Origin of the sequence: Streptomyces cacaoi (assembly GCF_006539165.1) — a bacterium.
Lineage (GTDB): Bacteria > Actinomycetota > Actinomycetes > Streptomycetales > Streptomycetaceae > Streptomyces > Streptomyces cacaoi.
In genome coordinates, this window is sequence record NZ_BJMM01000052.1 from 1 (window position 1) to 41,049 (window position 41,049).

At 71.9% G+C, this 41,049-nt stretch carries 34 protein-coding genes, 2 tRNA genes and 1 pseudogene; 26 read left to right on the forward strand and 11 right to left on the reverse strand.

Features of this window, described 5'->3' with window-relative positions; translation table 11 throughout:
- Positions 1-36 precede the first annotated feature (36 nt).
- Positions 37-110: transfer RNA gene (locus SCA03_RS29730), tRNA-Gly, on the reverse strand.
- Between the two features lie 91 nt (positions 111-201).
- Here SCA03_RS29730 and SCA03_RS29735 point away from each other — a divergent pair.
- The 5 genes from SCA03_RS29735 to clpX all read left to right on the forward strand — a co-directional run bounded on the left by SCA03_RS29735 (position 202) and on the right by clpX (position 4,928).
- A tRNA-Pro gene (locus SCA03_RS29735) sits at positions 202-278 on the forward strand.
- Positions 279-460: 182 nt separating this feature from the next.
- Complete coding sequence (gene tig, locus SCA03_RS29740) at positions 461-1,900, forward strand: trigger factor (RefSeq protein ID WP_030886216.1); 1,440 nt, start codon at positions 461-463, stop codon at positions 1,898-1,900.
- A gap of 248 nt (positions 1,901-2,148) precedes the next feature.
- A complete protein-coding gene (locus SCA03_RS29745) occupies positions 2,149-2,754 on the forward strand; it encodes an ATP-dependent Clp protease proteolytic subunit (RefSeq protein WP_030886220.1) in 606 nt (201 codons plus the stop codon).
- A 67-nt stretch (positions 2,755-2,821) separates the two neighbouring features.
- Positions 2,822-3,481: an ATP-dependent Clp protease proteolytic subunit gene (locus tag SCA03_RS29750; RefSeq protein WP_086817804.1), complete on the forward strand. Its 660-nt coding sequence runs from the start codon at positions 2,822-2,824 to the stop codon at positions 3,479-3,481.
- Between the two features lie 163 nt (positions 3,482-3,644).
- The gene (gene clpX, locus SCA03_RS29755) at positions 3,645-4,928 is read left to right on the forward strand and encodes an ATP-dependent Clp protease ATP-binding subunit ClpX (RefSeq protein ID WP_030886226.1); all 1,284 of its coding nucleotides are present in this window, start codon (positions 3,645-3,647) and stop codon (positions 4,926-4,928) included.
- An 83-nt stretch (positions 4,929-5,011) separates the two neighbouring features.
- Here the strand turns inward: clpX and SCA03_RS29760 are convergent, their stop codons facing one another.
- From SCA03_RS29760 to SCA03_RS29770, 3 genes are all read right to left on the reverse strand, one after another.
- Complete coding sequence (locus tag SCA03_RS29760; protein WP_141275758.1) at positions 5,012-5,890, reverse strand: hypothetical protein; 879 nt, start codon at positions 5,888-5,890, stop codon at positions 5,012-5,014.
- Positions 5,891-5,917: 27 nt separating this feature from the next.
- Positions 5,918-6,820 (reverse strand): hypothetical protein, encoded by a 903-nt coding sequence (locus SCA03_RS29765; protein ID WP_030886232.1) that lies wholly within the window; start codon positions 6,818-6,820, stop codon positions 5,918-5,920.
- Positions 6,821-7,098: 278 nt separating this feature from the next.
- Complete coding sequence (locus SCA03_RS29770) at positions 7,099-8,148, reverse strand: hypothetical protein (protein WP_086817819.1); 1,050 nt, start codon at positions 8,146-8,148, stop codon at positions 7,099-7,101.
- 133 nt (positions 8,149-8,281) lie between these two features.
- Between SCA03_RS29770 and SCA03_RS29775 the strand changes: the two genes are divergently transcribed.
- Complete coding sequence (locus SCA03_RS29775) at positions 8,282-10,927, forward strand: valine--tRNA ligase (RefSeq protein ID WP_230989001.1); 2,646 nt, start codon at positions 8,282-8,284, stop codon at positions 10,925-10,927.
- A 131-nt stretch (positions 10,928-11,058) separates the two neighbouring features.
- Here the strand turns inward: SCA03_RS29775 and SCA03_RS29780 are convergent, their stop codons facing one another.
- From SCA03_RS29780 to SCA03_RS29790, 3 genes are all read right to left on the reverse strand, one after another.
- Positions 11,059-11,724, reverse strand: a complete 666-nt coding sequence (locus SCA03_RS29780) for a GNAT family N-acetyltransferase (RefSeq protein ID WP_141275759.1) — start codon at positions 11,722-11,724, stop codon at positions 11,059-11,061.
- 137 nt (positions 11,725-11,861) lie between these two features.
- On the reverse strand, positions 11,862-12,635 hold the full coding sequence (locus SCA03_RS29785; protein WP_030886243.1) for an SDR family oxidoreductase: 774 nt from the start codon (positions 12,633-12,635) through the stop codon (positions 11,862-11,864).
- Positions 12,632-13,303, reverse strand: a complete 672-nt coding sequence (locus SCA03_RS29790; RefSeq protein ID WP_063764725.1) for a TetR family transcriptional regulator — start codon at positions 13,301-13,303, stop codon at positions 12,632-12,634. Before SCA03_RS29790 ends, SCA03_RS29785 begins: the two co-directional genes overlap by 4 nt.
- A gap of 152 nt (positions 13,304-13,455) precedes the next feature.
- Between SCA03_RS29790 and SCA03_RS29795 the strand changes: the two genes are divergently transcribed.
- From SCA03_RS29795 to SCA03_RS29845, 11 genes are all read left to right on the forward strand, one after another.
- Positions 13,456-14,724, forward strand: a complete 1,269-nt coding sequence (locus SCA03_RS29795; RefSeq protein ID WP_030886248.1) for an extracellular solute-binding protein — start codon at positions 13,456-13,458, stop codon at positions 14,722-14,724.
- An 80-nt stretch (positions 14,725-14,804) separates the two neighbouring features.
- Positions 14,805-16,325 carry a bifunctional tetrahydrofolate synthase/dihydrofolate synthase gene (folC, locus tag SCA03_RS29800; RefSeq protein ID WP_230989002.1) on the forward strand — a complete coding sequence of 507 codons (1,521 nt, stop codon included), beginning with the start codon at positions 14,805-14,807 and terminating at the stop codon, positions 16,323-16,325.
- The gene (locus SCA03_RS29805) at positions 16,325-16,690 is read left to right on the forward strand and encodes a DUF4233 domain-containing protein (RefSeq protein WP_086815730.1); all 366 of its coding nucleotides are present in this window, start codon (positions 16,325-16,327) and stop codon (positions 16,688-16,690) included. The genes folC and SCA03_RS29805 overlap by 1 nt, the downstream gene beginning before the upstream one ends.
- A gap of 144 nt (positions 16,691-16,834) precedes the next feature.
- The gene (ndk, locus tag SCA03_RS29810; RefSeq protein ID WP_030886256.1) at positions 16,835-17,248 is read left to right on the forward strand and encodes a nucleoside-diphosphate kinase; all 414 of its coding nucleotides are present in this window, start codon (positions 16,835-16,837) and stop codon (positions 17,246-17,248) included.
- Between the two features lie 332 nt (positions 17,249-17,580).
- Positions 17,581-18,600, forward strand: a complete 1,020-nt coding sequence (locus SCA03_RS29815; RefSeq protein ID WP_030886259.1) for a rod shape-determining protein — start codon at positions 17,581-17,583, stop codon at positions 18,598-18,600.
- A 163-nt stretch (positions 18,601-18,763) separates the two neighbouring features.
- Positions 18,764-19,702 (forward strand): rod shape-determining protein MreC, encoded by a 939-nt coding sequence (gene mreC / locus SCA03_RS29820; RefSeq protein WP_030886261.1) that lies wholly within the window; start codon positions 18,764-18,766, stop codon positions 19,700-19,702.
- 6 nt (positions 19,703-19,708) lie between these two features.
- The gene (mreD, locus tag SCA03_RS29825) at positions 19,709-20,428 is read left to right on the forward strand and encodes a rod shape-determining protein MreD (protein WP_030886264.1); all 720 of its coding nucleotides are present in this window, start codon (positions 19,709-19,711) and stop codon (positions 20,426-20,428) included.
- An 85-nt stretch (positions 20,429-20,513) separates the two neighbouring features.
- Positions 20,514-22,886: a penicillin-binding protein 2 gene (mrdA, locus tag SCA03_RS29830; RefSeq protein ID WP_086815732.1), complete on the forward strand. Its 2,373-nt coding sequence runs from the start codon at positions 20,514-20,516 to the stop codon at positions 22,884-22,886.
- Positions 22,883-24,082 carry a rod shape-determining protein RodA gene (gene rodA, locus SCA03_RS29835; protein WP_030886269.1) on the forward strand — a complete coding sequence of 400 codons (1,200 nt, stop codon included), beginning with the start codon at positions 22,883-22,885 and terminating at the stop codon, positions 24,080-24,082. Before mrdA ends, rodA begins: the two co-directional genes overlap by 4 nt.
- A 113-nt stretch (positions 24,083-24,195) precedes the next feature.
- Positions 24,196-25,752 carry a CYTH and CHAD domain-containing protein gene (locus SCA03_RS29840; protein WP_086815733.1) on the forward strand — a complete coding sequence of 519 codons (1,557 nt, stop codon included), beginning with the start codon at positions 24,196-24,198 and terminating at the stop codon, positions 25,750-25,752.
- Positions 25,753-25,847: 95 nt separating this feature from the next.
- Entirely contained in the window at positions 25,848-27,788 is a 1,941-nt protein-coding gene (locus SCA03_RS29845) for a TIGR03960 family B12-binding radical SAM protein (protein ID WP_030886276.1), read from the forward strand.
- A gap of 77 nt (positions 27,789-27,865) precedes the next feature.
- Here the strand turns inward: SCA03_RS29845 and SCA03_RS29850 are convergent, their stop codons facing one another.
- The gene (locus SCA03_RS29850; RefSeq protein ID WP_030886279.1) at positions 27,866-28,240 is read right to left on the reverse strand and encodes a VOC family protein; all 375 of its coding nucleotides are present in this window, start codon (positions 28,238-28,240) and stop codon (positions 27,866-27,868) included.
- 202 nt (positions 28,241-28,442) lie between these two features.
- Here SCA03_RS29850 and SCA03_RS29855 point away from each other — a divergent pair, with 202 nt between their 5' ends.
- The 7 genes from SCA03_RS29855 to SCA03_RS29885 all read left to right on the forward strand — a co-directional run bounded on the left by SCA03_RS29855 (position 28,443) and on the right by SCA03_RS29885 (position 38,282).
- Complete coding sequence (locus SCA03_RS29855; protein ID WP_086815737.1) at positions 28,443-28,997, forward strand: GNAT family N-acetyltransferase; 555 nt, start codon at positions 28,443-28,445, stop codon at positions 28,995-28,997.
- Positions 28,998-29,256: 259 nt separating this feature from the next.
- A complete protein-coding gene (locus SCA03_RS29860) occupies positions 29,257-30,054 on the forward strand; it encodes a TIGR03936 family radical SAM-associated protein (RefSeq protein WP_030886282.1) in 798 nt (265 codons plus the stop codon).
- Between the two features lie 243 nt (positions 30,055-30,297).
- Complete coding sequence (locus tag SCA03_RS29865) at positions 30,298-35,043, forward strand: Rne/Rng family ribonuclease (RefSeq protein WP_141275760.1); 4,746 nt, start codon at positions 30,298-30,300, stop codon at positions 35,041-35,043.
- A 328-nt stretch (positions 35,044-35,371) separates the two neighbouring features.
- Positions 35,372-35,695 carry a 50S ribosomal protein L21 gene (gene rplU / locus SCA03_RS29870; RefSeq protein ID WP_030886289.1) on the forward strand — a complete coding sequence of 108 codons (324 nt, stop codon included), beginning with the start codon at positions 35,372-35,374 and terminating at the stop codon, positions 35,693-35,695.
- Between the two features lie 13 nt (positions 35,696-35,708).
- Complete coding sequence (gene rpmA, locus SCA03_RS29875) at positions 35,709-35,963, forward strand: 50S ribosomal protein L27 (RefSeq protein ID WP_030886292.1); 255 nt, start codon at positions 35,709-35,711, stop codon at positions 35,961-35,963.
- A gap of 256 nt (positions 35,964-36,219) precedes the next feature.
- On the forward strand, positions 36,220-37,662 hold the full coding sequence (gene obgE, locus SCA03_RS29880) for a GTPase ObgE (protein WP_030886294.1): 1,443 nt from the start codon (positions 36,220-36,222) through the stop codon (positions 37,660-37,662).
- Between the two features lie 29 nt (positions 37,663-37,691).
- Positions 37,692-38,282, forward strand: a complete 591-nt coding sequence (locus SCA03_RS29885) for a Uma2 family endonuclease (protein ID WP_086815741.1) — start codon at positions 37,692-37,694, stop codon at positions 38,280-38,282.
- 30 nt (positions 38,283-38,312) lie between these two features.
- Here SCA03_RS29885 and SCA03_RS29890 read toward each other — a convergent pair whose 3' ends face one another.
- Both SCA03_RS29890 and SCA03_RS29895 read right to left on the reverse strand, forming a co-directional pair.
- Complete coding sequence (locus SCA03_RS29890) at positions 38,313-38,624, reverse strand: hypothetical protein (protein ID WP_086815743.1); 312 nt, start codon at positions 38,622-38,624, stop codon at positions 38,313-38,315.
- Positions 38,625-38,683: 59 nt separating this feature from the next.
- The gene (locus SCA03_RS29895; protein ID WP_230989003.1) at positions 38,684-39,094 is read right to left on the reverse strand and encodes an ATP-binding protein; all 411 of its coding nucleotides are present in this window, start codon (positions 39,092-39,094) and stop codon (positions 38,684-38,686) included.
- An 88-nt stretch (positions 39,095-39,182) separates the two neighbouring features.
- Between SCA03_RS29895 and SCA03_RS29900 the strand changes: the two genes are divergently transcribed.
- Together SCA03_RS29900 and SCA03_RS29905 are read left to right on the forward strand one after the other, a co-directional pair.
- Complete coding sequence (locus SCA03_RS29900; RefSeq protein WP_086815745.1) at positions 39,183-40,031, forward strand: helix-turn-helix domain-containing protein; 849 nt, start codon at positions 39,183-39,185, stop codon at positions 40,029-40,031.
- The gene (locus tag SCA03_RS29905; protein ID WP_086815747.1) at positions 39,991-40,257 is read left to right on the forward strand and encodes a DUF397 domain-containing protein; all 267 of its coding nucleotides are present in this window, start codon (positions 39,991-39,993) and stop codon (positions 40,255-40,257) included. Before SCA03_RS29900 ends, SCA03_RS29905 begins: the two co-directional genes overlap by 41 nt.
- A gap of 69 nt (positions 40,258-40,326) precedes the next feature.
- Here SCA03_RS29905 and SCA03_RS29910 read toward each other — a convergent pair.
- Positions 40,327-41,049: pseudogene (locus SCA03_RS29910) on the reverse strand (hypothetical protein); the annotation flags it as partial.

Genomic DNA, 41,049 nt, shown 5'->3' on the forward strand with positions numbered 1-41,049 from the left:
GGCCCGGCTCCCTGCGGAAGCCGGGCCCGAGCCGGATGGAGCGGGCGACGGGAATCGAACCCGCGTAGCTGGTTTGGAAGACCAGGGCTCTACCATTGAGCTACGCCCGCGTGGGCACCGCCCCTGGAGCCGCTCCTCGGAGCGCTCGCCCTGAGCGGCACGCACTGCATCGTACGGCATGTACTCTACGTGTCGCACCGACGGGGTGTGGCGCAGCTTGGTAGCGCGTCCGCTTTGGGAGCGGAAGGTCGTCGGTTCGAATCCGGCCACCCCGACCACGTACTATGAGAGACGCGCGTGCCTGTGCCGTGTCCGCGTTCTCCGCACTCTCGCGGTTCCAGCCGGACGCTCCGGAAGCCCGGACGTCCGCTCGGAATCACGCGATCGGGATGCCAGACACCTTGCGCATCGGGGCGCCCTCAAGATCAACCCCCAGCAGTCAGCCCCAAGGAGACCGACCGTGAAGAGCGCCGTGGAGACCCTGAACCCGACCCGGGTTCGGCTCACTGTCGAGGTGCCCTTCGAGGAGCTCAAGGACAGCCTCGACGCGGCGTACAAGAAGATCAACCAGCAGGTCACGGTGCCTGGGTTCCGCAAGGGCAAGATTCCTGCCCGCGTGATCGACCAGCGCTTCGGCCGCGGTGCGGTGCTGGAGGAGGCCGTCAACGAGGCCCTTCCGAAGCTGTACCAGTCCGCCGTCGAGGAGGGCGAGCTGAACCCGCTCGGCCAGCCCGAGGTGGACATCACCGAGCTGAAGGACAACGAGCTGCTGGCCTTCACGGCCGAGGTGGACATCCGCCCCGAGATCGAGATCCCGGACTACTCCGGCATCGACGTCGAGGTGGACGCCGTCGAGGTCTCCGACGAGGACGTCGACAAGGCGGTCGAGCAGCTGCGTGAGCGCTTCGCCACCACCGCCGTCGTCGAGCGCGCCGCCGCCGAGGGCGACGTCGTCAAGGTCGACCTGGAGGCCAAGGTCGACGGCGAGGTCCTGGAGGACGGCGTCGCCAAGGGCGTCGACTACACCATCGGTTCCGGCGAGCTGCTCGACGGCATCGACGAGGCCGTCACCGGCCTGGAGGCCGGCGGCACCGCCACCTTCACCTCCGAGCTGAAGGGCGGCTCGGCCGCGGGCCAGGAGGCCGAGGTCTCCGTGACGGTCGAGTCCGTCTCCTCCCGTGAACTCCCCGAGCTGGACGACGACTTCGCGCAGCTGGCCAGCGAGTTCGACACGCTGGAGGAGATGCGCGAGGACAGCCGCAAGCGCCTCGCCGACCAGAAGAAGTACGAGCAGGCCACCCAGGCCCAGGAGAAGGTGCTCGACGCCCTCCTGGAGCTGGTCGAGGTCCCGATCCCGGAGAAGCTGCTCCAGGACGAGGTCGAGAGCCGCAAGCACAACCTGGTCAACCACCAGCTCGCGCAGCTGGGTCTGGACCTCGCCGGCTACCTGAAGATGCAGGACAAGTCGGAGGAGGACTTCGAGGCCGAGCTCAAGGAGCAGGCGGAGAAGGGCATCCGCACCCAGTTCGTCCTGGACGAGCTGGTCAACAAGGAGAAGCTCAACGTCAGCCAGGAAGAGCTGACCGAGCACCTGATGCGCCGCGCCCAGTCCTCCGGCATGAGCCCCGACCAGTTCGCGCAGGCCGTCGTCGAGGGCGGCCAGGTGCCGATGCTGGTGGGCGAGGTCGCCCGCGGCAAGGCACTGGCGAAGGTCGTCGAGTCCGTCACCGTCAAGGACACCAACGGTGAGGTCGTCGACCTCGACGACGAGGACGAGTCCGAGGCCGGCACCGAGGAGGCCGCCGCCGAGGAGGTCGTCGCCAAGGCCGAGGAGGGCGCGGAAGGCGCCGAGGGCGGCGAGGGCAAGACCGGCGAGACCGAGCAGAAGTCGGACAGCTGACACCCGGCCCGTAACGCCGGCCGCAGCACCTCACGTGGGGCAGGGAGCACGCACCGCGCGCTCCCTGCCCCGACGTGTCCCGTGCCGAGACCTCCCTGGTGGGGGCACCTGCGCTCACAGCGAAATGCGCAGCGACCGGGATGGCGGCCGAGGACCGGCGCGTTAGGGTCCCCAGTGGACGAAGACCAGTGACGGCCCGCCGCCCGGGCGGCCGTCCGGACAGAGCAGGTGGACACGTGACGCTTCCGATGCCTTCCGCCGCCGCTGAGCCCAACTTCGGTGGTGGCCTCGGCGACCAGGTCTACAACCGGCTGCTCAACGAGCGCATCATCTTCCTCGGCCAGCCGGTGGACGACGAGATCGCCAACAAGATCACCGCACAGCTGCTGCTCCTTGCCGCCGACCCGGACAAGGACATCTTCCTGTACATCAACAGCCCTGGCGGTTCGATCCAGGCGGGCATGGCGATCTACGACACCATGCAGTACATCAAGAACGACGTGGTCACCATCGCGATGGGACTCGCGGCCTCCATGGGGCAGTTCCTGCTGACCGCCGGGACCCCGGGCAAGCGGTTCGCCCTGCCGAACGCCGACATCCTCATCCACCAGCCCTCCGCGGGGCTGGCGGGCTCGGCCACGGACATCAAGATCCACGCCGAGCAGCTGCTGCGGACCAAGAAGAAGATGGCCGAGCTGTCGGCCGCGCACAGCGGCCAGACCGTCGAGCAGTGGACCCGGGACGCCGACCGTGACCGCTGGTTCTCCGCCGAGGAGGCCAAGGAGTACGGCCTCATCGACGAGGTCTACGGCTCCGCCGCGCAGCTTCCCGGCGGCGGTGGCACCGGCGCGTGAGCCGCGCCCGTCAGCCGCACGGCACACGCCCCTACCGCAGCCAGCTCATCACCAGGAGAACCTCCCGATGACCTCACTCCCCACGGGCCCGCAGGCCGAGTTCACCGACATCGCGCCCGAGTCCCGTTACGTCGTCCCGCGCTTCGTCGAGCGCACCTCGCAGGGCGTGCGCGAGTACGACCCGTACGCGAAGCTGTTCGAAGAGCGCGTCATCTTCCTCGGTACGCAGATCGACGACGCCTCGGCCAACGACGTCATGGCGCAGCTGCTGTGCCTGGAGTCGATGGACCCCGACCGGGACATCTCGATCTACATCAACTCCCCCGGCGGCTCCTTCACGGCGCTGACGGCGATCTACGACACCATGCAGTTCGTCAAGCCCGACATCCAGACGGTCTGCATGGGCCAGGCGGCCTCGGCCGCGGCCGTGCTGCTGGCCGCCGGTACGCCCGGCAAGCGCATGGCCCTGCCGAACGCGCGGATCCTCATCCACCAGCCCTACAGCGAGACCGGCCGCGGCCAGGTGTCCGACCTGGAGATCGCCGCCAAGGAGGTCCAGCGCATGCGGGACCAGCTGGAGGACATGCTGGCCAAGCACTCCACGAAGGACCGGGAGACGATCTCGACCGACATCGAGCGGGACAAGATCCTCACCGCCGAGGAGTCGCTGGAGTACGGGCTGGTCGACCAGATCGTCACCACCCGCAAGACCTCGGTCGGCGTCTGAGGGGAGCCCCCGCAACCTCGCGCTCCCCTTGGAACGGTCCGGCCGGGTACGGCAGGACGTTTCAAGGGGGGCCCATTCCCGCGGTCCGGCAAGGTACCGTCGTCAGAGCACGTACCTCGGTCCGTACACACCCGACGGATCCCAGGCGAAGGGGAAGCTCCTCGTGGCACGCATCGGTGATGGCGGCGATCTGCTCAAGTGCTCGTTCTGCGGCAAGAGCCAGAAGCAGGTGAAGAAGCTCATCGCGGGGCCAGGTGTGTACATCTGCGACGAGTGCATCGACCTGTGCAACGAGATCATCGAGGAGGAGCTCGCCGAGTCCTCCGAAGTGCGGTGGGACGAACTGCCCAAGCCGCGCGAGATCTATGAGTTCCTGGAGGGCTACGTCGTCGGTCAGGAGGCCGCGAAGAAGGCCCTGTCCGTCGCCGTCTACAACCACTACAAGCGGGTGCAGGCGGACGAGAACGCCCCCAACAGGGACGACGGCATCGAGCTGTCGAAGTCCAACATCCTGCTGCTGGGCCCGACCGGCTCGGGCAAGACGCTGCTCGCCCAGACCCTGGCCCGGATGCTCAACGTGCCGTTCGCCATCGCCGACGCCACGGCGCTCACCGAGGCGGGGTACGTGGGCGAGGACGTCGAGAACATCCTGCTGAAGCTGATCCAGGCGGCCGACTACGACGTCAAGAAGGCCGAGACGGGCATCATCTACATCGACGAGATCGACAAGGTCGCCCGCAAGAGCGAGAACCCGTCGATCACCCGGGACGTGAGCGGCGAGGGCGTCCAGCAGGCCCTGCTGAAGATCCTGGAGGGCACCACGGCCTCGGTCCCGCCCCAGGGCGGCCGCAAGCACCCGCACCAGGAGTTCATCCAGATCGACACGACGAACGTGCTGTTCATCGTGGGCGGCGCCTTCGCGGGCCTGGAGAAGATCATCGAGTCCCGGGCCGGCGCCAAGGGCATCGGTTTCGGCGCGGACATCCGCTCCAAGCGCGAACTGGAGGCCAGCAACCAGTTCGAGGAGGTCATGCCGGAGGACCTGGTGAAGTTCGGGATGATCCCCGAGTTCATCGGCCGCCTCCCGGTCATCACCTCCGTGCACAACCTCGACCGCGAGGCCCTGCTCCAGATCCTGATGGAGCCGCGGAACGCGCTCGTCAAGCAGTACCAGCGGCTCTTCGAACTCGACGGCGTGGAGCTGGACTTCGACCGCCCGGCCCTGGAGGCCATCGCCGACCAGGCCATCCTGCGCGGCACCGGCGCCCGTGGCCTCCGCGCCATCATGGAGGAGGTCCTCCAGTCGGTGATGTACGAGGTGCCGTCCCGCAAGGACGTCGAGCGCGTCGTGATCACCGAAGAGGTCGTGCACTCCAACGTCAACCCGACCCTGGTCCCCAGGGCCCGCGGCACCAACGACCCGCAGCGGCACGAGAAGAGCGCGTAACCGTCCTCGGCCGACGACGCGAGGGGCCCGTACCGGACGCTTCCGGTACGGGCCCCTCGCGTCGTCGTCGGCGCGGGCCGCCCTCAGCGGGGCTCGGTGGCCTCCTTCTTGACGCGGGCCGTCGTCTCCGCGAAGGACGAGAGGTCCGCGTCCGAGCGGGAGAGGTTCGAGGAGCTGATCTCGGCGACCACCGCGGCCGTCGACGAGTCCGCCCAGGCGCAGGCCGGCACATAGACCGTGACCGTGCCCTGGTCCATCGAGAACATCTGGCAGCTGACCGTCACGCCGCCTCCGCCCTCGGGCGTGAAGTCCCGGCGCGCGCCGGTCGGTCGGGCCTGCTGGCTCTGGCCCATCCCGTCCAGCATGTCCCGGCGCATCCGCGGGGCCGGGCTGTCGATGTTCCCGTAGGCGCCGGACAGGACCAGTCCGCCGGTCCGCGCGCCGCCGTCGGCGTCGCGGCTGTAGATGCCGACGCGCGCCGTGCCGTCCTCCGGGAGGGCGTCCTGGAGGGTTTCCTCCTGCTGCTTCACCTGCGGATTGGCCGGCATCCTGTGGTACTTGCCGCCGTCCAGCGTCGCGGGCAGCGTCAGCTTCATCGTGCCCCGGGAGTCGTCCCCGAGCCCGCCGACGGACGCCACCGCGAACACCACCAGGCCCAGCGCCGCCACCCCGCCCAGCACGATCCCGGTGATGGCGCCCGCGCCCAGCCCGCGCTTCGGCGGCGGGCCGGGCGGCGGCGGCCAGGCACCGTAGGGGCCACCGGGCGCGCCGTAGGGCCCCGGCGTTCCATGGGCTCCGGGCGTTCCGGGTGCGCCGGGCGGGCCGTACGGCCCCGCCGGACCGGGCGGCCCCGGCGGGGGCCCGTAGGGGCCTGCTCCGCCGGGGCCGGTACCGGTCGGTGGTGGCTGCCAGGGGTAACCGCCCGATCCGCCCGATCCGTACGGCCCGGGTGGCTGGCTCATGGCTGCCTCACTTCCCCCCTGCCCGCGTCACTTCTTGACGCGGGCCTCGCTGTAGACCTTCGCGGTCAGCTCGGCCGACTCCTCGGCGGGCAGCGGACCGCTGCTCTGGTCGGTTCCGACGACGACCGCGATGGTGCTGTCGTCCGCCCAGGCGCACACGCTCATCGTGCTGGTGACGACCTTGTACTCCTGGCACTTCATCAGGTCTCCGTCGAAACCGGACGGGTTCACCTTCTTCGGGTCGCCGTCCGGCTTGGCCATCTTCCCCAGCTTCTTGCTCATCTGGTCGAAGAGCCAGTCCATGCCCTTCTCGGGATCGTCCAACGTGCCGTAGGCGCCGTTGAACTCCAGCAGCTTGGTGCCCGAGGTGTACTTGGCGCCGATGTGGCCCTCGGGGTCGAGCCCGGGGACCTCGCCCCCGTCGCTCGTGCCGTCGACGGTGACCTTCCCGCCCTTGCCCTCTTCCGGTTCGCCCTTGAGCTTGAACTCGCCGATCGACTGCGGAGCCGTCAGCTTGTAGTCCCCGCCCCCGCCGATGACACCGGTGGCGAAGAGCCCGCCGATCACGGCGCCGACGACCACCACGGCACCGACGGCGATGCCGATCTTCTTGCCCTTGCCGCCGCCCGAGCCCTGCGGCGGCATCGGCATGCCCGGCTGCTGGCCGTAGGGCGGCTGGCCACCGCCGTAGGGGCCGCCCGGCTGTCCCGGCTGGCCGGGCACACCGGGCTGCTGGGGCTGGCCCGGCTGCTGGGGGTAGCCGTACTGGGGCGGCTGGCCCGGGGCCTGGCCGGGCTGCTGCGGGGGGTAGCCGTAGCCGGGCTGCGGCTGTCCCGGGGCGCCACCGTAGGGTCCGGGCTGGCCCGGCTGCTGCGGCTGCTGGCCGTACGGTCCGGGCTGACCGTAGGGTCCGGGCTGGTTGTGACTCATGGTGGCGCTTCCCCTCCGTGAACAACTTGTCGAATGCGCCCGCACATAGTGACGGATCCGGCCACGCCCGCGCCTCCCTCGGTGCCGAATCGCCTCCGGTCCACTACGAGATCGTGAAGAAGCCCGGTGCGCTTGTCCGGATTCGGGCGAGAAGGCCGGGTCGCACCGTGACGTAACGAACAGCGCCCGGCGGGCCGAAAACCGCCGGGCGCTGTTGCGGGACCGAGGAAACCGCGGGGCAGCGCGGCCGCGTGACGGCGCAGCCGCGCTCGGCCGCGTCAGCCGATCGGGACCCGGGTGTCCTTGCGGACCTTCGCGGTGGTGGCGCCGGCGTCCTCGATCGAGGCGTCCTTGCCGCTGACGATGTCGGCGCCGGAGACGGTGATCACGAAGCCGACGGTGCTGTGGTCGCCCCACATGCACACCGGGACGCTGAAGTGGTCCGGCCCGCCGGAGGTGTTGCCGGCGCCTGCGGAGTACTTGACCCGCTGGCACTTCAGCACGGCGTCGTCCCCCAGCCCGGGAGCGTTGACCTCCTGCGGCTCGCCCTCCAGTTCGGCCTTGCCGCCGCCCCCGGTGCTCGGGTCCTTGGCGGCCTCCTTGGCCATCATCGTCAGCGCGGCGTCGAGGACGGCCTCGGGGTTCTCGATCTCGCCGTAGACGCCGCCGAACTGGAGCTTCTTCACGCTCATGCCGTCGCCGGCCTTGTAGCCCGCCGCGACGTTCTTCGGGTCCTTGACGCCGAACTTCTCGAACTGGCTCTTGTCCGAGTCGCTGAAGCCCGAAGAGCCCTCGGAGCCGGGCTCCTTGGTGAACTCGTCGGCCACGGTCGACGGCGCCGTCAGCTTGTACCTCTTGCCGTCGTCGGCGACCGAGCTGCCGCCCTTGCCGCCGGAGCCGCCGCCCTCGTCGTCGTCCCCGCCGACGAACAGGAAGTAGCCGCCGACCGCGGCGGCGACCACGACGACCGCCGCCGCGATGATGCCTATCGTCTTGCCCTTGCCGCCGCCCGAGCCCTGCGGGGGCATCGGCATACCGGGCTGCTGGGGCTGGCCGTAGGGACCGGCCTGCGGTGCCATGCCCGGCTGCTGGGGCTGGCCCGGCTGCTGGGGGTAGCCGTACTGGGGCGGCTGGCCCGGGGCCTGGCCGGGCTGCTGCGGGTAGCCGTAACCGGGCTGCCCGGGGGCGCCGCCGTAGGGGTTCGGGCCGCCCGGCTGCTGCGGGGGCTGCTGCCCGTAGGGTCCCGGCTGGCCGTACGGGCCGGGCTGACCCGGCTGCCCCGGCTGGCCGGGCTGCTGGCCGTACGGGCCGGGCTGGTTGTTACTCATGGCGGCGCTTCCCCTCCGTGAACATGACTGTCGAATGCGCACCGCTCATCCTGACGGATCGCGCCGACAGGTGCTGCACCGGTCCCACAATCCGATTCGAGACTGCTACATGGACGCCCGTACACTGGCGGTCGTGACCGACAACACTCAGCAGAGCCCGGAACCCCACGGGCCGCACGCAGCATCCCCCGCCGACCTGCCGACTCAGTACACCCCGGCCGAGGTAGAGGAAACGCTGTACGAGCGCTGGGTGGAGCGGGGGTACTTCGAGGCGGACGCGAAGAGCGAGAAGCCGCCGTACACGATCGTCATCCCGCCGCCGAACGTCACAGGATCTCTCCATCTCGGCCACGCTTTCCAGCACACGATGATGGACGCGCTCACCCGGCGTAAGCGCATGCAGGGCTACGAGGCCCTGTGGCTGCCGGGCATGGACCACGCCGGTATCGCCACCCAGAACAAGGTCGAGCAGCAGCTCGCCGAGGAGGGCAGGTCCCGCGGCGACCTCGGCCGGGAGGCGTTCGTCGAGCGCGTCTGGCAGTGGAAGGAGGAGTACGGCGGCAAGATCCTCGGCCAGATGCGCCGGCTCGGCGACGGCGTCGACTGGTCCCGTGAGCGCTTCACCATGGACAGCGGCCTCAGCCGCGCCGTGCAGACGGTCTTCAAGCGCATGTACGACGACGGCCTCATCTATCAGGCCGAGCGCATCATCAACTGGTGCCCGCGCTGTCTGACCGCCATCTCCGACATCGAGGTGGACTACCAGGAGGACGACGGCGAGCTGGTCTCCATCCGCTACGGCGCCACGGAGGAGGGCGGCGACAGCCTGGTCGTCGCGACGACGCGGGCCGAGACGATGCTCGGGGACACGGCCGTCGCGGTCCACCCGGACGACGAGCGCTACGCACACCTCGTCGGCCGCACGGTCAAACTCCCGCTCACCGACCGCGAGATCCCCGTCGTCGCCGACTCCCATGTCGACCCGGAGTTCGGCACCGGCGCCGTCAAGGTGACCCCGGCGCACGACCCGAACGACTTCGAGATCGGCCGCCGGCACGAGCTGCCGATGCCGTCCGTCATGGACGAGCGCGGCGTGATCACCGTGCACGGCCCGTTCGAGGGCCTGGACCGCTTCGAGGCCCGCTCGGCGATCGTCGCCGCGCTGCGCGAGCAGGGCCGGATCGTCGCCGAGAAGCGGCCGTACGTGCACAGCGTCGGCCACTGCTCGCGCTGCAAGACGACGGTCGAGCCGCGGCTGTCGATGCAGTGGTGGGTCAAGGTCGGCCCGCTGGCGAAGGCGGCGGGCGACGCGGTGCGCGACGGCCGCACGCAGATCCACCCGGCGGAGATGTCGTACCGGTACTTCGACTGGGTCGACAACATGCACGACTGGACGATCTCCCGCCAGCTGTGGTGGGGCCACCGCATCCCGGTCTGGTACGGGCCGGACGGCGAGGTCGTCTGCGTCGGCCCGGACGAGGAGCCGCCGAGCGGCGAGGGCTGGCACCAGGACCCGGACGTGCTGGACACCTGGTTCTCCTCGGGCCTGTGGCCCTTCTCCACGCTGGGCTGGCCGGAACGCACCGCGGATCTCGCGAAGTTCTATCCGACGGACGTCCTGGTCACGGGCTACGACATCATCTTCTTCTGGGTCGCCCGGATGATGATGTTCGGCATGTACGTGATGGAGGAGCCGCCGTTCCACACCATCGCGCTGCACGGTCTCGTCCGCGACCAGCACGGCAAGAAGATGTCGAAGTCGTTCGGCAACGTCGTCGACCCGCTGGACTGGATGGAGGCGTACGGCTCCGACGCGCTGCGCTTCACGCTGGCCAGCGGCGCCAACCCGGGCACGGACGTGCCGATCGGTGAGGACTGGGTCAAGGCGTCCCGGAACTTCGCCAACAAGGTCTGGAACGCCACCCGGTTCGCGCTGATGAACGGCGCGACGGTCGAGGGCCCGCTGCCGGACGCCGCCGAGATGTCGGCCACCGACCGCTGGATCCTCTCCCGGCTGGACACGGTGCTCGGGGACGTCGACCGGTACTACGACGACTACCAGTTCGCGAAGCTCTCCGACGCGCTGTACCACTTCGCGTGGGACGAGGTCTTCGACTGGTACGTCGAGCTGGCGAAGACGACGTTCGCCGCCGGCGGGCGCCCCGCCGAGGTCTCGCGCCGCGTCCTGGGCGAGGTCCTGGACGTGCTGCTGCGGCTGCTGCACCCGATCGTCCCGTTCGTCACCGAGGCGCTGTGGACGGCGCTGACGGGCGGCGCCTCCGTCGTCGTCGCCGACTGGCCGAAGCCCACCGGCTTCCGTGACGAGGCGGCCGAGCAGGAGATCGCCGTCGTCCAGCAGGCCGTCACCGAGGTCCGCCGCTTCCGTGCCGACCAGGGCCTCCAGCCCGGCCAGAAGGTGCCGGCCAGGCTCGAACTGACGGGCACCCCGCTCGGTGCGCACGAGGACGCCATCCGGCAGCTGCTGCGGCTCCAGCCGGCGGGCGAGGACTTCCGGGCCACGGCGTCGCTGCCGGTCGCCGGCGCGACCGTGGGACTGGACCTCTCGGGCGCCATCGACGTCGAGGCGGAGCGCAAGCGCCTGGGCAAGGACCTGGCGGCGGCCGAGAAGGAACTGAAGCAGACCTCCGCCAAGCTGGGCAACGAGGCGTTCCTGGCGAAGGCGCCGGACCACGTCGTCGACAAGATCCGCACTCGGAAGGCGACGGCGGAGGCCGACATCGAGCGCATCAGGCAGCAGCTGGAGCGGCTGCCCGGCTGACGGCCCGAACCTACGGCGGGGCGGCGGCCGGACCCGAGTGCTCCGGCTGCCGCCCCGCCGCTTGTGCGTGCCCGCGCGCCCGGGAGCGGCTCAGCCGCCGCCGCGCCCGGAGCCTGAGGCGGGGCCTGCGCTCAGGTCGGGCCCGAGCCGAAAACGGAGCCGGAGCCGGAGGCGGAGGCGGGGCCCGGGCCGGAGTCGGTGCCGGACGCGGCGCCGGGGCCGGAGCCGGAGGCGGAGGCGGAAGCGGGGCCCGAGCCGGACTCGGGGCCGGAGTCGGCGGTGGGGCCGGAGACCTCCTTGGTGTAGCGGTGGCACGGGACCGGAATCGGCCCGTCCGGCCCCTGCGCCGGGTGGTCGACGCGGCCCTCGTCCACCCAGCCCTGGCGCTCGTAGAACCGGCGGGCACGGGCGTTCCCCTCGGCGGCGACGAGCCAGGCGCGGCGGTGACCGCCCTCCCGCACCAGGCGCTCCGCCTCCGTGAGGAGCAGTCCGGCCACGCCGGTGCCCCGGTGCGGCGCGGCGACGTAGACCTGCTCGACCTCCTCGGCCACCACCATGACGAACCCGGCGACCGCGCCGTCCACGACGGCGACCAGGGTGTCCCCGACCCGCTCGGCGGCGCGGGTGGCGAACGACTCGGGCGTGCGGACCGCGGCCAACTCCTCGGGCACATGGCCGAGATGACCGTCCCGCCAGCTGTGCAGCCAGATCCGTGCGACCTCCGGCGCGTCGGCGGGGCGCGCGGGCCGGAAGAGGACCGGCCGCCCGGTGGGGGAGAGCTTCTCGGTCGCAGACATGCGGTCAGCGTAACGACGGGCCAGGACAGCGGGGCCGGTGTCCCCGCCGGCCCGGGAACGGCACCGCCCCCGGCGCGCGGCCGGGGGCGGGGAGCCGGGTGGGGCGAGGGCACGGGGCGGCCCGGGAGCGTGCGGGCTCACTGCCCCATGACGTACTTGACCGTCGGTCCGGCGGTCCAGCCGCCGTCGACGGCGAGTTCGGCGCCGGTCACGTAGGCGGCGGCGTCGGAGAGCAGGAAGCAGACGGCGGCGGCGATCTCCGGGGGCTCACCGACGCGCGCCATGGGGGTGTTGGGGTAGTTGCCCTCGCCCTGCTGGATGCCGACCTGGGCCGTCATGGGCGTGTAGGTCATCCCGGGGTGGACGGAGTTGACGCGGATCCGGTCGGTGCCCAGCTCCACGGCGCCGATCTTGGTGAGCCCCCGCACGCCCCACTTGGACGCGCCGTACCCGCCGGTGAGCGCGAGCCCCATCAGCCCGGCGGCGGACGAGATGTTGACGATGGAGCCGCCGCCGGCCCGGCGCATCGCGGGGACGGCGGTCTTCAGCCCGATGAAGACACCGGTCAGATTGATGTCGAGGACCTTGCGGAAGAACTCGGCGGAGATCGTCTCCAGCGGAGCCCCGGTGGAGATCCCGGCGTTGTTGACGAGGCCGTCCAGGGAGCCGAACTCGGAGGTGGCGAGGTCGGCGGCGCGCTGCCAGTCCTCCTCACTGGTCACGTCGTGCCGGATGAACCGGGCGGCGTCGCCGAGTTCCGCGGCGAGGGCCCGGCCCTCGTCCTCCAGGACGTCGGTGACGACGACGCGGGCGCCGCCGGCGACGGCCTGCCGCGCGGTCTCGGCGCCGATGCCGCGGGCGCCGCCGGTGATCAGGACGGTCTTGCCGGTGAGGTCGGTGGGGGCGTTCATAGGGAGCTCCAGGGGGAGTTGCGCAGGGTGTCGATGCCGCGCACGGCGAGCGCGGCGGGTCCTTCGGGGCCGTCGGCGGGTTCGTCGCCCGCCGCCCACGTCTCCACGGCGATCCGTACCGCGGCGGCGGCGGCCCCGGCCGCCAGCCGCAGGGGGAGGGCGTGGGGGTCGGCGCCGGTGCGCTCGGCGAGCACGGCGGCCACGGCCTTCTCGGCGGCGTGGTGCGCGTCGTTCCACACGGAGCGCAGCGCGGGGTTCCCGTCGGCGAGGCGCAGCAGGGAGCGGACCCACTCCAGCGACTCGGCGTTGGCCGGGTCGTCGGGGGAGAGGGCGTCGCGGGCCCCGTGCTGGAGCGCCTCGGGGAGGGGGAGTCCGGCGGGTGCCTGCCGGGTGGCCTCGGCCCACTGCTGGGCGCCGGCGGCGAACAGCGGGGCGACGGCCTCCTCCTTGGTCGCGAAGTACCGGTAGAAGGTGCGCGGTGCGACGCCGGCCGCGCGGGCGATGTCCTCGGCGCGGGTGTCGCGTACGCCGCTCTCGGCGAACAGGACGGCCGCGGTCCGGGCGATCTCCGCGCGCGTCTCGGCTTTGCGGCGCTCGGTGAGGGGGCTGTGCCCGGCGGCGGGAGCAGCCCCGGAGGCGGGGGAGGAGGCGGCGGCAGTGACCGGCATGCGGCCAGCCTATGCCTGCATGGCACAATCTGCCAGCACAGGGGGCTACGCACGGGTAAGAACGTGCTGGCCTCCTCTTTTGTGGGCGGGCGAGGTCATGAACACGTCACGCCACCTTCACATCTTTCGCTTCCCGACCCTGGAGTCACACAGTGCAGCGACGCCAGTTCCTCCGCGGCGCCCTCACGGTCGCCTCGGCCGCCGCGCTCGGCGGACTCACCGCCTGCGGCAGCGACGAGGACGACAACACCCTGAACCTGCTCGCGGCCAGCTACGGCAAGAGCGTCGGCTCGGGCATCACCGACCAGTGGGACGACTTCATCTCCGCGTTCGAGAAGAAGCACCCCGACATCAAGGTGAAGCTGGAGACCGTCCCCTTCACCCGGATCGACGAGGAACTCGCCAAGCGCGTCAAGGAGGGCCGGGCGCCCGACCTCTCCCAGGGCAACGTCTTCGCCGCCTACGCGGAGCAGGGCAAGCTCCACCGGGCCAGCGACCTGTTCCGCATCCCGGTCCAGGCCGACTTCCTCACTTCGTTCGCCCAGGCCGGAGAGGTCGACTTCGCGCAGTACGGCATCCCGTTCCTCGCCAGCACCCCGCGCCTCTTCTACAACACGGCCCTCTTCGAGAAGGCCGGCATCAGCGGGCCACCGCGCAGCTGGGACGGACTGCGGGAGGCCGCCCGCGCCCTGAAGAAGGCCGGTGTGCACACGCCCTACGGCCTCGCCCTGGGCCCGGAGGCCGCCGAGGACGAGGCGCTGACCTGGATGCTCGCGGCCAACGGCGGCTACAGCAGCACCGCCGGCTACGACTTCCTCAAGGGCGAGAACATCCACGCCCTCAGCTGGCTGCGCGAGGAGCTGGTCGCCGACGGCCTCGCCGGCGAACCCGCCCGGCTGACCCGCACCAAGGCGTACGAGGGCTTCCTCAAGGGGCGGATCGGCATGCTCAACGCGCACCCGCTGCTGCTCGGCACGGCGGACAAGGCCAAGCTGCCCTACGCCCACACCCCCTTCCCCAAGGAGACGGGCGGCGCCGCACCGCCCGTCGGCCTCACCGACTGGCTGATGGCCTTCAAGAACGGCAAGCGCGAGCAGGCCGGCGCGTTCCTCAACTTCCTCTACGGCGCCGACTCGGCCCGCGAGTACGGCGGCGGCCAGGGCACCCTCCCGGTCACCGTCTCCGGCTCGCGTGCCCTGCGCAAGGAGCCCTCGCAGCGCCCGCTGCGCCCCTTCATCGACCAGATGCCCGACGCCGAGTTCCAGCCGATGAACCACACCTCCTGGCCCGCCGTCCGCTCCCGCGTCCAGCACAGCATCGGCAAGGCCGTCGACCCGAAGGGCCCGAGCCCCCGCTCCGTCCTCGCCTCGCTCCAGCGGGCGGCCGACACCGCGGAGCGCTCGACCCGCTCCACCGGCTGACCGGGCCCGGTGCGCGCCGGTACGCACCCGGGGGTGACGCCCGCCCGGGAGCCGCGGTGCCCTTACGTAGACTGGTCCACGTGAGCGACGAGCACCGGCCCCACGAACCCGAGGACTCCCCGTTCGAGGAGATCGTCGGCGAAGAGACCGACCGCGACCCGGACCTGGCGGTGATCGAAGCGGGCAGCCGCACCCTGCGGGCGCAGGCGGGGCCGCCGCAGCAGGACGTGGTGCCGGGCCGCCCGGAGGACCCCGAGGTGGACCGGCAGTTGCGCCGGGTCGAGGACGAGCTGGCCACCCGCTGGGGCGAGACGAAGCTGGAGCCCTCGGTCAAGCGCATCGCCGCGCTGGTCGACGTGCTCGGCGAGCCGCAGCGCGCCTACCCCTCGGTCCACATCACCGGCACCAACGGCAAGACGTCGACGGCCCGCATGATCGAGGCCCTGTTCGCCGCCTTCGAGCTGCGTCCCGGCCGCTACAGCTCGCCGCACGTGCAGTCCGTCACCGAGCGCATCAGCATCGACGGCGCCCCCGTGCCGCACGAGAAGTTCATCGAGACGTACGACGACATCAAGCCGTACATCGAACTGGTCGACTCCCAGCAGGACTACCGGCTGTCCTTCTTCGAGGTGCTCACCGGCATGGCCTACGCGGCCTTCGCCGACGCGCCCGTGGACGTGGCCGTCGTCGAGGTCGGCATGGGCGGCACCTGGGACGCCACCAATGTGATCGACGCCAACGTCGCCGTCATCACGCCCATCTCCCTGGACCACACCGACCGGCTCGGCGAGACGCCCGAGCAGATCGCGGTGGAGAAGTCCGGCATCGTCAAGCCGGACTCCACGGTCGTGCTGGCCCAGCAGCCCGTCGAGGCCGCCTCCGTCGTCCTGAAGAAGGCCGTCGAGGTGGACGCCACCGTGGCCCGCGAGGGCATGGAGTTCGGCGTCGTCTCCCGGGAGCTGGCGGTCGGCGGCCAGCAGCTCACCCTGCGCGGCCTGGGCGGTGAGTACCCGGACATCTTCCTGCCGCTGCACGGCGCCCACATGGCGCACAACGCGGCCGTCGCCCTCGCCGCCGTCGAGGCGTTCTTCGGCATCGGCCAGCAGCAGGCCCGCACCCTGGACATCGACGTCATCCGCCAGGCGTTCGCCTCGGTCACCTCGCCCGGCCGGCTGGAGGTCGTGCGCACCAGCCCGACGGTCGTGCTGGACGCCGCGCACAATCCGGGCGGCGCCCGCGCCACGGCGGAGGCCGTCAGCGAGGCGTTCGGCTTCACCCGGCTGGTCGGCGTGGTCGGCCCGAGCGGGGACAAGGACGTCCGCGGCATGCTGGAGGCGTTCGAGCCGATCTTCGCCGAGGTCGTCGTCACCCGGAACTCCACCCACCGCGCCATGGACGTGGACGAGCTGGCCGGCCTCGCGGTCGAGGTCTTCGGCGAGGAGCGGGTGCAGGTCGAGCCCCGGCTGGACAGCGCGCTGGAGGAGGCGATCACGCTCGCCGAGGAGGAGGGCGAGTACGCCGGCGCCGGGGTGCTGGTCACCGGCTCGGTCATCACGGTCGGCGAGGCCCGGCTGCTGCTCGGCGTGGGAAGGAATCGCTGATGCGGACCCTGTGCGCCTCCACGCTGGTCGGCGAGTTCTTCATCATCGGCTTCGCCGGTCTGGTCGCCATGCAGACGAGCGACCTGTCCACGGCGACGGTGTGGACGGTCAGCGGTGTCGCGATGGCGCTGTGCGTGCTGCTGTGCGGCTTCATCACCCGCCCCGGCGGCGTGGTACTGGGCTGGATCCTGCAGATCGCCCTGATCGCCAGCGGTTTCGTCGTCCCGACGATGTTCTTCCTCGGCGCCTGTTTCGCGGGGCTGTGGTGGGCCTCGGTGCACTTCGGCCGGAAGATCGACGAGGCCAAGGCCCGGTTCGCCGAGAGTGCCGCGACCGAGGGCGTCCCCGAGCCGGACACTGCGTGAACTGACGCGCCCTCACCCATGTAGCCTCGTGCGCACCGCCGGGTACCGCGGCGCCGGGCACCACCCGTCCGCCGTAGGCGCGGCGCCGGCCGGGCACCGCCCCCGGGCGGTCGAAGCACAACGCAGTCAAGGAGCCCTGAAGAGATGACCCAGCGCACCCTCGTCCTCCTCAAGCCCGACTCGGTCCGCCGTGGTCTGGTGGGCGAGATCCTCGGCCGTATCGAGAGCAAGGCCGGGTGGACGATCGCGGCCATGGAGCTGCGCACCCTGGACCGCGGCACGCTGGAGCAGCACTACGCGGAGCACGAGGGCCGTCCGTTCTACGAGCCGCTGATGGAGTTCATGGCCTCGGGGCCGTCCGTCGTCATGGTCGTCGAGGGCGAGCGGGTCATCGAGGGCGTGCGTGCGCTGGCCGGTCCGACCGACCCGATCGCCGCCGCGCCCGGCTCCATCCGTGGTGACTTCGGCACGATCGTGCGCGAGAACCTCATCCACGCCTCCGACTCGGAGGAATCGGCCGCGCGCGAGCTGAAGCTCTTCTTCCCCGAACTGGACTGACACCGGCCATGACCTGCGAGGCGGCACCTGTTCCCGCCGGCAGGTCGACTGCGGGCCGAGCCCTGGTCAGGCATGTGCACGGCGGCTCACGGGAACCCGTCACACCGACACGACGTCACCAATACGGAGGACGATCGGTGTTCCGCCGACAATGTGGCGGAGGAACCGTCTCTGCGTGTTCGAGCAGACGCGTCTACGATGGAACCCTCGCGCTCCGGAACGCCCTTCGGGCCTGGCGGCCCGGGGGAGCGGCTCCCGGCGCGTAGATCTCCCTCCCGTACCCACACTGCACCGCCCCACTTGGAAGGCCTGACGCATCCATGGGAACCAACATGTCGTTCATCGGCCGTGATATGGCTGTCGACCTCGGGACCGCCAACACGCTGGTGTACGTCAGGGGTCGCGGGATCGTCCTCAACGAGCCGTCCGTCGTCGCCATCAACACCAACACCGGCGGGATCCTCGCGGTGGGTGCCGAGGCGAAGAAGATGATCGGCCGGACCCCCGGCAACATCGTCGCCGTGCGGCCGCTGAAGGACGGCGTGATCGCCGACTTCGAGATCACCGAGCGGATGCTCCGCTACTTCATCCTCAAGATCCACAAGCGGCGTTACCTCGCCCGCCCGCGCGTGGTGGTGTGCGTCCCGTCCGGCATCACGGGGGTCGAACGCCGGGCCGTCATCGAGGCGTCGACGCAGGCCGGCGCCCGCCAGGTGCACATCATCGAGGAGCCGATGGCCGCGGCGATCGGCTCCGGCCTCCCGGTGCACGAGGCCACCGGCAACATGGTCGTGGACATCGGCGGCGGCACCACCGAGGTCGCCGTGATCTCGCTCGGCGGGATCGTCACCGCCCAGTCGATCCGGGTCGCCGGTGACGAGCTGGACAACGCGATCATCCAGCACATCAAGAAGGAGTACAGCCTGCTCCTCGGCGAGCGCACCGCCGAGAGCATCAAGATCACCATCGGGTCCGCGCACGACCTGGACAAGGACGAGCACACCGAGATCCGCGGCCGTGACCTGGTCAGCGGTCTGCCCAAGACGGTGGTGATCTCCGCGTCCGAGGTCCGCAAGGCCATCGAGGAACCCGTCAACGCGATCGTGGACGCGGTCAAGACGACCCTCGACAAGTGCCCGCCGGAGCTCTCGGGCGATGTGATGGACCGGGGCATCGTGCTCACCGGCGGCGGTGCCCTGCTGCGCGGACTGGACGAGCGGCTGCGCCGCGAGACGGGCATGCCGATCCACATCGCGGAGGACCCGCTGGACTCGGTGGCCCTGGGCTCCGGCAAGTGCGTGGAGGAGTTCGAGGCCCTCCAGCAGGTTCTCGACGCGCAGCCCCGTCGCTGACCCCCGGCGGCCGGGCGTCACCGTCGCACCGCTGCCACCCCGCACCACAACTGCACGGAAGCACTGACCGTTCACCCGGCGGGTCGTTCATCGCAGTGGCGGCCCGCCGTCACGCACCCCGCGGCTGCGGGGCTGCCCCACGAGAAAGGCTCGGCCGCCGCACGTGAGGGACACACGAGAAAGCCGGCTGCTGCTCGTCCTGTTGATCGCCGTCGCGTTCGCACTGATCACGGTGGATCTCAGAGGGGGCGAGCACTCCCCGCTCGACGGTGCGCGGTCGGGGGCCGCCTCCGTTCTGGGCCCGGTCGAGAAAGGCGTCGCATCCGCTGTCGATCCTGTCGGCAACGCGATCGGCGCCATTCGCGATTCGGGCGAACGGCACGACCGCATCGCCGCGTTGGAGAAGGAGAACGCCTCGCTCAAGGCGCAGCTGGGCTCCAAGGACCGCACCCGCTCCCGCGCCAGAGAGCTGGACAAGCTGCTGAAGACGGCCGGAGCCGGCGGATACGGCGTCAAGGGCGCCCAGGTCGTGGCGATCGGCGCGGCGCAGGGCTTCTCCTGGACGGTGACGATCGACGCGGGGAAGCGCGACGGCATCCGGCGGGACATGAGCGTCATCAACGGCGACGGGCTCGTCGGCCGGGTGTCCACCGTGGGCCCCTCCACCTCCACCATCGTGCTGGCCAACGACCCGGACTTCACCGTCGGCACCCGGCTGGAGGGGAGCAACGAGCTGGGCTTCGCCACCGGGCGGGGCGGCGGCGACCTGACCGTCCAACTGCTCAACGGCAAGGCCAAGGTGAAGAAGGGCGACCGCCTGGTCACCTTCGGCTCGCGCGACAACAAGCCCTTCGTGCCCGGGATCCCGGTCGGTGAGGTCACCCGGGTCAACCGGCACAAGGGCGATCTGACCCGGACGGTCAGCGTGCGGCCCTACGTCGGCTTCACCCGGCTCGACCTCGTCGGCGTCGTCGTCGAGCCGCCGCGCAGCAACCCGCGTGACGAGGTGCTCCGCTCGAAGAAGCCGGCGAAGCCCAAGCCCGCGCCCACGGTGACCGTGACCGCCACGCCCAGCGGCACCCCCGCATCCCCGAGGAGCTGACCGCCCGTGTACATCAACCGGATGCTGCTCACGGCCGCGCTGGTCGTCGTCGGCCTCATGGTCCAGGTCACCGTCCTCGCCAGACTCCAACTGCCCGGCGCCGTGCCGGATCTGCTGCTGCTCGTCGTGCTCGGCCTGGCGCTGGTGTACGGGCACACGGCCGGGGCGCTCGTCGGGTTCTTCGCCGGGCTGCTGGCCGACGTGGCCCCGCCCGCCGACCACGCGGTGGGCCGCTACGCGCTCGTCCTCTGCCTGATGGGCTACGTCGCCGGGCTGACCCGGCCGGAGAACGGACAGCACCGCTCGGCGACGGTGCCCATGCTGGTGGTCGCCGGGGGCGCGATCTGCTCGACGCTGCTGTACGCCGGGGTGGGCGCCCTCGTCGGGGACACCGCGGCCCGGCAGGTCGGCCTGACGGGGCTGCTGACCAGCGCCACCGTCTACGATCTGCTGCTCGCACCGTTCACCGTGCCGCTGATCATGGCGCTGGCGCGGCGCTTCGAGAAGGATCCGCTGGCGGCCGAGGGCGGCGGCGCCCCCGGCGGCGAGCGTGCCTACGGCTGGATCAGCTCCGGCGCCGGTCTGGCCTCCTCGAACGGCAGCCTCTTCGGCCGCGGCAGGACCTCGCGCGGCGGCAAGGCGGGGCTGCCCGGCCGGCGCGGCGGTGTGCTGGGCCGGCCCGCGCGCGGCAAGGGGACCGGCGTCAAGGGGGTCAAGCGGCTGTGAACTCCCCTGTCTCCGACTACTACAGCCCTGACCGCTACAGCCCTGACCGCTCCGGCTGCTTCTCGGTGAGGAGGCGCTGCGCGACGTGAGCAACATTCCTGAGACCGGCCGGTCCTCCCGCGTCACCATCCGGCTCGTCGCCATCCAGATCCTGGTGATGTCGCTGCTGCTCACCCTCGGCGGGCGGCTGTGGTACCTCCAGGTGCGCAACGGCGACGAGTACCAGAAGGAGGCGAAGGGCAACCACGTCCAGCAGGTGGTGGATCCCGCCGTCCGCGGTTCGATCCTCGACGCGCGGGGCGTGCCGATCGCCGACAACGAGACGAGGCTGGTCGTCTCCGTCTCCCGCACCGAGATGATGAAGCAGGACGACGAGGGCAAGGCGGTGCTGGAGCGGCTCGCGCGGGTGCTGGGCATGTCGCCGAAGACCGTCAAGGAGAAGGTGCGGCTGTGTGACGCGAAGACGCCGCAGCCGTGCTGGAACGGCTCGCCCTACCAGCCGATCCCGGTGACGGACGACGCCAAGCCGCAGCAGGCCATGCAGATCCGGGAGCGCTCGGAGGACTTCCCCGGGGTGACGGCCGAACCGGCCGCCGTGCGCCGCTACCCGGCCCCGTACGGTGCCAACACCGCGCAGGCGCTGGGCTATCTCTCGCCGGTCACCGACGAGGAGATCGAGAAGGCGAAGGACACCGACTCCCCGTTCCTGCCCGCCGACGAGGTCGGCCGCTCCGGGCTGGAGCGCACCTACGACAGCAAGCTGCGCGGCAGCGCCGGCGTCACCCGCTACGAGGTGGACAACCTGGGCCGGGTGATGGGCCGCGCCGACAGCGACAAGGCCAAGCCCGGCGACAACCTGGTGACCTCGCTGGACTCCCGTGTCCAGGCCGTCACCGAGAAGCAGCTGGACCAGGCGATGAAGGCCGCGCGCCACGAGTTCGACAAGAACACCGGGCGCAACTACAAGGCGGACGCGGGCGCGGCCGTCGTCATGGAGAACAAGACGGGCCGGGTGGTGGCGATGGCCTCCAACCCGGAGTACGACCCGAACGCCTGGGTGGGCGGCATCTCCGGCAAGGAGTACGCCAAGCTCACCGGCAAGAAGTCGAACTACCCGCTGCTGAACCGCTCGATCCAGGGGCTCTCGGCGCCCGGCTCGATCTTCAAGGTCATCTCGACGTCCGCCGCGGTGAAGGCCGGTTACCCGTTCGACGGCAACTACGACTGCTCGTCCAGCTACGAGGTCGGCGGTCAGGTGTTCAAGAACTTCGAGTCCAAGGGCTACGGCAACATCGACCTCGGCCGTGCGCTGGAGGTCTCCTGCGACACCGTCTTCTACGACCTGGCGTACAAGGAGTGGAAGAAGGACGGCGGGAACATGCCCAAGAAGGGCGCCAAGGACTGGTTCTACAAGATGGCGCACGAGTTCGGGCTGGGCAAGAAGACCGGTGTGGACCTGCCCAACGAGGTCTCCGGCCGGGTTCCCGACCGCCGGTGGAAGAAGGAGTACTGGGAGGCCAACAAGGACGCCTGGTGCAAGCAGGGCAAGGACGGGGGCGACTCGTACGCCGCGAAGATCGCCAAGGAGAACTGCGTCTCCGGGATGAAGATGCGTGCCGGTGACAGCATCAACTACTCCATCGGACAGGGCGACACGCTGGTGACACCGGTGCAGATGGCGACGATCTACAGCGCGCTCGCCAACGGCGGCACGCTCTACGACCCGACGCTGGGCAAGGCGATCGTCAGCGCCGACGGCAAGTCCGTCAAGGAGATCGAGCCGCAGCCGCACGGCAGGCTGCCGCTGAGCAAGAAGACGCTCGCGCAGATGGACAAGGCCCTCCAGGGCGTGGCCACCCGGGGTTCGGCCGCCTGGCGGTTCGGGCAGGCCGGCTGGCCGCAGGACAAGATCAAGATGCGGGCCAAGACGGGTACGGCGGAGGTCGCGGGCAAGCAGACCACGTCCTGGCTGGCCACCTACACCGACGACTTCACCATCGTCATGACGATCTCCCAGGGCGGTACCGGTTCGGGCGCCTCGGGCCCGGCGGTCCGCAAGATCTACGACGCGCTCTACGGCGTCGGCGGTGGCGGCGGCATCGACAAGAAGAAGGCGCTGCTGCCGAAGCCGGAGGCAGGACTGCCGAAGATCAGCAAGGACGGCAACATCGAGGCCCAGCTGGACAAGGACTCCCCGGGCGACAGCGCGAAGCCCAAGGACGTGCCGGAGGACGCCACCCAGGACGTTCCCGGCGACGGCCGCCGGCAGCCGCCGGGCACCCGCAGGGAGGACGAGGGCCCGCCGCAGCCGCCGCAGGGCGAGGCACAGCAGCCCGCCGCCTACCGGCCGGGAGAGGACTCCCGGCAGACGGGACGCGGAGCCGCCGCGCGCAACGCCTTCCTCGCGCTGGCGCACGATTCCGGGCAGCGGCGGTACCCGGGCGGTGAGCGACGGTGAGCACCCGTACCTTCTCGCTGGACGGCTACGGCCCCCGCCGCCGGTCGGCCTGGGACCGGCTGACGGCCCGTGACTCCGTCGTCTGGCGGATGGACTGGTTCATGCTGCTGGCCGGGGCGGCGCTCGCCGTCGTCGGCTCGCTGCTGGTCTACTCGGCGACCCGCAACCGGACGGAGCTGAACCAGGGCGATCCGCAGTACTTCCTGCTGCGGCACGTCCTCTACCTCCTGATCGGCATCGGCATGATGGCCGGCACCGTCTGGCTGGGGCACCGCAGGCTGCGCGGGGCCGTGCCCGTGCTCTACGGCATCTCCGTGCTGCTGGCGCTGTGTGTGCTCACCCCGCTGGGCGCCACCATCAACGGCTCGCGGGCCTGGCTGAACCTGGGCGGCGGGTTCACCATCCAGCCGGCCGAGTTCATCAAGATCACGGTGATTCTCGGGATGGCGATGCTGCTGGCCGCCAAGGTCGACGCGGGGGACCGGGAGCACCCCGACCACCGCACGGTCGTGCACGCGCTGGGTGTGGCCGCGCTGCCGATGGCGGTCATCATGCTGATGCCGGACCTGGGCTCGGTGATGGTGCTCGTCGTCATCGTGCTGGCCGTGCTGCTGGCGTCCGGCTCGTCGAACCGCTGGGTGCTCGGGCTGGTGCTGGCCGGTGCGGTCGGCGCGGTGCTGGTGTGGATGCTGGGGCTGCTGGACGAGTACCAGATCAACCGCTTCGCGGCGTTCGCCAACCCGGCGCTGGACCCCGCGGGCGTGGGCTACAACACCAACCAGGCCCGGATCGCCATCGGTTCGGGCGGCCTGTTCGGCAAGGGTCTCTTCCACGGGACGCAGACCACCGGGCAGTTCGTCCCCGAGCAGCAGACGGACTTCGTGTTCACGGTCGCGGGCGAGGAGCTGGGCTTCGTGGGCGCCGGGCTCATCCTCGTGCTGCTCGGTGTCGTCATCTGGCGGGCCTGCCGGATCGCGCGGGAGTCGACGTCGCTGTACAGCACGATCGTGGCCGCCGGCATCGTGGCCTGGTTCGCCTTCCAGGCGTTCGAGAACATCGGGATGACCCTGGGCATCATGCCGGTGGCCGGGCTGCCGCTGCCGTTCGTCTCCTACGGCGGTACGTCGATGTTCGCGGTCTGGATCGCCGTCGGCCTGCTCCAGTCCATCCGCACCCAGCGGCCCATAGCGGCCTGACGGGCCGGGCCGTTCGGTCCGGCCCGGCCCGGGCCCGCCGGTTTTTCGGCAATCCGGGTATCCGCGCACACCGCACCGTTGCGTGCCGGTGTGCGCGGATTTACGTTCCGGACATGGCGCAGGTGCGGGAGATCGAGCGGAAGTACGAGCCGACACCACAGGCCGCGGCGGCCGGGACGGTGACGCTGCCCTCCTGCGCGGGGGTGCCCGGGGTGGCCGGGACGGTCGACGAGCCGCCCGTCGAGCTGGACGCCACCTACTACGACACCCCGGATCTGCGGCTGGCCGCCGACCGGATCACACTGCGCCGGCGCACCGGCGGCAGCGACGCCGGCTGGCACCTCAAGCTCCCCGCCGACCCGGCCGACCCGGGCGTCCGCGACGAGATCCAGGCTCCGCTCTCGCCCGGGCCGCCGCGCGAGCTGGCCGGGCTGGTGCGCTCCCGGGTGCGCGCCCAGCCCCTCGTCCCGCTGGTGCGGCTGCGGCAGCGCCGTACCGTCCGCCGGCTGCTGGACGCGGACGGTGCCTCCCTGGTGGAGCTGAGCCTCGACGAGGTGCGGGCCGAGCGCTGCGGCACCGAGGGGGCGGCCACCGCGTGGACGGAGGTCGAGGCCGAGCTGGCCGAGGACGCCGATCCGGCCGTGCTGGACGCGCTGGAGCCGGTGCTCACCGCCGACGGGTCGGGGCTGCGCCGCTCCGCCGCCCCGTCCAAGCTGCGGCGTGCCCTGGAGGAGACGGGCGCGGCGCCCGGCGCCGGGGACGGCGGTCAGGACGGCGGGAGCGCCGGCGCGGTCGTCCTGCGGCACGTGCGCACGCAGGTGCGGGCCCTGATCGAGCTGGACCCGGCCGTGCGCCGTGACGTGCACGACTCCGTGCACCGGATGCGGGTCGCCACCCGCAGGCTGCGCAGCGCCTTCCGCTCCTTCGGGCGGGTCCTGGAGCCGGAGGCCACCGGACCGGTCGGTGACGAACTGGCCTGGCTCGCCCGGGAGCTGGGCGCCGACCGCGACCAGGAGGTGCTGGCCGCGCGTCTGACGGACCGGCTGGCCGGGCTGCCGGATCAGCTGCGGCACGGCCCGGTGGACGAGCGGCTGCGGACCTTCTGCGCCGGCGGGCGCACCGGCTCCCGCGGCCGGCTGCTCGCCGTGCTCGACAGCGACCGCTACCTGGAGCTGCTGGAGACGCTCACCGGGCTCCTCGACGCGCCTCCGCTGCGGCCTGCCGCGCACGCGGCGCCCGGCGAGGTGCTGGCGCGCGCCGTCCGCCGGGACCACGAGCGCCTCGCCCGCCGGGTGGACGAGGCGCTGGCCGCACCGGCGGGCGACGGGCGCGACCGGGCGCTGCACGAGGCACGCAAGGCCGTGAAGCGGGCCCGGTACGCGGCGGAGGCGGCCCGTCCGGCGCTGGGCGCACCGGCCAAGCAGTACGCGGCGGTCACGACCCGGGTGCAGGAGCTGCTGGGCGACCACCAGGACAGCGTCCTCGTCCGGCGGGCGCTGCTGCGGATCGCCGCGCAGGCGCACGCAGCCGGGGAGCCCTCGTTCCCGTACGGCGTGCTGTACGAACGGGAGGCGGCCCTCGCCCAGGCGCGCGAGGCGGAACTGCCCGGCCTGTGGGCGCGGGTGGTGCGTGCCGCGGGCCCGTTCCGGCGCACGGCGCCCGAGGAGTAGCGGACGGCCGCGGGGGAAGTGGGCCCGGGGGCCGCCGCTGAGGGAACCGTTACGCTGGAGGACTGCCCCTGTCGGTCCTACGAAAGCGCGCCGAGATGCCCGTCGAGTCGGTCTTTCCCCAGCTTGAGGCCCTGCTCCCGCACGTCCAGAAGCCGATCCAGTACGTCGGCGGCGAGCTGAACTCCACCGTCAAGGACTGGGACGAGTGCGACGTGCGCTGGGCGCTGATGTACCCGGACGCCTACGAGGTGGGTCTGCCCAACCAGGGCGTCATGATCCTCTACGAGGTGCTCAACGAGCAGGAGGGCGTCCTCGCCGAGCGCACCTACAGCGTCTGGCCCGATCTGGAGAAGCTGATGCGGGAGCGCGGCGTCCCGCAGTTCACGGTCGACGCGCACCGCCCGGTGGGCGCCTTCGACGTGCTGGGCGTCTCCTTCTCCACCGAGCTGGGTTACACCAATCTGCTCACCGCGCTGGACCTCTCGGGCATCCCGCTGGAGTCGAAGGACCGCACCGTCGACCACCCGATCGTGATGGCGGGCGGCCACGCGGCGTTCAACCCCGAGCCGATCGCGGACTTCGTCGACGTGGCGGTGATCGGCGACGGCGAGCAGGCCGTGCTGGACGTCAACGCGATCATCCGCGCCTGGAAGGACGAGGGCCGGCCCGGCGGGCGGGACGAGCTGCTGCTGCGGCTCGCGAAGACCGGCGGGGTGTACGTGCCCCGCTTCTACGACGTCGAGTACCTGCGGGACGGGCGCATCTCCCGGGTCGTGCCCAACCGTTCGGGCGTGCCGTGGCGGGTCAGCAAGCACACCGTCATGGATCTGGACGAGTGGCCGTACCCGAAGAAGCCGCTGGTCCCGCTCGCGGAGACGGTGCACGAGCGGATGTCCGTGGAGATCTTCCGCGGCTGCACCCGCGGCTGCCGCTTCTGCCAGGCCGGGATGATCACCCGGCCGGTGCGCGAGCGTTCCATCACCGGCATCGGCGAGATGGTCGACAAGGGCCTGAAGAACACCGGCTTCGAGGAGGTCGGCCTGCTCTCGCTCTCCTCCGCCGACCACAGCGAGATCGGCGACATCGCCAAGGGCCTGGCCGACCGCTACGAGGAGGACAAGGTCGGCCTCTCGCTGCCGTCCACCCGCGTCGACGCCTTCAACATCGACCTGGCCAACGAGCTGACCCGCAACGGCCGCCGCTCCGGCCTCACGTTCGCGCCGGAGGGCGGCAGCGAGCGCATCCGCAAGGTCATCAACAAGATGGTCTCGGAGGAGGATCTGATCCGCACGGTCGCCACCGCCTACGGCAACGGCTGGCGCCAGGTGAAGCTCTACTTCATGTGCGGTCTGCCGACCGAGACCGACGAGGACGTCCTCCAGATCGGCGACATGGCGGTCAACGTCATCGCCAAGGGCCGGGAGGTCGCCCAGTCCAACGACATCCGCTGCACGGTCTCCATCGGCGGCTTCGTCCCCAAGCCGCACACCCCGTTCCAGTGGGCGCCGCAGCTGTCGGCGGAGGAGACCGACGCACGGCTGGCCAAGCTCCGCGACAAGATCCGCGGGGACAAGAAGTACGGCCGCTCGATCGGCTTCCGCTACCACGACGGCAAGCCCGGCATCGTCGAGGGCCTGCTCTCCCGGGGCGACCGCAGGGTCGGCGCGGTCATCCGCGAGGTCTGGGACCAGGGCGGGCGCTTCGACGGCTGGCGCGAGTACTTCTCCTACGACCTGTGGATGGACTCGGCCGCCAAGGCGCTGCCCGAGTACGGCGTCGACGTCGACTGGTACACCACCCGCGAGCGCTCCTACGAGGAGGTCCTGCCCTGGGACCACCTCGACTCCGGTCTCGACAAGGACTGGCTGTGGGAGGACTGGCAGGACGCCCTCGACGAGACGGAGGTCCCCGACTGCCGCTGGGACCCCTGCTTCGACTGCGGCGTCTGCCCCCAGATGGGCACCGACATCCAGATCGGCCCGACGGGCAAGAAGCTGCTGCCGCTCTCGGTCGTCGACAGCGGCGCGTCCGGCTAGCACGGCCAGGACCGCCCCGCGTGCCCGCGCACCGGGGCGGCCCCGCCGTCCGGCCTCGGCGCCGACGGAGGCGGCCCTCAGTGCCGGCAGAGGCAGAAGGGGTGGCCGGCCGGGTCGGCGTAGACCCGCCAGTTGGTCTCCGGGTACAGCTCGTCGGTGCGCTCCAGCACGGTGGCGCCCAGCTCCAGCACGCGCTTCTCGTCCGCCTCGATGTCGTCCACGTCGAAGTCCAGATGCATCTGCTGGGGCGTCCGCTGCCCGGGCCACTCCGGCGGGCGGTAGTCCTGCACCCGCTGGAAGGCCAGCGGCGTCCCTTCGAACCCGTGCACCTCCACCCATTCCGGGTCGTCCGGGTCGGGCACGACCCGCCCGCCGAGCAGGGCCGCGTAGAACTCCGCGAGCCGTAGCGGGTCCGGGCAGTCCAGCGCGACGGCCTGAAGCCTGCGAATCATCTCCGCCTCTTCTCCCTCGGGATCCGGTTGCGCTGCGTCCCACCGCGCCCTCACGCCCGTCGGCCCGCCCGGGCGGTCCGCCTCGTGCGGAGGCCGGCGACGCACGCGGCGCAATCTATACGGACCGGCCCGTCCCCCGGGAGGGGCGGTGGGCGCTTCGGGCGGACGCCGGGGCGGCTCCGGCCGGTGCCAGACTGACCGGATGCCGCAGCTGACCGAACCCACGACCGATGTGCACGCCTCGTTCCTGGAGGCGATGGAGGAGTTCGCCGCCGAGGGGCGCGGCCGGCCGGAGGACGGCTCGAACATCGCCCGCGACATGCGGCGCTTCGGCGCGCACTGGCACGAGCCGGACGCGTTCGCCGGCTACGTCCGCCATGTCCGGGAGATGGTCACCGAGGAGACGGCGGCGAGCGTCGGTTCCGTGCCCACCTCCACCTTCTGGTACGTCGACGGCACCACCTACCTCGGCCGGATCGCCGTCCGCCACCGCCTCGACGACTTCCTCTTCGAGCGGGGCGGGCACATCGGCTACGACGTGCGCCCCACGGCCCGGCGGCGCGGGCACGCCACCGCCATGCTGCGTGCCGTCCTGCCCCGGGCCCGCGCGCTCGGCCTGGAGTCCGTCCTCGTCACCTGCGACGAGGACAACACCGCCTCGCGCCGGGTGATCACCTCCTGCGGCGGGAAGCTGGAGGACCAGCGGGGCGAGAAGCTCCGGTACTGGATCGGCCTCGCTTACGGCCCGGCGGTCTGACCCCGCGGCGGGCCCGGCCGGGAGCGGGAGCGGCGGCCGGGAAGCGTGCCGCGTACCCTGGTCCGAAGGATCATCCGCACGGACGCCCGGGCGCGTACCGCGCTCCGCCCCGCACCGGGGCCGGGAGCGCGCGGTGCGGACCTCCGTCTTCGTACACGTCCTGTCAACGAAGGGCGGCAGCTCACGCGCGTGCCGCCCGGCACCGAGGAGAGAACCACTGGGCAAGCGACAGCCCGAAGGCCCGCCGCCCGCGCCCGCAGTGCAGCGCGTGCGCCTGCGCTACACCAAGCGGGGCCGCCTTCGGTTCACCAGTCACCGCGACTTCCAGCGCGCATTCGAACGGGCGCTGCGCCGGGCCGAGGTGCCCATGGCGTACTCCGCCGGCTTCACCCCCCACCCCAAGGTCAGCTACGCCAACGCCGCGCCCACCGGGACCGGCAGCGAGGCGGAGTACCTGGAGATCGCCCTGGTCCAGCGGCGCGACCCCGGGGAACTGCGGACGCTGCTGGACGCGTACATGCCTGACGGCCTGGACGTCGTCGACGCCGTCGAGGCCCGCGGCAGCGACTTCACCGACCGGTTGGAAGCCTCCGAGTGGGAGCTGCGGCTGGACGACGTCACCCCGCAGGAGGCCGCGGACGCCACCGCCGCCTTCCTGGCCGCCGACACCGTCGAGGTGCAGCGCCGGACGAAGAAGGGCGTGCGCACCTTCGACGCCCGCGCCGCCGTCCTGTCCCTGACCTCGGCCGCGGCAGCCCCCGGGGACGGCCCCGTACGCAGGGCCGATGGGCCGGGCACGGCTGCCTGTGCGATACTGCGCCTGGTGGTACGGCACCTGACACCCGCTGTACGACCCGACGACGTCCTGTCCGGTCTCCGCGCTGCGGCCGGCCTGGCGCCGCAGGTCCCCGCAACGGTGACCAGGCTGGCGCAGGGGCCGCTCGATGAGGAGTCCGGCACGGTGACCGACCCGTTCGCGCCCGACCGCGAAGCGCCCGGCGAGCCCAGTGGCCCCGCCGGGACGAGCATCGCGACGGCGCCGGGCCGCACCGCGTAGGGAGCGCCGCCGAAGCGCCGCCGTCGGCACACGCCAGGGAGCCACCCGGGCCACTGCCGGGCAGGCGAGCGCACCGACCAACAGACTTTCGCCGTAGCCGGTCCGCCGAACGGGACTGGGCCGGAACCGGCGAGTGAGACAACAGCTCCTGTGCGGCGCCCGCACACCTCGGAGCGGTCCGCAGCGAAGGACCGCCGCCGTACGAGGCGTGGCGCCCGGGAGCGTGACGGGAGAACCGCCCGCATGCTCGAACCAACTGAATCCCACGAGGCCGAAGCCGCCGACACCAGCGCTTCCGCGGGGGCCGCCGGATCCGCCGGATCCACGCCCAGCGACAACCTCCCCCCGCGCCGCCGCCGTCGTGCGGTGAGCCGCCCGGCGGGACCGCCCGCCGCCACGTCCGGGGCCGCCGCCTCCGAGCAGGCCCCCACCGGTACGTCCGTGGACGACCCCGCCCTTCCCGGCGCGACCGGCTCCGTACCGCAGGACACCCCCGGCGCACCGGAAGCCCCGGCCGCCGCGCAGGACGAGCCCGTCGGCTCCGCGCACAGCGCCCCGGAACCGGCCGAAGCGCCCGCCGCCCGGCCCCGCCGCCGCGCCTCCCGCAAGGCCACCGCGCCCGCGGGCTCCCCGCCGGCCGCCGAGCCGGCCGAGCCGGTGTCGGCCGCGCAGCCGCAGCAGTCCTCCGGCACGGACGAGACCGGAACGGAGACCGGCGCGGGCGCCCCGGCCGAGGAGCCCGCCGCCGGGCAGTCGGCCCCGAAGGCCCGCTCCCGCCGCCGTGTGACCCGCCCCACCGGCACGCCCTCCGCCCCCGCGGCCTCCACGGCCGGTGCCGGGACGCCGGAGAGCGACGCCGCCGCCGAGCAGCCCCCCGCCGCCGAGCAGCCCCCCGCCGCCGAGCCGTCCGCTGCTGCCGAGCCGTCCGCCGGACGCACCCGCCGCCGCGCCACCCGCAAGGCCGCGGCAGCCGAGCCCGAGCAGGCCGCGCCGGAGCAGACGCCGGAGCCCGCACCTGCCGCCGAGGCCGAGCCGGAGCCCGCTCCGCGTACCCGCCGTCGGGTGTCCCGTCCGGCCGGTTCCGTGACGGGGACGGCCGCCGGGGACGCCCCGGAGAGCGCCGGGCCCGCCGAGGCCGAGGCCCCGGAGGCGGCCGAGAGCCCCTCGAAGGGTGCGAAGGCCGCCAAGGGCACGAAGAAGAGCAGGTCCGCCAAGGCCGCGGAGCAGGTCGAGGCCGCCGAGCCCGTCGAGGGCTCCGGCGCGGCCGAGGGCGAGGCCGAGCAGAAGAAGCCGAAGAAGCAGGCCAAGCAGACGAAGTCCGGAAAGGCGGAGAGGTCCGCGGAGGCCGGGACGGCGGACGGGGCGGACGAGGCCGCCGCCGAGGCCGGGAAGTCGGAGAGGTCCGCGAAGGCCGAGAAGCCTGCCAAGGCCGAGAAGTCCGCCAAGGGCGAGAAGGCCGAGAAGTCGGAGAAGCCTGCCAAGGCCGAGGCGTCCACCAGGGCTGCGAAGCGGGCCGAGCAGCCGCAGGGGGCTTCCGCCGGTGCGGCGGACGAGGCCGCGGCGGAGCAGCCCGCCGAGCGCAAGGCCACGCGCGCGTCCCGGCGTGCCGCGCCGCCCGTGGCGATGTTCCAGGCGCCGGTGTTCACCGAGCCCGCCTTCCAGACCCCGCAGAGCGCCGCCGCCGAGGCCGCGGCGGAGGCCGAGCGCCGCGCCGAGGAGGAGCGAGCGCAGGCCGAGGAGGAGCGCGAGGCCGCGGGCACCCGCCGTCGTCGCCGCCGTCGGGTGGAGGCCGAGGCCGCCGAGCCGCGTCCTGCCGCCGAGGCGGAGGACGCCGAGGAGGCCCCGGAGGCCGACGGGACCGGCCAGGAGCCGGAGCAGGAGCCGGTGGCCGGCGAGCGCGCGGGTCAGGAGGGCGAGGCGCTCTCCGACGAGCGTCCCGCACGCCGTCGTCGCCGGGGTGGCCGTCGCCGTCGCCGGGGCGAGAGCGCCGAGCACACCGAGGGCGAGGGCGCCGAGGCGCCGTCCGGCGAGGAGCGTGGGGACCACGCCGAGCAGGAGACGGACGAGGAGCCCGAGCACGCCGAGGGCGGTGAGGGCGGCGAGGGCCGTGGCGAGGGCGGCTCCAGCAGCTCGCGCCGTCGCCGCCGTCGCCGTCGCCGCTCCGGTGACGCCGACGGGCAGCCCGCCGACAGCACCGGGGACGACCCGGAGCGCACCGTCGTCAAGGTCCGCGAGCCGCGCAAGAAGAAGGACGGCGACGCGGGCACCTCGGGCGACGAGGTGCAGGCCATCAAGGGCTCGACGCGTCTCGAAGCGAAGAAGCAGCGCCGCCGGGAGGGCCGTGAGCAGGGCCGCCGCCGGGTGCCGATCATCACCGAGGCGGAGTTCCTCGCCCGCCGTGAGGCCGTCAAGCGCGAGATGGTCGTCCGGCAGAGCGGCGAGCGCACCCAGATCGGGATTCTTGAGGACGACGTGCTGGTCGAGCACTTCGTCAACAAGGAGCAGTCGACGAGCTACGTCGGCAACGTCTACCTCGGCAAGGTGCAGAACGTCCTGCCGTCGATGGAGGCGGCCTTCGTCGACATCGGCAAGGGCCGCAACGCCGTGCTGTACGCGGGCGAGGTCAACTTCGAGGCGCTCGGCATGGCCGGCGGGCCGCGCCGGATCGAGACGGCACTGAAGTCCGGCCAGTCCGTGCTCGTGCAGGTCACCAAGGACCCGATCGGCCACAAGGGCGCCCGGCTGACCAGCCAGGTCTCCCTCCCGGGCCGCTACCTGGTGTACGTGCCCGAGGGCTCGATGACCGGCATCAGCCGCAAGCTGCCGGACACCGAGCGCTCACGGCTCAAGCAGATCCTCAAGAAGGTCGTCCCGGAGAACGCGGGCGTCATCGTGCGCACCGCCGCCGAGGGCGCCAGCGAGGACGAGCTGCGCCGGGACGTCGAGCGGCTCCAGGCGCAGTGGGAGGAGATCCAGAAGAAGGCGCAGAAGGGCAACGCGCCGACGCTGCTGTACGGCGAGCCGGACATGACGGTCCGGGTCGTCCGCGACATCTTCAACGAGGACTTCTCCAAGGTCATCGTGAGCGGCGAGGGCGCCTGGGAGACGATCCACAGCTACGTCTCGCACGTCGCGCCCGACCTCTCCGACCGGCTCCAGAAGTGGACCTCGGACGTCGACGTCTTCGCCACCTACCGCATCGACGAGCAGCTGGCGAAGGCGCTGGACCGCAAGGTGTGGCTGCCCAGCGGCGGCTCGCTGGTGATCGACCGGACCGAGGCGATGGTCGTCGTCGACGTCAACACCGGCAAGTTCACCGGCCAGGGCGGAAACCTGGAGGAGACGGTCACCAGGAACAACCTGGAGGCGGCCGAGGAGATCGTGCGTCAGCTGCGGCTGCGCGACCTCGGCGGCATCATCGTCATCGACTTCATCGACATGGTGCTGGAGTCCAACCGGGACCTGGTGCTGCGCCGGCTGCTGGAGTGCCTGGGCCGGGACCGCACCAAGCACCAGGTCGCCGAGGTCACTTCGCTGGGTCTGGTGCAGATGACCCGTAAGCGGGTCGGCCAGGGCCTGCTGGAGGCGTTCTCCGAGCCCTGTGTGCACTGCAACGGGCGCGGCGTCATCGTCCACCTCGACCAGGCCGTCGCCGCCGGTGGTGCCGGGGGCAAGAAGAGCCGGAAGAAGGGCAAGGCCGAGAAGAGCGAGAAGGCCGAGAGGGCGGAGAAGCCCGAGAAGGGCGGCAAGGCGGCTCGCCAGGCCGAGGCCGTCGAGCCCTCTCCGGCCACCGCGCCGGCCGCCGTCGCCGTCGAGCCGGCGGACGGGACGGAGGCCGTGGAGGTCATCGAGCCCGCCGAGTCCGCGCGGTCCGCCGAGCCCGTCGAGTTCGTCCCGGACGAGGAGCTGTACAACAGCGCCGCCGAGGCGGAGGCCGCCGCACTGCGCGGTGGACGCCGTCGCCGGGGCAGCCGGAAGGCGAGCGCGCCGGCAGGGGCGCCGAAGGCCGCCGCTCCCGAGGCGGAGCCGGCCGAGCAGTCGGCGGCCCGGCCGGAGCCGGCCGAGGAGCCCGCCGCCGCGCCTGCTGCCGCGCCCGCGGCCGAGCCCGCCGCCGAACGTGCTGCCGAGCCGACGCCTGAGCCGACGCCCGAGCCCGCGGCGGCAGGTGGCCGGCCCCGGCGTCGTGCCACCCGTAAGGTCAGCGCACCGGCCGGTTCGCCCCGGACGACGGAGGAGGCCGCGGCCGTGACGGTCGTCTCCGCGCAGGAGACCCCCGCGGCTGCCGCCGAGGCACAGCCCGAGCCCGCGGCCGAGGCGCCGCAGCCGGAGCCCGCCGAGGCGCCGGCCGAGCCGGTCCGCGCCCGTCGCCGGGTGACCCGCAAGGTCACCGCCCCGGCCGGTCCGCCCGCCGGTGGCGAGGCCGCCGCGGAGATCACCGAGCCGGTCGCGGCGGCTCCGTCCGGAACGGAGCCGGAGCCGGAGGCAGCGCAGGCAGCGGGCGCTGCGGAGCCGACGGAATCGGCGGAGTCGGCTGAGTCGGCAGCGTCGGCTGAGTCCGCGGCGTCGGCCGAGTCGGCGGAGGAGGCCCCGGCCGCCAGGAAGACGGCCCGGAAGACCACCGCGAAGACCGCAGCCAAGAAGTCCACGGCGAAGAAGGCGACCGCCAAGACGACGGCCAAGGCGACGGCGACCCGCACGGCGCGGAAGACCGCGGCCAAGAAGGCCGCAGCGGCGGAGGAACCGGCCGGGTCCGGTGCCGAGGCCGCCGGCGCGACCGAGGCCGCCGAGGCCGCGGAAGCGGAGAAGCCGGCCAAGAAGACGGCGCGGAAGACCGCCTCGAAGTCCACGGCTTCGACGGGTGCCGCGGCCAAGAAGACGGCCGCCAAGAAGTCGGCTGCCAAGAAGGCCACGGCGAAGAAGGCGGCCACGAGGAAGACGGCCGCCGCCGAGCAGGACCCCACCCCGTCGGTCTCCGCCGAGACGGACTGACCCTGCTCGTACGGCCCGGGCCCGGACACCCTCCGGCCCGGGCCGCGCGAGGCCGTGTTCCGCACTCCGGAGCCCGGGTCAGGAGGGCTCGACGGGTGAGGTAACCTGGGGTGTCGGCGTGTCGTAGCGGCACGCCACGCTCCTGAGCAACCACCTCCCGCCCTCCCGAGGGCATGGGAGAGGCCGTCCATCCCTCCTGCCGGATGGGCGACGACCGACGGACGACCACCGGCTGACGATGACCGGCGGACGACCTCCCGAAGGGACGAGCGGACGTCGCGGACGGCTGGCATCAGGGGCTCCGATTCGAGCGAGAGAGAGCTGAAGCGTGTACGCGATCGTGCGCACCGGCGGCCGCCAGCAGAAGGTTTCTGTGGGCGACGTCATCGAGGTTGACCGTATTTCGGAGAGCAAGGTCGGCGACACCGTCGAGCTCTCGACCCTGCTCGTCGTCGACGGTGACGCGGTCACCAGCGACCCGTGGGTGCTGGCCGGCGTCAAGGTCCAGGCCGAGGTGGTGGACCACCACAAGGGCGACAAGATCCGGATCCAGAAGTACAAGAACAAGACCGGTTACAAGAAGCGCATCGGTCACCGCCAGCTGCACACCGCGCTGAAGGTCACCGACATCCCCGCCCCGGCCAAGAAGTAAGGACTGAGGAGAGATGGCACACAAGAAGGGCGCATCGTCCACCCGGAACGGTCGCGATTCCAACCCGCAGTACCTCGGCGTGAAGCGTTTCGGCGGCCAGGTCGTCAACGCGGGCGAGATCCTGGTCCGCCAGCGCGGCACGCACTTCCACCCCGGTAAGGGCGTCGGCCGCGGCGGCGACGACACCCTGTTCGCGCTGGACGCCGGTGCCGTGCAGTTCGGCACCTTCCGCGGCCGTCGCGTCGTGAACGTCGTTCCGGCCGAGTGACCGGGTCGACCCGGTAACCCAGCACCTGGTGGCCCGGTACCCCGGGCCGAGTGACCGGTGACCCCGGTCGTTCACCAGCTCACCGAGGGCGGACTTCCGCGTTCCGTTCGGGATCCAGCGTCCCGTGCGGGATGCGGGTCCGCCCTCGGCGCGTTATGTCTCGTACATCGTTCTTCCGCGGAGCCCCGGCTCCGCACCCCGCCAGCACCCGGGCCGCGCACGGCGGCTCCGTCACCAACGCCGGGAGGCACCTCTCATGACCACCTTCGTCGACCGCGTCGAGCTGCACGTCGCCGCGGGCAACGGTGGCCACGGCTGCGCCTCCGTCCACCGTGAGAAGTTCAAGCCGCTGGGCGGCCCCGACGGCGGGAACGGCGGGCGCGGCGGTGACGTCGTCTTCGTCGTCGACCCCGATGTGACGACGCTGCTGGAGTACCACCACGGCCCGCACCGCAAGGCCACCAACGGCCGTCCCGGCGAGGGCGGGCACCGCTCCGGGCAGGACGGCAAGGACCTGGTGCTGTCCGTCCCGGAGGGCACGGTCGTGCTGGACTCGCGGGGCGAGGTGCTGGCGGACATGGTCGGCGCGGGCACCACCTTCGTCGCCGGGCGCGGCGGCCGGGGCGGCCTCGGCAACGCGGCGCTGGCCTCGGCCCGCCGCAAGGCGCCCGGCTTCGCGCTGCTGGGCGAGCCGGGCGAGGCGCGGGACGTCGTCCTGGAGCTGAAGACGGTCGCCGATGTGGCGCTCGTCGGCTACCCCAGCGCGGGCAAGTCCTCGCTGATCTCGGTGCTGTCCGCGGCCAAGCCGAAGATCGCCGACTACCCGTTCACGACGCTGGTGCCGAACCTCGGCGTGGTCACGGCCGGCGCGAGCGTGTACACCATCGCGGACGTGCCGGGCCTCATCCCCGGCGCCAGCGAGGGCAAGGGGCTCGGCCTGGAGTTCCTGCGGCACGTCGAGCGTTGCTCGGTGCTCGTGCACGTCCTGGACTGCGCCACGCTGGAGACGGACCGCGACCCCGTCTCCGACCTGGACGTCATCGAGGACGAGCTGCGCCAGTACGGCGGGCTGGACGACCGCCCCCGCCTCGTCGTCCTCAACAAGACGGACATCCCCGAGGGCAAGGATCTGGCCGACATCATCCGGCCCGACCTGGAGGAGCGCGGCCTGCCCGTCTTCGAGGTCTCGGCGGTCTCCGGCCAGGGCCTCAAGGAGCTGTCGTACGCGCTGGCCCGCCTGGTGGACGAGGCGCGCGCGGCCCGGCCGGCGCCGGAGGCGACCCGGGTCGTCATCCGGCCCAAGGCGGTCGACGACACCGGCTTCACCGTCACCCGCGAGGAGGACGGCCTCTTCCGGGTCCGCGGCGAGAAGCCGGAGCGCTGGGTGCGCCAGACCGACTTCAACAACGAGGAGGCCGTCGGCTACCTCGCGGACCGGCTGGCCCGCCTCGGCGTCGAGGACGAGCTGCTCAAGGCGGGCGCACGCGAGGGCGACGGCGTCGCCATCGGTCCCGAGGACAACGCCGTCGTCTTCGACTGGGAGCCGACGATGGTCACCGGCGCGGAGATGCTGGGCCGCCGCGGCGAGGACCACCGCATGGACACCCTCCGCCCCGCGGCCCAGCGCCGCCGCGACCGCGAGGCCGAACGCGACGAAGCCCTCCGCGCATACGAGGACTTCGACCCCTTCGAGGGCTGACTCGGCTGCCGCCCGGCTATGGTCGCCGCATGAGCGTCGAGCCGCTGCCCGACTGGGTGGTCCCGCCCCCTGGTGGATTCACCGCCGAGGGGTTTCTGCGGCTGACCGGCCTTCCCCCGCACACCGAGCTCATCGACGGGAGCCTGGTCTTCGCGGGCCCGCGGGAGAAGTGGCACAGCCGGGTCATCAACCTGCTCACGGGGCAGCTGGACCAGCAGGCTCCGGCGGAGCTGCGGGCGGACCGCGAGATGACGGTGCGGCTCGGCAAGCGGCAGGCACCGGAACCGGACGTGGTGGTCGTCACCGCGGAGGCGTACGCGCGCGAGGAGCCGTCGACGTACTACCTGCCGCAGGACGTGGTCCTCGCGCTGGAAGCGGTCTCTCCCGATTCCGAGGACCGGGACCGCGACACCAAGCCGCGCAAGTACGCGGCGGCGGGTATCCCGCACTACTGGCGCGTCGAGAACGACCGGGGCCGCACCGTTGTCTACGTCTACGAGCGCGATCCCGCCACCGGCGCCTACGCATTGACCGGTATCCACCACGAACGGCTGAAGACGCCGGTGCCCTTTCCGGTCGACATCGATCTGACCGCCGTCGGACGCCGCGGCCAGTCCTAGCGGACGGGAGCCGACTCGCGAAGGGCGGCCCTACGCCTGCGCGGGCAGCCTCCGGATGATCTCCTGAAGCCCCGCGGCGGTCTTCGCGAAACCGTCGTCGACCTTGGCTTCGAGTGTGCCGACCTTGGCCTCCAAGGTGCCCAGCCGCTGGCCCTGTTCGAGCTGCGTCTCGCGCAGAGCGTTGAGGGTCTGGTTGTGAGCACGCAAGGCCGCGCGCAGCTCCGAAGCGTCGCGGTCGGCCGCACCGGCGAGGAACTCGGTGTTGCCGACCTTCGTGCGCAGCTCGTCCAACTCGGCCTCAAGGGCTTCGATGCGGCGCATGGCGTCTTCCAGATTGCTCACGGTTTCCTCCGGCTGAGGTTTCGTACAACTAGCGTACCGGCGTGCGCGGGTGAGGCAGATCACTCGCTCACCTCGCACCAGACCGTCTTTCCTTCGTCGTGGACGACGACGTCCCACGTGTCCGTGACGAGTGCGAGCATGGCCAGGCCCCGGCCGGATTCGGCCAGGAGGTCCGCGCCTTGTGGCGGGGGAGCGGGCAGAACCGGGCTGCGGTCGTAGACCTCGATCCGGACGCCGCCGAGCGTGCGGATCACGGTCGAGACGCACCAGCGGTCCGGCACGTGCCGGTGGACGTTCGTCAGCAGTTCGGTCAGCGCGAGCGTCACCGGTTCGGTGAGGTGCGGGAGTTGCCACACGGTGAGGTAGACGCGGGCGGCGCGGCGCATGAAGTACGGCGAGTGCTCGCCCACGTGGAGCCGGTGGCTGAACTGGCGGGGGCTCTCGCGGGGTGGGAAGTCGAGGACGTTCACGATGCGAGTGTGTGTCGGGACGGCTACGCTGAGCCATGGCTTGAATCCAACTCCCCAGCAGGTTGCGCCGGTTGAGCAAGGAGCTCCCATGGCCAACATCAAGAAACTCGACCCGGGAGCCTCCCCGCTCCACTACTTCGGCGCGGAACTGCGCTGGTGGCGCGAGCGGGCCGGGCTCACCCTGGAACAGGTCGGAACGCGGGTGTACCTCACCGGTTCCCAGATCGGCCAGTTCGAGACGGCCGTCAAAGTCCCCCGCGACGAGCATGTGCCGCGGCTCGATCAGGTGGTGGGTGCGGGTGGTGCGCTCATCCGCGCCTGGGAACTGGCCAAGCGGCAGCCGTTGCCGCCGAAGCTTCGCCAGATTGCGGAGATCGAGTCCTCGGCTTCGCAGATCCTGGCCTTCGAACCACAGCTTGTCCCCGGGCTGGTGCAGACCGAGCAGTACGCCCGCGCTGTCCTGGGCGTCGTCAGACGGCAGAACCTCGATGTCAGGGTCGCCGGACGAATGGCTCGGCAGCGCATGCTGGAGTGGGAGGAAGCACCTCTGCTGTGGGTGGTGCTCTGTGAGGCTGCTCTCCACCAGGAAGTGGGCGGCCCAGAAGTGATGCGAACTCAACTGGTCCGCCTATTGAGTTACCGGCACAGTGAACGTGTGCACGTACAGGTGCTGCCATTCCGGGCTGGCGCGCACGCCGGGGTGATGGGCAACTTCAGCCTCTACCTCTACGAGGACCGGCCCACAGTGGCGTACGTCGAGACCTATGGAAGGGCGGACGCGAGCGTGGATCCGCTAGGGGTCCGGGATTACTCCTACCGTTACGATCTTCTGCGTGCCGCCGCTCTGTCTATCGAGAACTCGGCGGAGCTGATCACTCGCGTGATGGAGGAGCGTTATGGGCACCGAGTCGAGACTGAGCCGCCTAACCTGGCGTAAGTCGAGCCACAGCGGTCACGATGACGGCAACTGCGTCGAGTGCGCCCCCTGCAACGGCGCGGCATGGCGTAAGTCGAGCTACAGCGGTGACGACGACGGCAACTGTGTAGAGGTGTCCCCCGAGTGTGGGGCCGGGGTGGCGATTCGGGATTCCAAGTGGCCGGGTGGACCTCAACTGAGGGTCGGTGTGCGGGCGTTCGGGGTGTTCGTCGACGCGCAGCGGTGAAGACAGAAAGAGCGGCGGCCCCGCCCTGGCTCGGGTGGGGCCGCCGTGTCGTCCGGGTGGGGCCGGGGGTCAGGCTGTGACCGCGTCCTCCGCGTCCGTCGCGGTGGAGGTGGAGTCGAGGTCCGGGTCGTCGCCGCGTGAGGCGGACTCCCGCTGGGAGGGGATCTCCGAGGCGCGGCGGGCGACCCGCTCGTTCCGGGCGTCCGCCTCGTCGCCGAGGCGCAGTGCCGCCTGGTTGAAGCGGGCCAGCGAGGGCGGGTCGGACGGCCCGAGGAGGTGCACCTTCAGCTCCTTGCGGGCCGCGACGAGGGTGTCCTTCTCCGGGTCGCGGACGGACTCCAGCAGCTCGGGGACCTGCGCGGCGTCGGGGCTGAGGACGGTGCCGGCGCGGACGGTCGGGAAGACGTGCCGGAACTCCTCCTCCGTCATGCCGCTGGTGTTGGCCACGGCGTACGGCTTCTCGCTGCTCAGGTAGTCGGAGACGACCGAGGAGACGTCGGAGACCAGGAGATCCGCCTGGTTGAAGCAGCTGAAGATCGCCGGGCGGGGCCCGGTGACGATCTGGTGCTCCCACTCCGGGAGCGAGGCCCAGTAGGCGTTCTCCCATGCCTCCAGCGCCGCGTCGACCCGTGCGGAGCGGCCCTTCTCCGGCGTGCCCTGCACCCGCATGCGCTCCAGCTCGTCGGCGCTGGAGCGGAAGGCAGCCGTGGTGGTCCGGTCCAGTTCGGCCGTGCACCGCTCCAGCTCGGCGGTGGCGGCGGCACCGGGCCGCTCCCCGTTCCGGCCGGCGTT

Excerpts from the sequence above, each read along its gene's own strand:
- SCA03_RS29745 (WP_030886220.1), top strand. The coding sequence starts at position 2,149 with ATGCCTTCCGCCGCCGCTGAGCCCAACTTCGGTGGTGGCCTCGGCGAC.
- SCA03_RS29750 (WP_086817804.1), top strand. The coding sequence starts at position 2,822 with ATGACCTCACTCCCCACGGGCCCGCAGGCCGAGTTCACCGACATCGCG.
- SCA03_RS29760 (WP_141275758.1), bottom strand. The coding sequence starts at position 5,890 with ATGAGCCAGCCACCCGGGCCGTACGGATCGGGCGGATCGGGCGGTTAC.
- SCA03_RS29765 (WP_030886232.1), bottom strand. The coding sequence starts at position 6,820 with ATGAGTCACAACCAGCCCGGACCCTACGGTCAGCCCGGACCGTACGGC.
- SCA03_RS29770 (WP_086817819.1), bottom strand. The coding sequence starts at position 8,148 with ATGAGTAACAACCAGCCCGGCCCGTACGGCCAGCAGCCCGGCCAGCCG.
- SCA03_RS29780 (WP_141275759.1), bottom strand. The coding sequence starts at position 11,724 with ATGTCTGCGACCGAGAAGCTCTCCCCCACCGGGCGGCCGGTCCTCTTC.
- SCA03_RS29785 (WP_030886243.1), bottom strand. The coding sequence starts at position 12,635 with ATGAACGCCCCCACCGACCTCACCGGCAAGACCGTCCTGATCACCGGC.
- SCA03_RS29790 (WP_063764725.1), bottom strand. The coding sequence starts at position 13,303 with ATGCCGGTCACTGCCGCCGCCTCCTCCCCCGCCTCCGGGGCTGCTCCC.
- SCA03_RS29805 (WP_086815730.1), top strand. The coding sequence starts at position 16,325 with ATGCGGACCCTGTGCGCCTCCACGCTGGTCGGCGAGTTCTTCATCATC.
- ndk (WP_030886256.1), top strand. The coding sequence starts at position 16,835 with ATGACCCAGCGCACCCTCGTCCTCCTCAAGCCCGACTCGGTCCGCCGT.
- SCA03_RS29815 (WP_030886259.1), top strand. The coding sequence starts at position 17,581 with ATGTCGTTCATCGGCCGTGATATGGCTGTCGACCTCGGGACCGCCAAC.
- SCA03_RS29840 (WP_086815733.1), top strand. The coding sequence starts at position 24,196 with ATGGCGCAGGTGCGGGAGATCGAGCGGAAGTACGAGCCGACACCACAG.
- SCA03_RS29845 (WP_030886276.1), top strand. The coding sequence starts at position 25,848 with ATGCCCGTCGAGTCGGTCTTTCCCCAGCTTGAGGCCCTGCTCCCGCAC.
- SCA03_RS29850 (WP_030886279.1), bottom strand. The coding sequence starts at position 28,240 with ATGATTCGCAGGCTTCAGGCCGTCGCGCTGGACTGCCCGGACCCGCTA.
- SCA03_RS29855 (WP_086815737.1), top strand. The coding sequence starts at position 28,443 with ATGCCGCAGCTGACCGAACCCACGACCGATGTGCACGCCTCGTTCCTG.
- SCA03_RS29865 (WP_141275760.1), top strand. The coding sequence starts at position 30,298 with ATGCTCGAACCAACTGAATCCCACGAGGCCGAAGCCGCCGACACCAGC.
- rpmA (WP_030886292.1), top strand. The coding sequence starts at position 35,709 with ATGGCACACAAGAAGGGCGCATCGTCCACCCGGAACGGTCGCGATTCC.
- obgE (WP_030886294.1), top strand. The coding sequence starts at position 36,220 with ATGACCACCTTCGTCGACCGCGTCGAGCTGCACGTCGCCGCGGGCAAC.
- SCA03_RS29885 (WP_086815741.1), top strand. The coding sequence starts at position 37,692 with ATGAGCGTCGAGCCGCTGCCCGACTGGGTGGTCCCGCCCCCTGGTGGA.
- SCA03_RS29900 (WP_086815745.1), top strand. The coding sequence starts at position 39,183 with ATGGCCAACATCAAGAAACTCGACCCGGGAGCCTCCCCGCTCCACTAC.
- SCA03_RS29905 (WP_086815747.1), top strand. The coding sequence starts at position 39,991 with ATGGGCACCGAGTCGAGACTGAGCCGCCTAACCTGGCGTAAGTCGAGC.